Raw genomic sequence first — 57671 nt, 5'->3', positions numbered from 1 at the left:
TTGATACTAAAAAGGAAATAGATTCTACAGCTTTTGCAAATGCGTTACAACATAAAATCGACCAAAAAACCAAACCAACGGGTTCATTAGGAGTTTTGGAAGTGCTCGCCAAACAAATAGGTATCGTATTTCAAACTTTAGAACCTAAAATTACAAAACCGAATATGGTTGTTTTTGCCGCGGATCATGGAATTGCAAATCATGGTGTAAGTGCCTATCCACAAGATGTAACGAGACAGATGGTGAATAATTTTTTGATAGGAGGAGCAGCAATCAATGTGTTTTGTAAACAAAATAAGATTCAATTAGCAATTGTAGATGCGGGTGTGAATTATGATTTTCCTACGAATACGGATTTGATTTCGGCTAAAATAGGGAAGGGAACACACTCTTTCTTGCAAGGACCTGCAATGAGTAAAACAGAAGTTGAATTGTGTTTTATTAAAGGAAGCGAAATTGTTGCCACTATTGCAAAAACAGGCAGTAATTGCATTGGTTTTGGCGAAATGGGCATTGGTAACACGGCTGCGGCTTCGGTTTTAATGAGTATTGTTTTAGAATTGCCTATTCAAGATTGCGTGGGAAAAGGCACTGGAGTAAATGATGAACAGTTGATTCGAAAAATTAACATCCTTAAAAAATGTATTGATAATTATAATGGTTCAGATGATTTAGACAGTAAATTAGCCTATTTCGGCGGATTTGAAATTATGCAAATGGTAGGTGGAATGTTACAGGCAAAAGAAGATAATATGTTGATTCTTGTTGATGGTTTTATCTGTAGTGTTGCTTTTTTAATTGCCTTTAAAAAGAATTCATCCATTATTAAAAATGCTATTTTTTGCCATTCTTCTGCTGAACAAGGACATCAAAAAATATTAGATTATCTAGGTGTCCGTTCTTTGTTGCAACTTGATTTGCGTTTGGGTGAAGGCACGGGTTGCGCCATTGCTTTTCCTATAATTGAGTCGGCTGTAGCTTTCTTGAATGAGATGGCCAGTTTTGAATCAGCGGGGGTAAATAGCCGAGAACTTTAACCATAGTAACTGAATAGACAAATTGGCTTCAGCCAAAATAATATAAAAATGAAAAAAGAACTACATATATTTTTTACAGCATTAATGTTTTACACTAGGATTCCGTGTCCTAAAAACATCGATCATAATCCGGATTATTTAAATAAAGCGTCTCGTTATTTTCCGGTAATTGGTTGGATTGTAGGGTGTGTGGCTTTTGGGGTATATTATGTTTTTAATTATTTAGTTGCTCCTGAAATTGCAGTAATCTTCTCTATGATTGCTTCGGTTTTAGTGACGGGAGCTTTTCATGAAGATGGTTTTGCTGATGTTTGCGATGGTTTTGGTGGCGGTTGGACCAAAGAAAAAATCCTGATAATTATGAAAGACAGCGCCATTGGTGCTTATGGAGCGATTGGTTTAGTACTGTTGTTATTACTTAAATTTCAAGGGTTGACTCAATTAATTGATGACTCGGATAATCCTAAATTTATAATTTATAATTCACAATTTATAATTCTATTACTCCTTGTTTCAGCGCATTCCATCAGTCGATTAGCGGCCATTTCCATAGTGTTTACACATGAATATTCTCGAGAGGATGCTTCAAGCAAAAGCAAACCTATCGCACAAAGTTATTCTTGGAGAGAAGTGGCGGGAGCTTTCTTTTTTGGATTACTTCCATTAGTTATTTTGTCCTGTTTTCAATGGCAAATGCTGCTGGTTTTAATCCCTGTTTTTCTGACTCGATTTTTTTTAGCACGTTATTTTCAGAAATGGATTGACGGATATACCGGGGATTGTTTGGGCGCAACCCAACAGGTTTGCGAAGTGGTTTTTTATATATCAGTTATTGCATTATGGAAGTTTATTTAGTACGTCACACGGAAACGGTTTGCGAAAAAGGAATTTGTTATGGACAATCCGATGTGAAAATCATGGAGCCTTATGATGCTGTTTTTCAGTCTGTTTTGAGTCAATTGCCTCAAGATGCAATATTATATTCGAGTCCTTTAGTACGCTGTGTACTTTTGGCAAATTATATCAAAGACAATTCAGAAATTGATGCTGTAAATCAAGATTCCCGTTTAATGGAAATGAATTTTGGCGATTGGGAAATGAAAAATTGGGATGTAATTCCACCAGATGATTTTACACCTTGGATGACTGATTTTGTAAATGTACGCGTACCAAATGGAGAATCATTTACGGATTTACACAATCGAGTAATTGATTTTATGCATAATGAACTTCGAGAAACCAATTCAAAACCAGTAATCATTGTGGCGCATGCAGGAGTGATACGAAGTTTTTTATGTAAAATTTCGGATTTACCTCTAAAAGATGCTTTTCAGAATAAAGTAGATTTTGGGGCTGTAATTAAAATTGAATTATAAAATTCGCAATTATTTAGGTTATTAACTTAATATAATTTTATCTTTGCCGCCGTATTGAGGTTGAGGTTTGTTTTTTCAAACCACATTAAAAGGGAAGAAAGTGATTGAAGAATAATAATTTCAGATTTAAAATTTGAAATCATTATTCAAAATTCAAAAATCTAACGCTGTACCCGCAACTGTAAGCTATCAAGCTTGTTGTTATCTACAAAACCATTGTTCGTCGCGGCGAATGAGAAGGTAAACAACAAGACGCAAGCCAGGAGACCTGCCTATTACATCGAGTATCAAACTTTCGGGAAAAAAGGTTTGGGTATGGGTCATTCTATGCTTTTCTCCCCATTTATTAAATTTTACATTTTTAAAATGAACAAAAAATTCATTCGCTTTAGTGCGATTGCATTGTTATTTGCAATGAACACGTATGCACAAGAACAAGAGCCAAAACAACTTGATGAGGTTGTTGTTTCCGATTCGAAATTTGCATTATCAAAAGAAAAATCAGGAAAAGTTATCGTCAAAATTACTGCCGAAGATTTAAAGAAAAAATCAGGACAATCAGTAGCTACTGTTTTAAGTACGGTAGCAGGTATTGAAATCAATGGGAATCAGAGTCGTAATGGTAAGGATTTGGGACTTTACATTCGTGGAGGAAGAAATCATCAGGTTTTAATCTTGATTGATGGTGTTCCGGTAACTGATGCTTCCGGGATTAGCTTATCCTATGATTTGAGATTGCTTCCTGTGGAGCAAATTGAAAGTATTGAGATTATGAAAGGCGCTTCAAGTACTTTATACGGTTCTGGAGCAGCGACAGGTGTTATTAATATTACACTAAAAAAAGCAGGCAAAAAAGCGATTGCAGGAAATGCATATATGAATATTGGTACACAAACAGTTGCTAAAAAAGCAAATTATAGTGTGCAAGATAACAATCAGGGTTTTGCGGTAAACGGTGGTTTTGAAAAAGTAAATTATTTTGCTTCTTTGAACAGCACTGAAACTACAGGAATTTCTGAAGCAAGATCATTAAATTCAAATACTAAATTTGAAAACGATGCTTTTTCAAGAGTAAATTCTTTAGTGAAAATTGGCTTTACGCCAACTAAAAAATTATCATTTGATTTCTTTGCTAATTATGACCGAATGAAAAACGATTTTGATGCAGGTTCATTTTCAGATGATCTTAAAAATTTCAGTCTTTCGGAGCAGTTTAGAGTTGGCTTTACTCCAAAATATAAATACAATAAAGGAGAATTGGTAATTAATACCAGTGCAAACGTAATCAACCGCGATATCTTTAGTTATGGTTCTTTATTCCAGGCAAAGTCTAGAAGTGTCAATGTAGATGCCTTTAATAAATATGAAATTTCATCTCAGTTATTTGTGGTTACGGGTGCACAATTCCAGTTTCACGAAATGTCAAACATGAGCCAGTATGATGCGATTACAAATGAAATGGCTAAATTCAATATGATTGATCCTTATGTAACTGCTGTTTATAATTCAGACTTTGGATTAAATTTAAATGCAGGAGCACGTTATAATATTCATAGTAAATACGGGAATAATTTAGTTTATAACATTAATCCATCGTATAGTTTTTCAGAATCATTAAAAGTATTGGCTTCTTATAGTACTGCATTTGTCACTCCAAGTTTGTACCAATTGTACTCTCCGTATGGTGATTTGAATTTATCTCCAGAGAAAGATGCGACTGCCGAAGTTGGTTTTGAAGCAAGTTTAGCAAATAAAAAAGTAGTTTTAAATGCAGTTGTTTTTCAAAGAGAAGAGCAAGATGCAATAGGATTTGATTTGATGACTTATAAATACTTCAATGTTAATGGTAAAAACAAAGCCAAAGGTCTTGAGACAATGATTTCTTATGCTTTTAATGATAAAGTAAAATTCAATGCCAATTATACGTATACCGAATTAGAAAGACAATCTCGTATTCTAAACCCAAAACACAAAGTAAATGCTGCTCTTGATGTGCAAGCAACAACACGTCTTGCTTTTAATGTAGCCTACCAATTTGTGTCTGATAGATATTTAGAATATACAATCTATCCAGCCCCAACGTATGATCCTGTATTGAAATCAGAAGTTTTGAAAGATTACCAATTAGTAAATGCTAATGTTCGTTATGAATTAATCAAAAACAGATTAAACATTTTTGGTGCGGTTGATAATATTCTGGATAAGGATTTTGTTGAGAGCAGAGGATATAGCACTAGAGGAAGAAATTTTAAATTAGGTTTGAATTTCTTATTCTAAAAAAATAAAAATAAATATTTTAGTTTTAGTACTTAAAACCCGTTCCTTACTTTGGAACGGGTTTTTTGTTTTTATTATTTCATTTCCGAAATAAATTCTGAAATGGATTTAGCAATTTTGTTTTGCTCTTTATCGTCAATCAGGTATTTTTTGTCATTTTCATTGGTTAAATAACCAAGTTCAACAATTACTGCCGGTACATCCGATCTTTTAAGAATATAGAAAGGCCCATTTTTTATGCCTGATATTTTCAAATTTGTATCCTTTGAAAATTTGTCTTGAAGTTTTCCGGCAATTTCATTTGATTTTTCAAAAAACTCAGTTTCTTTAGCGACATAAAATTCTAAACCGGATGTTTTATTATTTAAGCTTGAATTTACATGTAGAGATAAAACTAAATCAGGTTTGATTTTATTAATAAAATCAGTTCTTTCTTCATAGGATAAAAATGTATCATCTGATCTTGTAAGATGAATCACAACATTGCTATTTAAAGACTTAATTTTGTTAGTGACTTGTTCTACAATTTGCTTTTCAGTAATGGAATTAGAGATGACTCCAAAATCATTCCCACCGTGACTGGCATCAATAACTATATTTATTTTTTTTGGCTCTAATGGTTTTGAGCTTATAAATGAAAAAGAAATAATTATTATTAAAAATACTTTTTTTAAGTTTTTCATTTAGTTCTTTTTTAGGATGTTAAGTGCTAAATGTAAACTTAAAAAAAGTATTTTTATTATGGAGGAGTTTTAAATTTATTTTAAAGCTTTCAAAAGACCTTCGGGTGCTTTCTCAAGATACATTTGGTTTTGCAACCCATCTATAGATTTTGAATCTTTAAAATATTCAAAACTTTTCTCTGGATTTTGTTTCATCATTCTAGCTGTTCCGGTAATTTTACCAATAGCAGTGCTCAATAAAGGTTCTGCAGTGTCACCAAGAACGCCATAAGTGCTAATTGTTTCTTTTAATAAATAATCAGGTTGTAATCCATTGAAATAATCTCCAAAACCGGTTGAATTCACAATTTTTAATACAATCGGCTGCATAGCATACCTGTGATTCGGGTTTCTGTTTTCTGTGCCAAAAGTAGGTGAATCATATAGCGTAACTGATCCAACATTTTTCCCGGTTGTGATATCCCCAATTTGTACAACAGTAATGTGAGGTTTCAATCCGTTTATCACCAATTCACTGGCTGATGCAGTACTCTTGGTCGTTAGGATATAAATTTTGGTCATATTTAAACTGTTGATAGCTGTAGTTCCAATTTTGTCCGTAAAGCTATTGATTAAAGCTGTTGGGTTTTCAGCTTCGAAATAAGCATTAATTTTAGCATTCCATTGTTGCTTAGCAAAGACTTGTCCCGTAAATTGCCCCGTTATCATACTAGCTAATCGTGTAGCTGTTTGAACAGAACCACCGCCATTGTAGCGTAAATCTAAAACCAAGTCAGTAATTCCTTGAGATTTTAGAGTAGCAAAAGCATCATTTAATTGTGTGTCATAATTAGCATAAAAGCCGTTGTACATTAAATATCCTATTTTATGAGAGCCAGAGGTTATAACTTTATTGATTAAAATTGGATTTTCCGATAAAACGGTTTTTGTCAATGCCACTGATTTTCCATTGGCAACAATTGTCGTTCCATTGTAGTCCGCCATATTTAATGTGTAACTATCAGCGGCTAATAGCGATTGATAGTTACTGATGGTAAGTTGAGTTCCATTCACGGCAGTGAATAAATCACCACGCTTGATTGCCTTAGTTGATGCATCTGAATTTGCAATAACATAACGTACATAGCCAAATATCTCGGTAGTACTTCCTGGCTTATAACTTAAACCAAAATCAACTCCGTCATTTTTAGTTGTCCCTTGAAGCGCTCCTTCCAGTTCTAAATAATCGCTTACAATCCAGCTGAATCGATCAATAGTTTTGTCTACTCTTAAGGCATTGAATAAATCTTCAGGAACAGGATACCCTTTCAAAAAAGTATTTAATTCTGCTTGGGTTGGAAATCGATCATCGGCTAAGTTAGGGACATCCGCTTGCCATAAATAGTATTGATTTAAGCCTTTCCAGATGAAATCCTGAATATCTAAGTTTACTGGTGCGGCAACATCGTCATTATCTTGACAAGACTGGAAAGTAAAAATGCTTATGAATAATAAAAGCGTAAGTAGGAATGTTTTTTTCATGTTGTGGGGGCGATATCTTTTATAAACGTAAAAATAGTAACTTTAGTTTTTATTTTATGTTTTTTTGTAACAAAAAGAAATGTGAATCGTCTTGATTCTATAACCACTTTATTAAATACTCTTTATGAACCAAAATGAGTTTGTGCAGCTAATCTCACCATTCAAGGACAAAGTCTTTCGACTGGCAAAGCGATTGCTCATAAGCACTGAAGAAGCTGAAGATGCCACTCAGGAAGTTTGGGTTAAATTATGGAATAAAAATAAAAGTTTAGATGGCTTCATTAGTATAGAAGCTTTTGCGATGACAATGACAAAAAATTATTGTTTGGATCAATTGAAATCGAAAAGAGCAGGAAATATTAAATTAGTCCATAATAATTTTTCGGATGGTCAGCCAAGTTTGGATAAAAAAGTAGAAGATATTGACAGTCTGAATTGGGTTGAAAGAATAATAAACCAATTGCCTGAACAACAACGATTATTAATACAAATGAGGGACATTGAACAATATGAGTTTGCAGCAATTGCGGAAATAGTAAACATGAATGAAACTGCTATTCGCGTAGCGCTTTCAAGAGCAAGGAAAACGATAAGAGAAAGCATGACAAAAACGCACAGCTATGGAATTAAATAAAATAGAAATACTTTTAGAAAAATACTTTCAGGGAGAAACCAGTATTGCCGAAGAAAATGAATTACGTAATTATTTTTCTTCGCCGGATGTTGCGCAGCATCTAGAACAATACAAACCTATGTTTGGTTATTTCTCTCTCCCAAAAGAGCAAATGTTAAAGCAAGAAACGCCATTACTCTCGATTCCGAAGTTTCGGGACGGGGATAAAAAACGGTATATAGCGTGGTTGTCTATTGCGGCTTCGGTAGTTGTTTTGCTGGGAATTGGGACGTACATGTTTTATAATTATGATACTGTAAATAAAAAAGAAGATCTGGGAACGTATGATGATCCTGAGGTTGCTCTTAGAGAAACTCAAAAAGCATTAGCATTATTATCGAATCATGTAAACGTTGGCATAGAAAGTGTATATTACATTAATGAATACCAAGAATCAAAAGAATTAATTTTTAAACAATAATAAATAGATAAAAAATGAAAAAGTTTATAATAACGTTAGTAGTAGTTTTAGTTTCAACTCCATTTTTTGCTCAAGCAGCTTTCGATAAATTCGACGGGCAAGATGATGTAACCTCAATCATTGTCAACAAAAAAATGTTTGATTTAATGAGTAAGGTAAAAGTCGATACTTCGGATAAGGAGACACAACAATACCTTAATTTGATAAAAAAATTAGATAACCTAAAAGTTTTTACCACTAAAAGTACTAGAGTGGAAGGCGAGATGAAAGTTGCGGCTGACAGATATATAAAATCAGCGGGTCTGGAAGAGTTAATGCGTGTCAACGATAGCGGAAAGAACATAAAAATTCTAGTAAAATCAGGTGCGAAAGATTCTCAAATAAGAGAGTTGCTAATGTTTATCGAAGGTGCTAAAAATGATGATACGGTTTTAATGTCATTAACAGGTGATTTTGATTTAAGTGAAATTTCGGTACTTACTGACAAAATGCGAATTCCTGGTGGAGATGATTTGAAAAAAGCAACTAAAGGTAGAAAGTAAAATGAAACCTATTTATAGTATTGCGCTATTCTTTAGCTTGTTTCTGTTCAGTTGCAATCAAGAACCTACATTGCAGAAATACTTTGTAGAAAATACTGAAAACAAGAACTTTTTGGCATTAGATATTTCTCCGGGTATATTGAATGTAGATCAGACGAAATTGTCATCGGAACAAAAAACAGCACTGCAATCTTTTGATAAGATGAATGTTCTGGCCTTTAAACTCAATGATAAAAACAAAGCGCAATTTGAAGTGGAGCGTGCTAAAGTAAGCCTGATTCTGAAAGATAAAAAATACCAGCAGCTGATGAAATTTGGTTCTGGAAAAGAAGGAGCTTCAGTAAGCTATGTAGGTTCAGATGAGCATATCGAAGAGTTTGTTTTTTTTGCCAATAAAAAAGAAGCAGGTTTTGCAGTCATACGGGTTTTAGGCAAAGATATGAATCCCACAAATATCATGACTATGATGCAGGTCATTCAAAAATCAAATATTGATTTAGAACAACTCAAGCCTTTGCAACAATTAATGAAATAGTTATTTATATAAATTATAAAAGCGTCCTGATACTGTGTCAGGGCGCTTTTTTTATTTTTTTAATAAGCTTCGAAATTATTACTTACAAAACATTTTTTTGTTTTTTGTGGCACTTTGGCTTCCGTATTGAATGGCTTTGGAGAAATCAGCACAAGCATTCTTTTTGTCTTCAATATGAATGTAGGATAGTCCTCTAAGGTTGTAAGCGATGTAATCTTTTGGGTTTAAAACAATAGATTGGGTGCAATCTTCAATAGTACCTTTATAATTCTTTGATTTGTAATTAATATCAGCACGAGTAGTGTAAGCATCTCCTCTTTTTGGGTCAATGCTTATAGTTGTGTTGACATCAACTAAAGCTCCTTTTATATCGCCTATTTTTTGTTTTGAGAGTGCTCTGTTTAAGTATGCTTCTGCAAATAAGGGATCTCTTTTGATCGCTTTAGTATAATCATCTATTGATCCTTTGATATTTCCAGAGGCTGCTTTTTTTAATGCTTGATCAAAAAAATCATAAGCAATTGGGTCTTGACTCCATCCGACGAAAGAGCTTAATAATAATGTAATGAGGATTAGTTTTTTCATAAATAACTTAGGTTTGAAATTGGGGGTAAATTTTCAGGTAATTAACAGAACCTTTTTTATAAAGGTACAATTCTTTCAGCTATTCCATTAACGAATAGAATTGTAATTTATTTTGAATGACTGAAAGAAAATCAATTTTAGGCTAACTAATAGTTATTATTAATTTTTTGCCTCTTTAAAGGTTTTGGGGGCAGAAGCTTTAATTAGTTTTGTTTTTATAAAGTTTTGTTTTGAAAATAAAAATGCTTCAAAAATAATCAAGTAAGCTTGGATTATTTTGAAGCATTTTTTGTGTGTTATGAACACCTTGAAAAAATCAAACCTTTGTTTAAGGATTTGAAACTTTTGTGTGGAATATAAGTTTTATAATTTTTCAGCATCATTCAAACGTTGTGCTACATTATCCCAGTTGATAATATTGAATAAAGCATCCACAAAATCGGTTCGTTTGTTTTTATATTTTAAGTAGTAGGCATGTTCCCATACATCAATTACTAGAATAGGTATTGCTCCCCATTGAGTGAGTTTTTCGTGATTTTCACATTGTAAAACCACAAGGCTATCACTATAAGGTTGATATGCTAAAATTCCCCAACCGTTGCCATCAACATTTTTTGAAGTGGCAGCAATTAAAATTTTTAGTTTATCAAAACTGCCGAAGCTTTTTTCTATTCGCTTTAATAAATTGCCTTTGGGTAGGTTAGGTTTATTGGTAAGATTTGTCCAAAATATGGAATGCAGTATATGTGAGGAAAAATGATATGACAATTTTTTTGTCCAAAAATCAATGGTCTCCAAATTGTTTTCATCCAATACTTTTTTTATCATTTGCAAATCTTTATTGGCTCCTTTTACAGCTCCACCATGATGAAAAGTATAATGCAAATGCAAAGTTTCGGCATCCATGTAAGGTTCTAAAAAACTTTCACTATAGGGTAATGGCTGTTGGATATAATTGCCATTTGCATCAACCAGTTTGTCAATGGAATTGTCAGCTAAATTCTTAGCAAATGTATTGGTAGTAGGAAGAACTAATGCTGCAGCACCAAATAAAGTACTCGATTTTAAAAAATCTTTTCTGTTCATACTATTAATTTTATAATGATTCCCACAACTGCTGCAACAACAATAATATAGGGTTCTTGAATTTTTTTAATATAAAGTAAAGCAAAAATTGTTGTAATAGCTATTAACGCTGTTGGAACATCCAAAATACTTCTGGATGCAATTACGCCAACGGCTCCTACTAATGCACCAACAACTGTCGCTGTAATACCGTCCACAAAGGCTTTGATTGATTTATTTTGTGCTATTTTCTTAAAGGATGGGGCCAAAGCAATCGTAAATAAATAGCATGGCAAAAATGTTGCTAAAGCTGCAATTAAAGCTCCGGGAAAGCCTGCAACTAAATAGCCTATAAAACCAACTGTGATAACAACTGGACCAGGAGTAATCATGGCAACAGCTACTGCATCTACAAATTGTTGTTCAGATAACCATTGGTTTTCTATTACAACTCCTGAGTGTAAAAATGGTACAATTGCTAATCCACTACCAAATACAAATGCTCCAGCTTCCGCAAAAAAGATGGCAATTTTCATAAGAGTGGTGTTTTCATAGTTCCAAAAGCCTATTTGTAATAGAACAATAGAATTGACAGTTTTACTATTAAACCATTTTGGAGGAGCTTTGACAAACATATATAAAAGCCCTGCAAATACAAATAACAAAACTTGTTCCTGCTGCGTTACTAATGTTATAATTACAGCAACAATAAAAAACAACCACAGTAACCAATTCGTTTTAAAAGACACTAAATTGAATTTACCTATAAACTTTAGCGTCAGCTTGTAAGAACTCATTACAATAATGCCTATGACAGCTGCACCTACGCCATAAAAAACAGCTTGTATCCAAGATAATCCTCCGTATAACTGATAGACTATTCCTAATAACGCTACCATTATAAAAGAAGGTAAAACAAAGGCGAATCCTATCAAAGTTGCTCCTAAAAAACTGTAATGTACAAATCCAAGGTAAATCCCTAATTGTGCCGCTAATGGACCGGGCGCTAATTGCGCTAAAGCTAAACCTTCCTTATATTCTTCTTCTGAAATCCATTTTCTGTCTTCGACTAAATCCCTGTGCATATAACCAACTAATGCTACAGGACCACCAAAACCAATTGTCCCTAATTTTAGAAAATAAAATGCTAAATCCTTTAAAGTGTATATTGGGTTCTCTTTCATAATTTAAAATGATTTTAAAATGCGATGCCAAATTGGAAACCTATAGCAAATGTTGTTGGATGCTCATTGCCAAACCTCACAGGCAAGGGAATGGCAACATAATAACTGCTGTTGGCATTTTTTATTACAGTTTTGTTGAATACCGGAGTTATGCCATACCTACCATTAGTTTCAAATGCGGCTCTCCCTGCAAATGTGTATCCGTTTCCTAGTGCTACTAATATGCCAGGATGGAATAACAAACTATTCATTTTACTCGTCCCATCTTCTGCTTTTATAGTAGGAACTATTTCAAAAGAGAATCCAATTTTTGGGCTTTTCCAAATATTTATTCCTGTTGGAAATCCAATGACATAATAATCTCTAAAGTTTAAAGTAGTTTCATCTTTACTGAAAGTTGCTATAGGATGAACCACACCAAAATAACCCGTTATTTTTGGATAAGTCGTCTGAGAAAAAACAGAGGTATTTAATGCCAACAAAGCAAAAAGAATTGCATATCTAATTTGTATCATATCGTTTTTATTTATGTAACAAAACTAATGATGCTAAAGATGTATAAATAGTATGCTATTTACCTTTTGTATCTGGATTACTTTTTTGAGAATTTTTTCGGTAGGAAGAAGGGTTTTTTCCTGTACTCTGTTTGAATATTCTCGTAAAATGACTTTGATCTGAAAAGCCAGTCATATAGGCTATTTCGGTAAGGGTATAGGTGGAATTTTGGATAAGGGTAATTGCTTTTTCAATTCGTAATTTTCTAACGTAATCTCCAAAATTGAGGTCTTCAAAATATTTGGAAAACTCTCTTGATAAATAGGAAGAGTTAAGTTCTAAGTCATTAGAAATTTTTTTCAGGTCAAAAGTAAATTGACTGTCTATTTGATCCTGAATAATTGCTTTTAAATCTTTGACCCAAACAGGTGTTTTCTTAGTACTTGTTTTCTTCTCTTTTAAAAATTTATTATACACTTCATGTAGCATATTTTCAAAAGGACTATTTTGCAAATGATTTTGTTTATGTAAATGAGTTGCCCAACTGTATAGCGCATCATAAATAACCATTCCTGTTTCTAATAACTTATAGTCATCCGTAATGTTATAGGAAAGTCCCGCTGAAATTGCCCAAAGGCCTGCTGACTCTTTTGCGATATCGTGTCTGTCTGTGTCTGCACCACGAACAATATCAGCCATAATTAAAATAGCAGGGTCTTTAATTTTATATTTTTTTACAATGTAATCAAAGGTACTTTGCTCTTTGTAATGTGTAAATTCTACATTAGGAATATCAAATGGAATGGCATCTAGTTTTTTTGCTTTATCCAAAACCTCGCTGAACGGGACATAAATAAATTCAGCCTCTTTGTCTACAAAAATTTTTATTAACCAAGGACTGGCTATTCTGTCAATTTTAGGTCGCTCTCTGGTTATCCATTTCATTTAAAACTCTATTTGGAAATATATCAGTTAATTTTAAGGTCTAATTGTAAAAGCTTCCATTTATGGACATTGAAGATTTAGAAATTAGGGCTAAGTTACATTTTTATGAATAATGAAAATGCTCCATTTACTATAATAGTTGCATTTTTGTAACTCATTTAAATATGGTACACTAATAGTATCAATGTCAAATTTTACAATTGGACATATTAAAATATATAAATATCTTTATGTTATTTACAATAAATAATATAAGTTGAAATAATAAAAAGCCTGTAAAAACAATGCTTTACAGGCTTTTTAATTTTAAAGTGACCACGGTGGGATTTGAACCCACACGCCCTTGCGAGCACCAGCCCCTCAAGCTGGCAAGTCTACCGTTTCTCCACGTGGCCTTAAAAAAGAAAAGGTCAAGTAATAAATTACTTAACCTTTTTGTGACCCGACTGGGGCTCGAACCCAGGACCCCATCATTAAAAGTGATGTGCTCTACCAACTGAGCTATCGAGTCAATGCTTCAAGGAAATTATGTGTTGATCACTAAAATTGTGACCCGACTGGGGCTCGAACCCAGGACCCCATCATTAAAAGTGATGTGCTCTACCAACTGAGCTATCGAGTCATATTCTTTCCTTGAATGCGGGTGCAAATATAAGAACTTATTTTGGAGTTTTGCAAGCAATTTTATTATAAATTTGTCTTTTTTTAACAAAATCACACAACACCTTAATTTGTAAGGTTTTATTCAAATGAGAAAAATTGTATTATTGGGTTATATGGGGTGTGGGAAGTCCACAATTGCGAATAAGCTGTCAAAAATTATCGAAATTCCTTTCGTGGATTTAGATAAAAAGATCGAAGAAAAAATAAATTTGTCAATAAATGCGATTTTTGAAAAGCATGGAGAAATTTATTTTAGAAAGTTGGAACACGAAGTTTTTGTCGAATTATTAAATTCGCCTGATAACTTAATTATAGGTTTAGGCGGAGGGACGCCTTGTTATGCAAATAATCATGAATTACTAAAAAGCGATAATGTGACATCTGTCTATCTCAAAGCTTCAATAGAGACTTTGTTTAATAGATTGAATCATAATAAAAGCAAACGTCCTCTTATAGCTGATAAAAGCGAGGACGAAATGAAAGAGTTTATCGCGAAACATCTATTCGATAGAAGTTTTTATTACAATCAAGCGCAATATAAGGTAATTGTTGATGATAAAACAGTCGAAGAGACTGTTATGGATATTGTTGAAGTTTTAGCTTAAATAAGCGTAATTATCCCCGTTCTCATCAAAAACAACTTGTACGTGTTCTAGTAGAGAGGTTGAAAGCGAGATACCTTTAAAATCAGCTTTTACAGGATACTTCTTGTGGTTCCTATCTACTAGGACTGCTGTTTTGAATTTTTTCAAAGGAACATCGATAAAATGTTTCACAGCATAGATTAGTGTGGTGCCTGAATTTAAAACATCGTCAACAAGAACTAATCCTTTATTGGCATATTGTTCTTTTGATAAGGAAGTGTGAATTGGTAATTCAGGATTCTGTTTGTTGATTTGCACTTCGCAAAGTGAAACTTTAAGGGGAGAAATGGTTTCAAGCACAAGCGCTATTTTTTTTGCAAAAGTAAAACCATTAGTTGCAATTCCGGCAATGACAATTTCTTCTTCATCTACAAAGGTTTCATAGATTTGGTAAGCAATTCTTTTTATTTTATGCTCAATTTCCTGATTTGTTAAGATGATATTTTTGCTCATTGTTTTAGTTTTAAAATTTTAGAATGGGTATTTTAATCTGCATCTTCCTCGTTCACGATTTCATTGCCAAATTCGTCAATGTCTCTTCGGTCTTTTTTGGTAGGTCTTCCTGTTCCGTTTTTTCTATAATGCTCTTTGGATAATTTCAACAGTTCTAAATGTTGATAGGCTTCGGCAGGAGTATCGTTTCTTCTGTAGATATCTACCAATTTAGCCCCGATACGATTTTCGGGAATGTCCAGAACAGTTATGATTTGGGTGATTTGGTCCTTCCGGAATGTGATTTTATCAGTAGGAAAAACCTCCTTTGAAGGCTTGGCAACCTGACCATTTACGGTAACATGATTTTTTTTACAAGCTTCAGTTACCATGTTTCTCGTTTTATAGTATCGTACGCACCATAAATATTTGTCTATTCTCATAAATTTTCTAAAATCGGAGTTAAATAGTTTACAAAAATAAATCAATATTGTATCTTGCGCACTTAAAAATTAGCTATAATGAACAAATTTAAGTATTATTTTATTTTATTAATTACAACAATCTCTTTATTTTCATGTTCGAAGAATGATACCGCTACAGTTGAGCCACTTAGAGATTATGCAGTGCAATATGCCACTGATAATACTGACATTGAAGAATATTTAAAAACAAATTATATAACCGTTATAAATCATCCCGGATTTACAGACGATCAAGATATCACTATTACAAAGATACCAACTGGAGGAACTCAAAAATCAATTTTTGATCAAACAGATTACGAGCTTAAAACCAGAAATGTAAGTTTACATGATGTTACCTATAAAATGTATTATTTGGTTTTAAGAACAGGGACAGGAACAGCTCCTTGTAATGTGGATGGGGTTTTAACAGCTTATAAAGGAGAATATTTAGAACGTATCACTACATCAGGAGTGGCAACACTAACTTCAACGCCATTTGAAGAAGTCAAATATCCTCAAACTTTTTTGAGTTTATTTAGTACTATTACTGGATGGGGAGAAATATTTCCACAATTTAAATCAGGTACTTATACCTCAAATGCTGATGGAACTGTAACGCACAATGATTTTGGTGCCGGAGTTATGTTTATACCTTCAGGATTGGCATATTATGCTTCAGGAAGCGGCATTATTCCTGCTTATGCTCCTTTAGTGTTTAGTTTTAAATTGTTTGAAATTAACAGATTAGATCAGGATTTAGATGGTGTTCCATCTTATTTAGAAGATTTAAACGGTGATGGATATATGCATGACTTTAGGAGTACTATTAGCTATCCTACAACTCCTACAGTAAATCTCGATGATACTGATGGAGATGGAATTCCTAATTTTATAGATGTAGATGATGATGGCGATAATTACACCACTAAACTGGAAATTAAAAATCCGGATACTGGATTGCCTTATCCATTTGCAGAGATTCCAAGTTGTACTTCAGGGAAGAAAAATTATTTAGATGCCACTTGTCATCCATAAATTATAAAATATCTAAAATAAGTTGAGATAAAAAACAACTTATTTTAGAATTAGTTTAAACAAAAAATCCCGTTACAAATTATTGTAACGGGATTTTTTATTTCAAAAGGAATTATTATTTTCTTTTAATAACTCTTTCTACAGCTTCAACAATAGCTTGATTGTTCAATTTGTATTTTTCCATTAATTGCTCTGGTGTTCCAGATTCTCCAAAGCTGTCATTTACTGCAACAAACTCTTGTGGAGCAGGATTGTTTAATGCTAGTACTCTTGAAACGCTTTCGCCAAGACCGCCAAGGATATTGTGCTCTTCAGCAGTAACGATACATTTTGTTTTTGCCAATGATTTCAAAATCGCTTCTTCATCCAAAGGTTTAATTGTATGAATGTTGATTACTTCAGCAGAAATACCTTTTGCTTCCAAAGCTTCAGCAGCAATAAGTGCTTCCCAAACTAAATGTCCTGTTGCAACAATAGTTACATCAGTACCTTCGTTTAAAAGAATTGCTTTTCCAATTACGAAAGGCTCGTCAGCTGGCATAAAATTAGGGACAACCGGACGACCAAAACGCAAGTAAGCAGGGCCATGATGATCAGCCAAAGCTAATGTAGCAGCTTTAGTTTGATTGTAATCACAAGTGTTGATTACGGTCATTCCCGGTAACATTTTCATTAATCCTATGTCTTCAAGGATTTGGTGTGTTGCACCATCTTCACCTAAAGTTAATCCTGCATGTGAAGCACAGATTTTAACGTTTTTCTCAGAATAAGCAACTGATTGCCGAATTTGATCGTAAACTCTTCCTGTAGAAAAGTTAGCGAAAGTTCCTGTGAAAGGAATTTTTCCTCCAATAGTTAAACCCGCTGCAATTCCAATCATGTTTGCTTCAGCAATTCCAATTTGGAAAAAACGCTCTGGGTGATTTTTCTTGAAATCGTCAAATTTTAGTGAACCAATTAAATCAGCACAAAGTGCCACAACATTTTCATTGGTTTGACCTAATTGGGTCATTCCCGCTCCAAAACCCGAACGAGTATCTTTACTTCCTGTATTTGTATATTTTTTCATTTTCTAATTTAGATTTTTGGCAGTATTCTACTGAACACTAATTTCTGAACACTTCCTAGTAGTCTGAATTACCTCCAGTATTATAATTTTGTCCTAAAGCATTGTCAAGTTGAGCATCATTTGGTGCTTTACCATGCCAAGCATGACTGTACATCATATAATCTACTCCGTTACCCATTTCAGTATGCAACAATACACAAACTGGTTTTCCTTTTCCAGTTCTTGATTTAGCATCATTCATTCCAGCAATAATAGCTTCAATGTCGTTTCCTTTTTCAATTTCCAAAACATCCCAATCAAAAGCTTCAAATTTAGCGCGGATACTTCCCATTGCTAAAACTTCGTCAGTTGTACCATCAATTTGTTTTCCGTTTAAATCGATTGTAGCGATAAGATTGTCTACTTTTTTAGCAGAAGCATACATGATTGCTTCCCAGTTTTGACCTTCTTGTAATTCACCATCACCGTGAAGCGTGTAAATAATATGGTTGTCACCATTTAATTTTTTTGCTTGTGCAGCACCAATTCCTACAGATAATCCTTGTCCAAGAGAACCTGATGCAATACGTACTCCAGGTAAACTGTCATGAGTAGTTGGGTGTCCTTGTAATCTTGAATTGATCAAACGGAAAGTTGCTAGTTCCGATACTGGAAAATAACCACTTCTCGCTAAAACGCTATAAAATACAGGAGAAATATGCCCGTTTGAAAGGAAGAAAAGATCTTCTCCAATTCCGTTCATATCAAATCCTTCTTTGCGTTCCATCAAGTTTTGGTACAAGGTTACAAGAAATTCAGTACAACCTAGAGAACCTCCTGGGTGACCTGAGTTTACAGCGTGAACCATTCGAAGAATATCTCTTCTGACTTGGATAGTTAAATCGTTTAATTGTTGTGTGTTAGGCTTCATTTTGTGTGTAAAAGTTAAACTGCTGCAAATGTAATTTTTATTTAGGGTTACAGCAAACGTTTTTTTGAATATTTAATGAACTGTAGATTACAGTTTGTGATTATCGGAATTAATAATTTAGAAGCCAATAATTCATAAAAAAGCCCGCATAAGCAGGCTTTATATCAATTATAGAACAGTAAGAAATTACTGTTCTATAATTAAATTACATTCTAAGTATTTGTAATTGCATCTGCTTTAAAAGCTTGTCTGTTGACAGCAGATAATGCAATTCCGGTTAAGGCAGCGTCAGTTTTTTTCTCTTCATTAAGATTCATAGCGAGTAATTCTGCAGCTTTATTTTCGCCTAGCGTTTTTGCAAAAGCATGTAAAGTGCCATAGGTTGCAATTTCATAATGTTTTACCTTTTGATCCGCAGCAATAAGCCCAGCATCACGTACCATGCCAATATCGGTTTCTCTGATAAGTCCATTGGTCTCTTTCAATATACCCTGCATGGCATCACATTTTTTTGCTGTAGGTGCAATACCTGTTACTTCAAATATTTTTTCCAGACGGGAAACGTGTTCTTGTGTTTCACTTAACTGGTTTTTTAATGAGTTAACTAATTCTGGCGATGAAGCATTTTTTACCATTTTTGGCAACGTTTTTGTCAATACTTTTTCAGCCCAATAAATGTCTTTCAATCCAACTTCAAATAAATCTCTCAATCCATGTGCCGCATTTGATTTTGCTTGAACAGCTCCTTTAAAAGGTTCGTTTTTACTACTTTCAGGTCTCATAATAGTTGTTTTTTTAAGATTAATTGTTGTAAGTATTAAAATTTGTTGTTGGTGTATTACAAACTCATTACTTACTATTTTTAATAGTATAAAATTAAACAAACTAGAATCGAATCAATTGTTAATTAACTAATTGTAAATACGAATAGTATGATTTTTTCCAAAATTTAACGTACTGCTTTAACTACTTATTTTATTTTGAAGACTACTCCAACCGCCACCATTGTACACTTTAGTAAATCCATTTGATTTCAAAATACTTTTTGCCGAAGCACTTCGCATTCCTGAAGCACAACAAGTGATTATGGGTTGGTTTTTGTCTTTGAGTTTAGAAAGATTGTTACTTAGAGTATCAACCGGAATATTTAGGGAACCTTTTATGTGTCCTCCTGCATATTCCTCTTTGCTTCGAACATCCAGAATAATAGCTCCTTGCTGTACTAAATCGGCATAATTTACTTTCGAACCAAATCCGAATAAATTTTTAAGTGCGTTTATCATTTTTATTTAATTTGTGATTGATAATAATTTACATCTAACCACGAACCGCCATTGTAGCATTCGATTCCATGTTCGGTCAGAAAAAGTTGTGCTTGTCCGCTTCTGTTTCCCGATGCACAACAAAGTACTAACGGTGTTTTAAGATTTCGTAATTCTTCTACTCTTTGCGGAATTTCATTCAGTGGAATATTAATCGAATCAGCTACATGACCACCCATAAATTCAGCATGGGAACGCACATCTATGATAGTTCCTTGTTTTGCTTTAATTATTTTTTCTAAGCTCATTTTTATGTTTTTTAATTAATAGTCAAATAGCGTTTAACTAAATTATGATACAAAAGTAAAGCAAGAATAAGCGTTGCACAGTAACTTTTGTTACACAAGGGGTTTTTTATTTTGGATGCTTCTGTTTTTAAAATATTTTATGGTTTCAAGAATGATAAGGATAACAATTGCTCCTAAAATAGATGGTATAAAATGATTGTAATTCGTTACTTCAAAATTAAAAGTGTGGCGTAACGACGCAATCGAAATAATCAGCAGTAACATTATGATGGCGGTTAAGAGAATGGGAATTGTAACCGGATTTCTTTCGGTTATTACGGAGATAACGTTTCTTGTTTTTGAAATATTGGTCAAAATGATAAAAATATTTCCAAGGAGAAGTGCTGAAAAAACGATAGCTCTTATTTCTCCTTCGGGATATTCTTGGAATTTGGAAAATAAATAAACCGATAAAACCATAGCTAACAATAAAAAGCCTTGCATGACACTCAGTATAATCTTTCTTCCGCCAAAAAATTGTTCGTTAGGATCTCTGGGAGGACGCTTCATAATTCCTTTTTCTTCTTGCTCTGATTCGAATGCAATGGAGCAAACGGGATCATTTATCAATTCCATAAAAACAATATGCAACGGCATCAATAATAATGGAATTGAAGGGAAAAATGCAGGTAGAAAGGTAAGCCCGATTATAGGAATATGAATCGAAAGAACGTACGACATTGCTTTTTGCAGATTATCAAAAATCCTTCTTCCGGAACGTATTGCCGAAACAATGGAAGCGAAGTTATCATCTAATAAAACGAGTGAAGAAGCTTCTCTGGCTACATCGGTTCCTTTATTCCCCATAGCAATACCTATATTGGCCGCTTTCAAGGCAGGCGCATCATTGACTCCGTCGCCTGTCATTGCCACGATTTCGTTATTGGCTTTCAAAGCCTGAACAATTCTTAGTTTTTGTTCAGGAATTACTCGTGCGAAAACATTGGTTTTAGTTATTCTTAATTTTAGTTCCTCATCACTCATTGCAGTTAACTCATCTCCAGTAATAATTTCTTTATTGGCATCAAGACCTATGGATAAAGCAATACTTTTTGCTGTAGCGGGAAAATCGCCGGTTATCATAATGACTTGTATGCCGGCCTCATGACATTCTTTTATGGCTTGCGGGACTTCTGGACGAATAGGGTCTTCTAGACCAATAAGTCCCAGAAAACTAAAGTCAAATTCATGTTGCGAATCTGGAAGTTGTTCCTTGTAATGTACAGCATTTGCAACAGCAATAACCCGATATCCTTGCTCGGCCATTTGTTGTACGGCTGAAAAATGTTTTGTTGTTTCCTCTTCATTCATTTTACAAAGCTTGAAAATAGCTTCCGGGGCACCTTTGGCAGAAACGGATATGGAATTTTCAGTAACATTTTCCGTAACGCGAGTCATGGCGAGTAATTCACGACTCAATGGATATTCTTTTAGGAGTTTATGGTCTGATTTTTTTTGCGAAATTATTGCTGCATGTGTTTTGTAAATCGCCTGTTCCATTGGGTCAATCGCATCTTTTCGAGAGGCATAATGGGCGGCAACAACCAAATTTGAAATCTGATTTTGTTTCTCATGAAAAATACTCTTTAGCACGATTTCCTGACCATCATAAATAGTGGCAATTTCCATTTTGTTTTGGGTAATGGTTCCTGTTTTATCAGTGCATAAAACAGTTGCCGAACCTAATGTTTCAATAGCCGAAGGTTTTCTGGTCAGTACATTTTTTTTGGATAATCGCCAGGCACCTAAAGCTAGAAATACGGTAAGGATAACAGGAAACTCTTCCGGTAAAATGGACATCGCAGCCGCAAGACCGTTCAGTAACGCTTGAATAAAATTCCCTCTTGTAAAATAAAAGGTTGCAATGATACCAATACTGATAAAAATACCAATTAGAAATAGATTCCGAATCAACACTTTCATTTCTTTTTGCAAACGGGTTTCATTTTCCTCAATATTTTGTAAAGAGATTCCAATTTTTCCAAACTGTGTTTTTATTCCGGTTGCAAAAACTTTTGCGAATCCTTTTCCTTGTACCACGAGTGTTCCGCTGAAAACCAATCCATGTGAATCTGAGGTATCGGCTTCTACGCTTTTCGTTACTGCGACTGATTCACCGGTAAGCAATGATTCATCAACGGTAAGATTTATAGTGTCAAGTACTTTTGCATCAGCGGCAATCCGATCACCTTCATTTAATACAATTATATCATCAGGAACCACTTCGCGTCCGGGAATCCGAATTTCTTTTCCATCCCGAATCACTAAAGCGCGTGGCGAGGAAAGTTTTTTGAGTGCTTCCAGTGCTTTTTCGGTTTTCTGATATTGGTAAAAAGTGATAAAAATAATAACGAAAATTGCCGAAAGTAAAATAATGCCTTCTCTGTAATCGCCCAATAAAATATAGAGTACGCCACAGCTGATCAATAAAATGAACATGGGTTCTTTTATGACTTCCAAAGCGATACGCCAAATAGATTTTGGTTTTGCTGATGGCAATTCATTAAAACCAAAAACTTTCAGTTTTTCCTGAGCTTCCGCTGTATTTAATCCTTCAATCATGATGAATGATTTAGTGATATCCTTTCAGAATTATTTTAAACTTTCCGCAAGTTTGTCAAAAGATTCGTTCCAGCTGATATTGGTTAAATCAGTAATTTCTCCTGATGGAATCCCTATATGAATAAGTGTCATTCTTGTTTTGCTTTCATGTTCTTCAAATGAAACCGTTACAAGTAATTCTAACGGTAAACCTTCCATACCATAATATGTACCTGAAACGACATTCCCTTTCTCATCTGCAAATGAATCCGTGTAAACAATTCGCTCCATAGGAACAATTTCAGTGTAAGTTCCCGTGCCCCAAAATTCCTTGCCTTCAGAAGATCGCATGCAATTAAGATATTTGCCTCCAACTTTAAAATCTATTTTACAGACTGGACAAGTAAAATTTTTGGGTCCCCACCATTTCATGAAGCTTTTAGGATCAGTCCAAGCTTTCCAAACAAGCTCTCGGGACGCATCAAATTCTCTTACGATTACGAGTTTTTGTTTGTTGGATTCAGTGGTTGCTGTTGATTGATTCTTTGTTTCCATTTTTATAATTTTTAATTGTTATGTATATAACACATAAAGTTAAATAAAATGTATTCAATAGTCTGTTAATTAAATGTTTATGTGTTGTTTTAGAATTATAAAAAATAAGAATTGTATTTCAAGGGTGTAATTTGATAGTACTGTATGGATAAGGGGCATAAAAAATTTAAAATTAGCAGATTCTTATTTTAAAGGAAGTAAAAAAAGTAGTATAATGTACTGAAAATCAGTATTTTTTGTTAAATTTAATCTCTTATTAACTAAAAATCAATTAAATATGAAAAAATTTTTCTCAATTGTATTGTTGGTCGCTACTTGCATCACTTACGGACAAAAGAAAACTAATGGAACTATTTATGTAGAGCATCCTGCAATTAATGCGGTTGAAGCCATGACCCAAGCATTTGTTAGTGGAGACGCTGACAAAGTAGCTAGCTTTTTGACAGATGATTTTAAATCCTATAATGGTTCAAGTTCTGATAAGGATGATAAGGGACAAGATAAAGCATCATTTTTAAAAGAGGTAAGTTTTTGGAAAGATAATGTTGATTATCTAAGTATTAAAAGATCTCAAGGTGCTTATCCAGATGCTTTAGAATACAAAGAAGCTAATAATAAAGATGTAGTTTGGGTTCAAACGTGGGAAGATTTGAAAGGAGTACATAGCAAAACTGGAGTAAAAATAGATATGCCTTTGCATCGATTGTTTATAGTTGATAAAAACAATAAAATTAAAACAATTATCAGGTATTCTAATAGCAGTATTTTTGATGAAATAGGTAATAGTTTTAATGATAGAGAAAATGGAACCATTTTTAATCATCATGAATATATTAATGACGTTCGAAAAATGATTTATGCTTTTGAGAATAAAGATTTTGATAAAGCCTATAGTTTTTATGATGACAAAGCGATTTTTATGGACATCAATTCCCCTGTAGGGAAGAGTATAACCTTAGCAGAACAAAAAGCAAATGATCAAAAGCTTTTTGATAAATTTGATTTAACCAGTATTGACATGGTTGGATATCCTGACTATTTGCATTATGAAATGGGAGATGCGAGAGTAGTGCAATCGTGGTGGAATTTTAGATTAACCAGAAAATCAGATAAAAAGAAAATTGTTTTACCAATATTTTTCATTGATAATTTTAATGACAAAGGAAAAATAACCTCTGAGATAGCCTATTACAGTGAAAAAATGATGGAATAATAAAGTGAATTTTTAAGTATAATGTCCTAAAATAAGTTGTGTTTTGTACCAGCTTATTTTAGGACATTTTCATTTTTAAAATGCAAATTCAGTTACAATTCCTAATGCTTTGGTTACTGCTGTGTCTTTTATTTCAGGGATAACGGTTCCTTCAACTCTGAAAACAGTAATATCCGTCATGCCCAAAAAGCCCAAAACAGCTCTCAAATAAGTTTCCGTAAAATCAAACGGTTTCATTGGTCCTTCAGAGTAAATACCCCCAGAAGCAATTGCTAAATAGACCTTTTTATTTTTTATTAATCCTTCTGGACCATTTTCTGTATACGTAAAAGTAACGCCTGCTCTAGCTATGTGGTCTATCCAGGATTTTAAAGTAGATGGTATTCCAAAATTGTACAAAGGCACGCTTATCACAATTATATCGGCTTCCATTGTTTCTTTGATTGCTTCATTGGAAATTTTTATAGTTTCTTTATCGTCATCGGTTTGCAAATTTTCGGGTGTGAAAAATGCCGCTAAATGTACTTCATCCAAATGTGGGAAAGGATTTTTTCCTAAATCAAGTGTTTGCAAACTACTGTCGGGATATTGAGTTTGTAATTTTTCTACAATTGAAGTTGATAATTTGCTGCTAAAAGAATTTTCACCTTTAGCACTAGATGTAATATTTAATATTTTCTTCATTTCTTATTATTTTGTTTATAATACAAATGTCAGTATATTTGCTATATAAAAGTATGTACTATACCAAAGTATAGGACTATACTTTTGTATAGTGACTTAAGAAAGCAAATCGAAATGAAAAAAGAAGTAATAAAAACACATAGTACTTGTACAGGTTTAATTCAACCTGTATCAGATGCATTGTATGTATTGAGTGGAAAATGGAAGATTCCTATTTTAATTTCACTAACATTCGGAAATAAACGGTTTGGGCAAATGGCAAAAGAAATACCAAAAATTACCGAAAAGATGTTGTCAAAAGAATTAAGGGAATTGGAATTAAATCAGTTGGTTAAGCGTACTGTTTATGATACGATTCCTGTTGTAGTAGAATATTCTCTAACGGAGTATGGTCATTCTTTGGATAAATTGATTTTTGAACTTGCTACCTGGGGAAGTGAGCATAGAAAACGAATTATTGGAAAATAAATAGTGCTTGTCGTTTGATGATGTTTGTAGTAGCTGTTGGCAGACGTATTTCTATGAAATCCAAGTTTTTTCCATTTTAATTATTTTCCATTTACTGTTTACTTTTTTGATAAAAACTGTACGTCCATATCCACATTCTCTGCCACAAGTAAATCCAACTTCAAGAATTCCATTCTCTTTTTTTAAGTCAAATTTTATTCCCGAAACTCTTAATATTCCTGAAAAATTAAATTTATATTTTTTCTCAAAAATATTTTCTCTATCAAATTCGTTTATATTTTTTAGTTTGAATTTACCATTCAATCTTATATTTTTGTAATTTAGAACGTATTCTTTTGTTTTATTAACTATCAATTTTTTCAAAGTATCTTTTGGAAAATCTTTAGTCACAATTAGTTCATATTCTTTTTCGTAGGGAGAAATTTTTGGTTCAAAAGCTATAATAACTTTTGAAGTGTCTTTTTCTATTTCTGCAACATCTTTTTTCCAATTTTTTAATCTTTGAATTTCTTCCGCTGATGCTTTTGTTGAATCAATTTTTACATATCGACCTTCTTTGTCAAAAAGCATTTTCCCATATGGTGGTGGAGCATTTGAAAATATTCTAATATCAACACAAGTTGAGTCTATTATGCTTGGCAAAATTTCCGTCAAAACTTGTTTGTTAAATTCAATATCATAATCGTTCTTTTTACAATTTGCAAAAAGAAAGATTAAGAAGATGAATGTTGTTTTTTGTAGTTTTATCATAATATGTCTGCCAACGCTGTAGTAGCTGTTACCAGCAGTTTTAATTAAACATCTGTTGTAGTTTCGATGCTATTTTATTATTTATCAATTCATTTTCTTTTAACTTATTATCTCTAAAGCTTTGAAAATTATTAGATTTGGTAATAACATCTCTATCTTCTTTAAAATAAAAATATTCGGAACTGAGTGTTGCATTTATTAAATGCATATTTTCTAAAATTGTTTGAAAACTTTTATGCTCACTTTCCTTAAAGTAGATTTTTAACTCGAAAACATTTCTTCTTAATTCGTTTAAATGAGGAAAAATATATTTATCAATTTCCTTGGAAGTCATTTTTCTTTCGAGTATATCATATATTGGTATGTCTTTCCACATTTGTTGAGTTGTTGCGTAGTTAGAAAAAAAATAATTTACTGATTCTAACCTTTTTTGCTGAAACAAACTGTGATTTATTTCTGTCTTTTTTGATTTCAAATCAAAAAAATTTTTAATCAAAAATCCAATTCCAAATAGAATTAAGGTCGTTTGACTCCAATATGTTGTAAATAGTTCAGTTATCGTCATTTTTTCAAAAATTGCTAGTAATTAGTATATACTACTGACGATATCAGACCTATCACCCCTAAATAGGGTAGATATTTCTTATAAAGGTCAGCTTTTATCTGTTTTCAAATATATAATAATTATCTTATAAATCATCAAAAGAGCTCTTGATTTGTTGAATGCTTTTTGTACTTACATGGGTGTATATTTCAGTGGTTTTGCTGAAAAACACATGATTTAAATTTGAAATTAAATCACAAAAAAAGCCTGCACTCGGCAGGCTCTAGATTAAACGGAAGACAGTAACTAATTACAAATTAGTATCGAAATTACTTTATATTATTTGCTGTTAAATCTGTTCTGAAGCATTAAAATTAATGTTGGATTGAGCGATTTCGTTCAAAGCGGCATCTGCTTTTTTCTGTTCATTTAGCGTCATAGCGAGCAAATTTGCGGCTTTGTTTTCACCAAGATTTTCTGCAAAAGAATGCAGGGCATCATAGGTGGCAATTTCATATTTTTTCAACTTTTGTCCAGCGGCAATAATGCTGGCATCACGCATGGCACCTGTTTCGGCTTGTGCTATTATGCCTTTGCTCTCTTCTATTAATCCTTCTATAGCTTCACTTTTTTTTGCAACAGCTTTAATACCTTTAGATTCAAATATTTCCTCCAAACGGGAAACATGTTGTTTCGTTTCATTTAAATGATTTTGTAAGGTGTTGGCTAATTGTGGTGATGAAGCATTTTCTACCATTTGCGGTAAGGTTTCAATCAATGCTTTTTCTGCTGAGTAAATGTCGTTCAACCCAACTTCAAATAAGTCTTTTAAATCATATGCTGCTTCTGATTTTGCAGCCGCAGCTCCTTCAGCTTGTGGATTTTTATATGTAGTTCCCATGACGGTTGTTTTTTTGAGTGGTATAAAATTGTGCTTAATATCTTATAAATAATAATTTTATTTTTGTTGTATTTCAAAATTCATACACTCCGGTTTATATATAGTAAATGTAGTTAAATTGTTGTCTAAGTGGATGTTAATTAACTAATTATAAATACGAATAGTATGATTTTATCTGAAAATTTAGATTGCAATTACATATATATTGAGGTTTTTAGTGCTATTTACTTCGTTTGATGGCTATCAGCTCTCGGGTTAGATTTAGAGGAAAATGCCAGAGGCTATAGGAGGGAGTCACACCCAAATTCTAAATTTTAGAAGATTCATTAAATTCAAAAAACGATTTGAAAACCCTTGCTAAATGGGAATTCCCAAATGGTAATTAAATGATGTAATTATCTAATTTTTTTCCAAAAAAGTATTTAAATTTTGGTTGTCAGGAATCCCCTTTTTCATTTCATCAGAAGAAAAATATTTTTTTGATGGGGGTTTCAAATTAACCTATCTTTGCCGTCCCGAACGGTCGGGAGAAAAACGTGTTTATGAAGTTTGATTTATTAAAAAAAGATCCGCTGTCCAAAGCCAGAGCGGGAAGTATTACCACTGATCACGGTGTGATTGAAACCCCAATTTTTATGCCTGTAGGGACCGTTGGTTCTGTAAAAGGCGTTCATCAACGTGAATTGAAAGACGATATAAACCCGGATATTATCTTGGGAAATACCTACCATTTATACTTGCGACCACAAACCGAAATTCTGGAGAAAGCGGGTGGTTTGCATAAATTCATGAACTGGGACCGCAATATTTTGACGGATTCTGGTGGCTACCAAGTGTATTCGCTTTCGGCCAATAGAAAAATTAAGGAAGAAGGCGTGAAGTTCAAATCGCATATTGACGGTTCGTACCACTTTTTTACGCCAGAGAATGTGATGGAAATTCAGCGTACCATAGGTGCCGATATTATCATGGCTTTTGATGAGTGTACGCCATATCCATGTGATTATAACTACGCAAAGCGTTCGATGAAAATGACGCACCGCTGGTTAGACCGTTGCATCAATCATTTAGACACACAGCCTTTTAAATACGGATACGAGCAAACGTTTTTTCCAATTGTTCAAGGAAGTTGCTATAAAGATTTACGCCAACAATCGGCAGAATATATTGCGAATTCTAATCAACAAGGAAATGCGATTGGCGGACTTTCAGTAGGGGAACCTGCCGAGGAAATGTATGCCATGACCGAAATAGTTTGTGAAATTCTACCCGAAGACAAACCCCGTTACCTGATGGGCGTGGGAACTCCGATAAATATTCTAGAGAATATTGCCCTTGGAATTGACATGTTTGACTGTGTGATGCCTACGCGTAACGCCAGAAACGGAATGTTGTTTACGGCTAACGGTTCGATTAATATCAAAAACAAAAAGTGGGAAGCTGATTTTTCGCCTATTGACGAAATGGGAATCACATATGTTGATACGGAATATACCAAAGCGTATTTGCGTCACCTTTTTGCTGCCAATGAATACCTGGGGAAACAAATTGCTACCATCCATAATCTTGGATTTTATATGTGGTTGGTTCGTGAGGCCAGAAAACATATCTTAGCGGGAGATTTCAAACCTTGGAAAGAAATGATGGTGAAGAATATGAGCCAACGTTTGTAAATTTGGTTATTTGTTTATTCGGTTATTTGTTTAATCGAATAAACGAGTTACCATTTTACCGAATAACCAAATAAACGAATAACCGATTAAACCTTTATGCTAACAATAATAGACAAGTACATCTTAAAAAGATATTTAGCCACTTTTTCGGTTATGTTGCTGATGTTTATACCTATTGGGATTATTATTGATGTTTCGGAGAAGATTAATTTCATGCTCGAAAATAAAATTCCATTTGTTGAAATTGCGATTTACTATTATAATTTCACGGTTTATTTTGCCAATTCCTTATTCCCGATATTTTTATTTTTATCCATTATTTGGTTTACTTCAAAACTAGCCAACAACACGGAGATTATCGCCATTTTGAGTTCGGGGATTTCTTTTACCCGTTTTTTAAGACCTTACATTATAGGGGCTTCGATGGTTTCTGTTTTTGTATTGTTGATGGGATTTTTTGTGGTTCCTGCTGCCAGCGAAGGATTTAATAATTTCAGGTACACGTATTTGCGTACTGGAGGAAAAGAAGCCATGCGAGGCGACGATACTGATGTGTACCGACAAATCAGCGATACTGAATTTATCTATGTGAACAGCTTTAATACGCTGTCAAAGACTGCTTTTAATTTTTCATTGGAAAAGTTTGATAAAGAGAAACTGATTTATAAAATTTCAGCAAGCAGAATAAAATGGAACCCAAAGAGTAAGACGTACACTATGTATGATTATACGAAAAGAACGGTAGGGGTCAATGGTGATAAAATTGAAAAATTAGCTGAAAAAGAGGCCCGTTTCAGTTTTGATTTAGAGGATTTAGCTCCTGTTGTATATATAGCTGAAACCTTAAGCTTGAATAAACTTATCAACTTTATTGATAAAGAGAAAAAGCGGGGTTCGTCTAATATCAATGTTTATTTAGTGGTTTTATATAAGAAATTTAGTGTTCCGGTTTCGGCATTTATTCTGACCATTATTGCGGTTTCCGTTTCATCCATGAAACGCAGAGGCGGAATGGGAATGAATTTAGCGATAGGAATCGCCTTGGCTTTTGCCTTTGTGTTTTTTGATAAAATCTTTGGTGTATTAGCTGAGAAATCAAGCATTCCTGCCATGCTGGCTGTTTGGTTGCCTAATATGGCTTTTGGGACTTTGGCCATTTATTTATTACGCAATGCAAAACGATAAATTAAAGTCTTACTTAAACCTGCATCTAATTGTTTTTATCTGGGGTTTTACCGCTATTTTAGGAGCTTTAATCACCATAAAACCGGATGCATTGGTGTGGTATCGAATGCTTTTTGCCAGTGTTTTTTTAGGATTGTTTATTGTATTCAAAAAAAAATCATTTAGAATTCCGTTGCAATCATTCTTAAAATTGATTTTCGTTGGGTTATTGATTGCGTTGCATTGGATCTTTTTTTTCAAAGCCATTCATGTTTCCAATGTTTCCATTACACTTTCGGTTTTCTCTTTGGGTGCTTTTTTTGCATCGGTATTAGAGCCTCTTTTTTATGGCAGAAAAGTGTTGTGGTATGAAGTTTTCTTCGGACTCATTATCATTGCAGGATTAGGGTTGATTATGAAAGTAGAAGTCAATTATCTGGATGGAATGCTTTATGCTTTGGCAGCCATTATACTAGGGGTTTTGTTTACCCTTATGAACGGAAAGTTAATTGCAGATCACGATCCATCGGTAATTTCATTTTATGAGTTTCTGGCCGGAGTTTCTTTTATTACGGTTTACTTTTTATTTCAGGATAAATTCTCTTTGGATTTCTTTGTTTTGACATTCAATAATTGGGTTTTAATTTTGATTTTGGCTTCTGTTTGTACTGCTTATGCATTCACCGCTTCTGTAAAAGTGATGCAGAAACTGACTCCTTACACCGTAATGTTGACGACCAATCTAGAGCCGGTTTATGGAATTGTGTTGGCTTATTTTATCCTTGGCGGAAAAGAAAAAATGAGTTTTGAGTTTTACATCGGAGCCATTATAATAGTAATTACCGTAATCTTAAACGGAGTGATTAAGCATTATTATAAAAAGGATATTTAGGATAAATAGCTCTTTAAAAGATGTTTAGTAATTAGAATTAATAGATTATAAAACTGATTTTCAAGATTTGATTCCCTTTTTTGTATAAATTTTAACTGTGGTCAACAGATTAATTGTAATATCTTTGCACTTGTTTTACAATTAATTTACTTTGAAATGCACAAACACTTGCGCTTAAATGAATACAAGGTTCTGATATACAGACTTTCGTTAGCTTATATTTTTTACTTCATAGCTCGAATTCTATTTTATATTTTTAATATTAATTTGTTAAAAGTAGATTCTATTTCAGATTTACTTTCACTTTGTTATTATGGTTTGGCTTTTGATACGACTGCAATTCTATATGTGAATTTGCTGTTTATTGTTTTTTCGATTTTGCCCTTTTGGAAAAACACGAATTCAGGCTATCAAAAATCCCTTTTTTATCTTTATTTTGGGACTAATTTAGTGGCTTATGCGACTAATTTTATTGATTTTATTTATTACAAATACACTTTTGCACGCACTACAATTGTTGTTCTGAACGTATTGAAACATGAAACGAATAAAAAAGTATTGCTTTTTAGTTTTCTATATGACTATTGGTATGTTTTTATCTTATTTGTATTGTTTTCAGCGCTTTGGATTTATTTGTATAAAAAAGTAAGTGTTGCGGTTGCTGTACCGTCTAAAAAACTGCATTATTTTGGATTCTCAACCATTGGATTTTTTGGTATAGTTTTACTTATAATCGGTGGAATTCGTGGTGGTGATTTTAATAAAGCAACGCGACCTATTAACCTTTTGGATGCCAGCAGGCACGTGAAAACTATCGTTCAATCGGATATTGTGCTCAATACGCCTTTTGCCATTATCAGAACGTTGTTTAGCAACAGTTTCCTGAAACCCAATTATCCGGATGTCAACGAACAAGTGATTCTGGAAAAAGTACAGCCTATTAAACAATACCATAATAATCCTGCGACTAAGCCTAATGTGGTGGTGTTTATTCTCGAAAGTTATGGCCGCGAGTACATAGGTGCTTTTAATAAAAATTCAAAAATCCCGAATTATAAAAGCCATGCTCCTTTTCTGGATTCCTTATCGCAGCACAGTTTAATTTTTACAAATGCTTACGCAAATGGACGACAGTCGATTCACGGGATGTCATCCGTTTTAGCGGGAATTCCATCTTTCAAAGATGCCTTTACGTCGTCTCCTTATCCAAAACAGAAAATAGAATCCCTAGTTTCCACTTTAGAAAGTGAAGGCTATAATACTTCATTCTTTCATGGTGCTGCCAATGGTTCTATGGGCTTTTTAGGTTTCGGAAATATATTAGGTTTTGATAATTATTATGGAAGAACGGAGTTCAATGACGATTCTCAATTTGATGGGTTTTGGGGAATTTGGGACGAGCCTTTTCTTCAGTACATGAAAAACACTTTAGACAAAAAGAAGACCCCATTTTTCGCTTCCGTCTTTACAGTTTCGTCTCATGAACCGTATATTATTCCGGAGAAATATAAAAATAGATTTCATGAGGGCGGTGTTCCTATTCATAAATGTGCGGAGTATACGGATTTTGCCCTGAAACGATTTTTTGATGAAGCCAAAAAGAAACCTTGGTTTTCCAATACCATATTCGTTCTGGTTGCAGATCATTGTAACCAAATTTATTATGATGAATATCAAAAAGCGATTAACCATTTTGCGGTCCCTATTATCATTTATAAACCCAATAGTAAGTATGTAGGTGTTGATGATGATTTGGCTCAACAAATTGATATTTACCCAACGATTTTGGATATGATTGGGTATAAGAAACCATTTAGAAGTTGGGGCAGAAGTTTATTGGACAAAAAATCAAGTCAGCCGTTTGTTATTAATTCAACAGGAAACATCTATCAGTTTTCTAAAGGGAATTATATCTGTACCTTTGACGGTAAAACTGCGTTAGGGTTTTATGATAAAAATGATAAAGCATTAAAAAACAATTTGATAAAAAACCGAAATCCTGAAATGAATGAAATTGAGCTTAATTGCAAAGCTTTTATTCAAGATTATATGGATAGAGTAGTGGATAAGAAAATGTATGTTAAACAATAAGTTTTAGTAATTTTACAAGATGAAAAAGAATAAAAAAATAATTGGATTTTCAATCCTTGCAATCGTCTTAATATTGGTGGGAAAGTATGTTTATGACATGAACATCAACCATAATTTTGAAACAATTACCGAAGGAAAAGTGTACAAGTCAGGAGTGATTCCGCCAGATGAGATCGAAAGTTACGTTAAGAAATACCATATAAAATCGATTGTCGATTTGCGTTTTCCAGGAACTGCTGATTTAAAGAATAATCCAGAGATTCCAGCTGAACTTACTGCAGAGCAAGTTGCGGTAGCTAAAATAAAAGGCGTAAATTATTTCAATAATGGTTCAGATCAGGTTCCAAAACAAGAGAATTTAGACCGTTTTTTCAAAATAATGGATAATAAAGACAATTATCCAGTGTTGATTCATTGTTACCATGGTATTGGTCGTGCCGAAATGTATTCTGCATTGTATCGTATTGAATATGAAAATTTCACGAATGAAGAAGCACGTCAAGGCGTAAGAGCATTAATAAAATATAGCTCTTTTGATGACGGAACTCCAAAAGGAGAATACTTAAAAGCCTACAAATCGAGAAAAGAATTAGCAAAAGAAAAGAAGTAATTATAAACTAAGCTTCACTTATATTGTAAGATTGGTTTTGTACTTTTAATTTCAAAAGATAAAAGCAGTTCATTTGTAAGTGCTTTATTTTCATTTGTTAAATAAAAAAATAGCGCTGTTTTATGTTCCTTTTAAGAATGATTTTAACAATTTATAAAGTGTGATAAGACACATAAATATAAAATTTACCTCTTTGAACGATTTAAAATTTTATATTTGCCGTTCCAATTAAAAACAAAACGAAGAAATCCTATGGAATATTTAGATTTTGAGCTTCCAATAAAAGAACTAGAAGAACAGTTAGATAAATGTCTAGTTATTGGTCAAGAATCGGATGTTGATGTTACTAATACTTGTAAGCAAATCAACAAGAAACTAGAAGAAACCAAAAGACATATTTATAAAAACTTGACTGCTTGGCAGCGTGTACAGCTATCAAGACATCCTAGTCGTCCCTACACAATGGATCACGTACGTGCTTTATGTGGCGAAACGTTCCTGGAACTTTTTGGGGACAGAGGTTTCAAAGACGATAAAGCCATGATTGGTGGTTTAGGAAAAATTGACGGGCAATCTTTTATGATTGTAGGTCAACAAAAAGGATTCAATACTAAGACACGTCAGTTTCGAAATTTTGGGATGCCAAATCCGGAAGGATATAGAAAAGCGTTGCGATTGATGAAAATGGCAGAGAAATTTGGCATTCCTGTTTTGACTTTAATCGACACTCCGGGAGCTTATCCAGGATTAGAAGCCGAAGAACGCGGTCAAGGTGAGGCAATTGCCAGAAACATCTTCGAAATGATTTGCCTAAAAGTGCCAATTATTACTGTTATTGTAGGTGAAGGCGCTTCTGGTGGAGCATTAGGAATAGGCGTGGGTGATAAAGTATATATGATGGAAAATACGTGGTATTCTGTTATATCTCCTGAATCATGTTCTTCTATTTTATGGAAAAGCTGGGAATATAAAGAACAAGCTGCCGAAGCATTGAAGTTGACTTCAGCTGACATGAAAAAGCAAAAATTAGTAGATGATATTATCCCTGAACCATTAGGTGGAGCGCATTACGATAGAGAGACGGCTTTCAAAACGGTTGAGCAATATATCATGAAAGGATTCAATGAATTGAAAGACTTATCAACAGAAGAATTAGTTGCCAGAAGAATGGACAAATACAGTAAAATGGGTGAATATAAAGAGTAAAATCTTACAAATTGATATTTAATCCGAAGCCTTACAGTTTCGGATTTTTTTATGGTTATAAACAAAAAATAGTTACTTATGAACAATTATTTGTAACAACTCAATGAAGATATTTTTTTAATTTTTGTTACTTTCGCTCTATGGAAAACTTCAGAAATATTAATCCTGTGAAGGTTGATAAAACTACTATAATAAGCCTTGAAAAAGGAAAATTGCAACCGCAGGTTCTCGATTTAGAAGAGGCTGTGCTTGGCGCCATGATGATTGATAAAAAAGGGGTAGATGATGTAATTGACATTTTACAACCCGATGCTTTTTATAAAGATGCACACAAACATATTTTTGAGGCTATCGTTCAACTGTTTACAGAAACGCAGCCTATTGACTTATTAACCGTTTCTGCCCAACTCAAGAAAAATGCAAAATTAGAGTTGGCTGGAGGAGATTTTTACCTAATTCAGCTTACGCAAAAGATTTCGTCTTCGGCGCACATTGAATTTCATTCCAGGATTATTCTTCAAAAATTTATTCAACGGAGTTTGATTCGGATTTCTACAGAAATTATTGAAGAATCTTACGATGAAACAACGGATGTTTTTGATTTATTAGACAGAGCCGAATCTAAATTATACGAAGTAACGCAAGGAAATATAAAACGGAGTTCTGAAACGGCTCAGAGTTTAGTTTTGCAAGCCAAAAAACGAATCGAGGAAATTGCCGGTCAAGAAGGATTGAGTGGTGTAGCGACAGGTTTTGATAAATTAGATAAAATTACTTCGGGATGGCAACCAAGCGATTTAATTATTATAGCGGCGAGACCAGCAATGGGTAAGACCGCATTTGTATTATCGATGGCACGAAATATGGCAATTGATTTTGGAATGCCTGTTGCCTTATTTTCCCTGGAGATGGCATCGGTTCAGTTGATCACCCGTTTGATTTCTTCTGAAACAGGTTTGTCATCGGAGAAATTGCGTACGGGAAAACTGGAAAAACACGAATGGGAACAATTGAGTACCAAGGTTAAAAATTTAGAAAAAGCTCCTTTGTATATTGATGATACACCGTCGCTCTCTATTTTTGATTTAAGAGCAAAAGCGAGACGTTTGGTTTCACAACATGGTATCCGAATTATTATTGTCGATTATTTGCAATTGATGACTGCCGGTGGAAACGGAAAAGGTGGAGGAAACAGAGAGCAGGAGATTTCTACGATTTCCCGAAACTTAAAAGCATTGGCGAAGGAATTAAATGTTCCTGTAATTGCACTCTCTCAATTATCGCGTGCGGTTGAAACCCGTGGTTCCAGTAAAAGACCATTACTTTCTGACCTTCGTGAATCGGGTGCGATTGAGCAAGATGCCGATATTGTATCGTTTTTATATCGTCCTGAATATTACAAAATTGACGAATGGGATGATGATGAAGCTTCTCCAACTGCAGGTCAGGCGGAAATAATGATAGCAAAACACCGTAATGGTAGTATTGAAAACGTTCGTTTGAAATTTATTGGACATCTGGGTAAATTTGATAACCTGGAAGATTACAGTGGAGGTTATGATGACTTACCGTCAAGTATGAATCAAGATGATAATCCTTTTATTACTAAAAACCTGCCTTCAGCAAATGAAGCTTTTGGAAGTAACTTGAATGACCCGGACGACGACAGTGATGTACCGTTCTAAAATATAAATTTAAATCCGCTGCTACAGCGGATTTTTTTATGATTTTCATCGGCTAAAAACTGTTATCTTTGAAATAAAAACGGTAATGTCTTTCAAGAAGTCACTCTATATTCTACTAATTTTTATTTCCTTTTCGGCGAAAGCTTCTTTTATTTTGTTGCCAATGGATGAAACTACGCAGCAAAATCATCTGAAGGCTTATGGAATTACCTATTGGTGTTTGGATAAAAATTATAAGGCAAGTTGGTTGCTCAATTATAGGGGAGGTTCTTTTTTACTGCCAGATGCCGAAGAAATACGTAAAGAATGTAAGATTCGGGGGGTGAGTTTTGAAATCCTTTCGGATAGTGAGGAAGCCAGAATTCTAGAGGAGATTTCGAGCCCTTCTCAAAATATGGAAACGGTAGTGCTGGAAAAAGCACCCAAAATAGCAGTTTATACACCCAAAGGAAAACAGCCTTGGGATGATGCGGTAACGCTGGTGTTGACTTACGCCGAAATTCCTTTTACACCTATTTATGATGAAGAAGTTTTAAGTGATCAACTGTTACTTTATGATTGGTTGCATTTGCATCATGAAGATTTTACGGGACAATATGGTAAATTTTATGGAGCCTATAAAAATGCGCCTTGGTACATCGAACAAAAGAAAGATGCTGAAGCATTGGCTACAAAATTAGGCTATTCGAAAGTGTCACAAGAAAAGGGGGCTGTGGCCAAAAAAATCAGGGACTTCGTGATTGGTGGTGGATTTATGTTTGCAATGTGTTCAGCAACGGATAGTTTTGATATTGCTTTGGCAGCTGATGGTGTGGATATTTGCGAAGCTATGTTTGATGGTGATGCCAGTGATGCTAATTATCAATCGAAGATGAATTACAATAATTCGTTTGCTTTCAAAGATTTTATTTTAGAAAGAAGACCGGAGCAATATGAATTTTCGGATATTGATATGACTTTGAAAAGAAGAATTCCTATGGATAAAGATTATTTTACCTTAATGGAATTTTCGGCAAAATGGGACCCAATACCGAGTATGTTGTGTCAAAATCATACGCAGTTGGTCAAAGGATTCATGGGACAGACGACTTCTTTTGATGTATCGCTTATAAAATCGAATATTTTGGTGATGGGAACTTGTGAGCTAAATGGTGAAGCGAGATACATTCATGGCGAAAAAGGAAAAGGAATGTTCACTTTTTATGGAGGTCACGATCCCGAAGATTTTCAGCATCAGGTGGGAGATGCGCCCACGGTTCTGGATTTACATCCCAATTCACCTGGTTATCGCTTGATTTTGAATAATGTGTTGTTTCCTGCAGCCAGAAAGAAAAAACAAAAAACCTAACTGAAAGTTTTCAATTTTTTTTTATTAAATTCCTTACATGAACTATAAAACAATTTTGCAAGAAGTATATCAAGAGGCAAAAAAACTTCCAAGTAGTGGCAATGTTTCTACATCAATACCCGAATTAACAAAAGTTGACCCGGATAAATTTGGTATTCATTTGATAAGTATTGAAGGCGAGGACTTTGGAATTGGGGATAGCAACGAAAAATTTTCTATTCAAAGTGTCTCTAAAGCTTTGACTGTAGCTTTGGCATTTTCATTCTTGGATGAAAGAATTTGGGAACGATTAGGAGTTGAACCTTCTGGAAGTGCATTTAATTCACTAGTGCAATTAGAATATGAAAAAGGAATTCCGCGAAATCCATTTATAAATGCAGGAGCAATTGTTATTGCAGATATGCTTGTGACCCATTTGGAAAATCCTAAACAAGATTTTCTGGATTTTATACGAATGATTTCTGGAAGTCCTACTATTGATTTTAATTTAAAAGTAGCACAATCTGAGAAAGACACTCGGTTTAGAAATGCCGCACTGGCTAATTTTTTAAAGTCATTTGGAAATATTACAAATGATGTTGAAGCGGTTTTGGATTTTTATTTCCATCAGTGTTCCATAGAAATGACGTGTAAGGAATTAGCTCATTCTTTTTTCTTTCTTGCTAATGAAGGAAAAACTATATCAGGAATACAAGTTTTAACTAAAAGCCAGGTAAAAAGGCTCAATGCTTTGATGCAAACCTGTGGCTTTTATGATGAGTCAGGTGAGTATACTTATAAGGTAGGATTGCCAGGAAAAAGTGGTATAGGTGGAGGAATCGCAGCTTTATATCCTAAAAATTTTGTTGTTTCTACCTGGAGCCCACGACTTAATGAAAAAGGAAATTCAGATTTAGGTATGAATGCTTTGGAATTATTGACTACAAAAACGGAGATGTCAATTTTCTAAAAATAAAACTATTTTAAGACATATGTTATATAGCGCTGATAGAGCCGATATCCTTTGAGAGTAAGTACAAAGATAAAAGTGAAAGCAGGTAGCTTCTAAATTAAATCATAATTTACGGAGCTAAAAGTTAATAATGAAGCCAAAAAAAAGCTACTTGTTACAGTAGCTTTTATGGTTTGTTCAAAAAAATTAAACGCTTCCGTGTTCGTTTTCTTTATCTAAATATTCTTGTACAATATCGATAGCATTAGTAACCACATCACTTAATGCGGTAATGAAGCTTCCTTCTTCGGCACAATTGATGGCGTGTTTTATGGCTTCGGTTTCTTTAGGAATAATTTCATAAGTAACTATTTTGCCTGAAGTTTTAATCCCATCGAGGATTAAATTAATAATTTCGTCTTCGGTTCTTCCTCTCAGGTATTTTTCTTGACGAATGATAATGTGGTCAAACATTCGAGCTGCTATATTTGCACATTCTCTAATGTCTTCATCACGTCTATCACCAACTCCAGCGATAATTCCTATTTTTTTGGTAGCCTCAACACTTTGTAAATACTCTTCAACTCCTTTGTAACCGGATGCATTGTGAGCAAAATCAATCAATACTTTGAATTTTTTAAACTCAAAAATATTCATGCGACCCGGAGTTTGTGCCGCACTTGGAATAAAAGTCTGCAAGGACAAGCTAATATCTTCGGTTTTAAAACCCCACAAATAACTCGCTAAAGTGGCTGCAAGTACATTGGCAATCATGAATTTTGCTTTTCCGCCCAATGTTAAAGGAACGTGAGTGGCACGTTCGATTCGGATTTTCCATTCGCCTTTTTTGATGGTTATAAAACCGTTTTCATATACGGCAACCGTTTTTCCTTCAGCGCAAAGTTTTTTGATAAAATCACTGTCTTCACTCAAACTAAAATAAGCAACATTGCAATTTAGATCCTGACCGATTTTTATACAATGTTCATCGTCTCCGTTCAAAACTGCCCAGCCGTCTTTCTTGATGCTTTTTACAACTGTGGCTTTAACTCTTGCCAAATCGTCAAGAGAATGAATATCGCTTAAACCCAAATGATCTTCCTGAATATTGGTAATAATTCCAATATCGCAACGGCTGAAACCCAAACCGGAACGAAGGATTCCACCCCGAGCGGTTTCTAAAACTGCGAATTCCACTGTTGGATCTCTCAAAACGTATTCGGCACTAAGTGGTCCGGTAGTATCGCCTTTTTCCATCATGTGATTTTGAATATAAATCCCATCCGATGTGGTGAATCCTACTTTGAAGCCATTATTTTTTACAATATGTGCCAAAAGTCGGGTAGTGGTAGTTTTACCATTCGTTCCCGTCACAGCAATTATAGGAATACGAAAGGATTTACCCGGAGGATATAACATGTCAATAACCGGTGAAGCCACGTTTCTAGGCAATCCTTCAGAAGGAGCTAGGTGCATTCTAAAACCGGGTGCTGCATTGACTTCCAAGATTACACCACCATTTTCTTTTAACGGTTGTGTTAAATTCTCTGCCATTATATCAACACCACATACGTCCAGTCCAATTACTCTTGAAATTCTTTCGGCGAGAAAGATGTTTTCTGGGTGCATCATATCGGTAACATCTACAGAAGTTCCGCCAGTGCTTAAATTTGCAGTAGATTTTAGGAATACTATTTCACCAATTCTAGGAATGGTTTCCAATGTATAGCCTAATTTTTCTAATAAATCTTCGGTATCTCTGTCTACATCTATTTGAGTTAACACATTTTCATGTCCATAACCTCTTCTTGGATCCAGATTGGTTGTGTCAATTAATTGCTGAATGTTGTCAGTTCCATTCCCTATTACGTGAGCTGGAACACGTTTTGCGGCAGCAACTAATTTATTATCAATTACTAATATTCTAAAGTCGAAACCAGTAATAAATTTTTCTACTATAACACGTTTGCCATATTGCTGTGCAAATGCTAAACCTGAAAGCGCATCCTCCCAGTTGGTAACATTAATGGAAGCGCCTTTTCCATGATTTCCATCCAAAGGTTTTAATACAATAGGATAACCAATTTTTTTAATAGTTTCAGCCAAGCCTTCTTCGTCAGTGCAAATGCTTCCATTGGCAACTGGAATTGAAGCCATGTCCAACATTTTTTTGGTAAGTTCTTTGTTACAAGCAATATCTACAGCAATACTACTGGTTTTACAAGTGATTGTTGCTTGAAAACGCATTTGGTTGATTCCATATCCTAACTGAACTAAGGAATTTGTTCCCAATCTTATCCAAGGAATATTTCTGGAAACGGCTTCTTCTACAATACTTCCGGTACTTGGCCCAAGCCGAACACGTTCCCGTATTTCACGCATTTTTTGTAAGTCGGCATTCAAATCGTAATCCGTTCCGGCAATTAACGCTTCGGCAATTGCAACAGAAGATTCTGCAGCAAAAAGACCAACATTTTCTTCGGTATAACTAAAGACTACATTATAAGTTCCTGGAGTTTTGGTTTCTCTGGTTCTACCAAAGCCAGTTTCCATTCCTGCCAAGGATTGAATTTCAAGTGCAATATGTTCAATTACATGTCCCATCCAAGTACCGCGTTCCACTCTGGAAAAAAATCCGCCACTACAACCTTCGGAACAGCGATGTTCAATCATTGTAGGAAACATAGCTTCGATACGTTCTCTAAATCCTTCTATTTTATTAGTTGGAAATTGTTCCATTTCCTCCAAATCCAATCGCATTTGAATTAATTTTTTTCTTTGGATGCTCCAAATATTGGGTCCACGAAGGGCTTGTACTTTAATTATTTTCATAAAACGGGAATGTTATTTTTTGAACTAAAAATGGATGTGTAATGAGTTGATTTTAAATTTGATAGATTCTAACTTTGAAAAAAAGGCAGGTATTTAGATCGTGTTTTTTTAGAAAAAGTGCAGAATGCAACTAAAGTAGTTTTTTTTAAATAGGAATCAAAATTTATTTCTTTAAAAATAAACAATACGGGTTCTGTTTGTGATAATTTAAAAAAAAGTGATAGTTCAATGGCTTCTTTTATCTTTTTGGTTATTTTTACAAAATGAATATACTAGGAAAACTTATAATAATAGGAGGTGCGGTAGATAAAGGAAGTTTTACTGAAACCGATTTGGATAAAAATGCTACTAGCAATTTAAACTTTTTTGAAACTGGGATTTTAAAAAGGATAATAAACGAATCAAAACACAAAGAGAATTCACGAATAGAAATCATTACAACGGCTTCTGTAATTCCTCGAGAAATTGGTCCTGAATATGTTAAAGCATTTGAGTATTTGAATGCTAAAAATGTTGATATACTTACTGTCGAAAGACGCGAACAAGCTGCCGATGAGGATGTTTTAGCTCGATTGAAAGCTGCCGATATTGTAATGTTTACCGGAGGTGATCAACTGCGATTGACTTCTATTCTTGGAGGAACACCATTTCATGATATTTTATTGGATAAATACCATAACGAAGAATTTATTTATGCAGGGACTTCAGCTGGAGCAGCGGCAGCTTCTAATAATATGATTTATCAGGGGAGCAGCTCGGAAGCTTTATTGAAAGGCGAAGTGAAAATCTCCAGTGGATTGGGTTTGATTGATGGTGTTATTATCGATACCCATTTTGTGCAACGCGGTAGAATTGGCAGGCTTTTTCAAGCCGTTGTTGGTAATCCTAGAGTACTGGGAATAGGACTTGGAGAAGATACAGGGTTATTGATTACCAATAATACCCAAATGGAAGCTATTGGTTCTGGGTTGGTTATTTTGGTCGATGGTCGTGAGATAAAAGACACTAATTTGACGCAAGTAGAATTAGGGCAACCTATTTCAATCTCACATTTGGTGACGCATGTCATGAGTAAATTTGACACTTACAATCTTGAAACTCATAAAATGCACATTCAATCTTCACAATACGTTTAAATCAGATGATGAAAATAATCATTCACGGCGGTTTTTTCTCAGAATCATCTACCAATCACGAAACAAAAGTTGCCAAGCAAAATGCACTTGAGGAAATTGTAAAAGATTCCTATGCATTTTTAAAAACACATTCAGCATTAGAAACGGTTGTTTATGCAGTTTCCCTTTTGGAAAATGACGAATTGTTTAATGCAGGAATTGGTTCCCAAATACAAAGTGACGGAAAAATAAGAATGAGCGCTGCAATTATGGATGGTGAAACTCAGAAAATGAGTGGTGTTATCAATATCGAAGAAGTGAAAAATCCCATTCAGGTTGCCCAAATATTGATGCAATATGACGATAGAGTTTTAGGTGGGAGTGGAGCAACTAATTTTGCGAGACAACACGGTTTTGAATCTTTTTCAACCGAGATTCCGCAACGTAGAGCTGAATATGAAGCAAAACTTAAATCATTGGGAACAGGAACGGTGGGTTGTGTGGCTTTAGATCAAAACGGAAAAATTGCCGTAGCTACTTCTACTGGTGGGAAAGGTTTTGAAATTCCGGGACGCATTTCAGATTCGGCAACTGTAGCCGGAAATTATGCGAATGCAATTTGTGGTGTGAGTTTAACTGGAGTGGGCGAGGATATTGTAAGTAATGCAACAGCTGCAAAAATTGTCACTCGGGTAACCGATGGCTTTACATTACAAGAAGCCTTTACTAAAACGTTCAACGAATTAAAACCTTATGATGGTTTTGCAGGTGCAATTGCAATTGATGATAAAGGTAATATGTTTCATCAGGATTCTCATCCCAGTATGGTTTTTGCCAGTTTTGATGGCAATAATTTTGAGGTTTTTGAATGATTTAATTCAAAGAAAATTCAAACCAAATAGGGATGTGATCGGATATTATTCTGGCTTCTTTTAGGGAATTAAAGTTTTTGTAAAAAGGAATCACCCCTGAACTTATGGTATTTATTTTCGAAGTTTTGAAATACATATTGTCAAATTCTGATGCGAGGCATTTATCATTTTTGCATTCTTGTTTCAGTGATGTTTTTTGGTCAACCAAAATAGATTGATACCCCATTTTCTTCAAAGGATTGAAAACAGTATGTGATTGCGGGCAATTGAAATCACCTGCAAAAATCAAATTTAAAGTAGGATATTCATCAGGTAAAAATTTGAAATATTTAATCTCGGTTTCCGGTTGTTTATTTTTGGTTATGGCATGAAAATTTGCCACGGTAAACTGTTTGTTTTTATATTCAAACGAACAAAAATACGGTTCCCTGTCAATCTCCAAATGGTATTTTTTCTCAAGCCAGGCTCTCCCAATTTTCTTTAACTGGGCAGTTTTCCAGATAAAAGCGTAGCGTTCGGTTTTATAAGCACTACTACTGGTTGGGTCACTAATGACATAATCCCATTTGGCTCCTTTGCGATTGAGTTCATCTGCCAGTTTTGCCACTGCTTGAGCTCCGCCATAACCCGCTACCACTTCCTGAATGGCAATGATGTCATAATTTTTAAGCGAATTTGCAATGTAGTTGATTGTTTCTTCAGATTTTGATTTACCAAAGTTTTCCAAATTCCAAGAAAGGAGTTTGGTTTGGGAGAAAGTAACTGAAGCAATAAGAAGAAATAGGATGGAAAGGAAGGATTTCATTTAGAGAAAAATATGTGGAATGCAAATATTGATTTAGCCAAAATAGTGTTTTTATTTAAAATCGGGTGATTCAAAGCTTGATAAAATTAAGAAGTATATATTTCAATCAGAATCTTTTTTATTAAGATTATATTCTAGAAAACAAAAAACACCCTTTTATTTGGATGTTTTTGCTTTTGTTTCAAATTACAAAAAAGAGATTCTATTACTTTCTTTTTTTATAATGATTGTTAGTACTAGAATTTTTGTAAGAACCACCTTTGTGTGAACTTCCTTTACCATTTTTATAATGACCACTTTGTGCATTGATACTTGAGCTTAAAATAAACAGGAAAACTGTAAGTAGAATAGCTAGTTTTTTCATAAATGATTTTGTTTTAATGTTATTTGATAGAACCTTAATTAAAATAATTACTCTACCTCATACAGCCCAACCGTCTCCAACAATTCCTTTTCAAATTGATAGATATCATCCACAGATTGAATGGTTTGTCGAATTTCTATTTTATTTTCATTGAAAAGGCCAATATATTTTTTGCCTCCATTGAGATGTAATCGACATAAAGGTTTTCGATTGTTATCGTCAAGAAGAATCCCAAAATAAGATTGTGTATCACGATGAATAATTCGGGTTACAGGAAGTTTGCGTCTTAGAATTGCAACTATAATTCGGTAACCTTCCAGTTCCTCTTCGCTGGTAATTACTCGGCTCTCTTCTTCAACAGGTTCAATTTGTTCTTCTTTTTGTTTAATAGTTTCTTTATTGAGAGCAGCATTTAAACGATCATTAATTTTTTCACTGATAAATTGATTGAATGCTTTTTGGACTAATTCTTTAAATTCTCCCATGACTTTTTCAGTAAGTCTTCCTGCGTAGACTTTATTGGCAAAGAGTTTAATAAATTCATTGGAAGGGTTATCCAGTTCGTCATTGATTTGCTTTTTTATCTCTTTAGTATATTTCAATGCACTTGCATTGTTTACAATATGGTCTACGTTGAAACTTGATTTATGAAATTTGGCTATTTCAATAATGGAGTTTTCTTTGAGATTTACAATGTCAAATTCAAGAAATGGTTTTTGGTCCATTTTATTTTTTTCGTCCAAATCAGTAAAAAACTGATATTGAATTCCATTGGTTAAAAGAGCAAAACGTGTCTTAGTAACATGAAAATATCGAAATAATTGAGAACTATGAATCGTAAGATTTTCTTTCCAGCTTTTGCATTCAACTATCAGTATAGGTTCTCCGTTTTGAAAAATAGCATAATCTACTTTTTCTCCTTTTTTTAAACCTAAATCAGCTGTAAATTCAGGCACGACTTCCAGAGGATTGAAAGCATCGTAACCAAGCATATTGATGAATGGTAGTACAAATGCATGTTTAGTAGATTCTTCGGTTTCAATTTTATCTTTTAGCTGATTGATTTTGTCGGCCAATGATTTGAGTTGATTAGTTAGTTCCATAATTTTTTTTAGATATTAATTAGTTACAAACAAATCTAAATCTATTAAAAATCAATTCTTTACGGCTTTCCACATTCTTATCTTTTTTGCCAAATTTTATATACTAAATAAGCGATACAACTGACACCTATAAATATTATTGCTAGTTGTATTTCAAAGAATGATCTAAAATTTAAAAAAAATAAAGGGTTCATAGGTTTGAGTTTTAAGTTGACTTCAAACTTACATTCATTAAAATTCATTTCTTTACGGGAAACCTCATTTTAGATAAAAAAAGTTTAATAGTCTTCTATTATTTTAAAAGCAAAATCTATCATAAGATTCTCTTTTTTATTTCAACTGATTTTAGCTATAAAATCAGTTGCTTTAGCTTTCCATTAGGATACTTTGAATTATCTTCTTGGGTTTGGATTAATACTTTGATCATCATCATATTTATAATCGGAAGTATTGAAGTAAATTCTTTTTTTTCTTTTTTCGGAGGGCAGGGGGATAATGTAAGAAATAGGATGAGTCCTATTAATAAGGTTTTTTTCATTTGACATTTATATAATGTATAATTATTCACAGCAACTATTAACAATTTTCATTTTAATTTTTAATATTTTTTTTATTTGCTCCTTTGTCAATAATTCTTTTTCTTGTGCCTTGTCTAATTTCAAACCTAAAGCTTCTGATTTTGCTCTCATGTAAGGATATTTTGATAATGAAATTGAATTTCCTTTAAGGGCTTTTTTATAATTGAGGACATATTCTTTCACATAATTCACGTAGTCATCAACTAATTTATTCCATTTTAAATCCTTCTTTCTCGCTTTAAGGTCTAATACAATCGTATTGTCGTTTTTTATCATGACTTTATTATCTTTTATGAAATTGAATTTTATGAAAACGAAATTAGACACAATAAAAAATCCAACTTTACGGGAAGCCGTATTTAGGTTATAATAATAGTATTGGGATAGAGTAATTTATATTTTAACCCAATTACTAGCAATCCAGTCTAACAATTCTTCTTTATAAACCTGATGTTCTAAAATAGAATGTTGCAAAAAACTTTCTACTTTTTGGAAACTTGCTTTTGTTTGAGGGACTTTATATTTTTCTAAAAACTGATTGCAAAAATTAACTACTTCAAATTCTTCTGTTTTATCTACATATACGATTTCAGTATCATTCGAATTTACCGTTTGTGAATATCCTGTAAATGCTAAATCGTCACTTGTGAAATGGGCCATTATTTTAATTTTAAAGTTAAACAGGCCAAACCTAAGTCTAATTAAAATTTATTCTTTACGGGAAACCGTAAAGAAGGGTAATTTTTTAAAACATTTAAAAAATTGTTCCGTTCTTATGATTTGGAAGTACTAATTTTTAAAATGAATAATTGGGAGTTTGTCGAATTTAAGGTTCTATAGTTTTTTTAACTTCACTTTTGGGGAGGTTTTAGGATAAAATTATACTAATCCTAAATCTTTGGCGATGGCTATTAGATGTACATTATTACTGGCTCTGAAGTAGATTTTGAGTTTGTTGATTCGTTTTTCTATGCTACTAGTGCCATTAGGACTGATTTCGGAATTTTTAAATTCTAATGCGATTTCATCCAGGATTAGACCTTTTGATAATAATTTCAAAAGGGAAATGTCATAGACCTCAATTTCCAATATAGATTTCTCTCTTAATAGATGGGATAATTCTGTAGAAATTATTTTTTCATCACTATTGAAAATGTTTTGAACTGCATTTTTTAATTGAGGAATGCTGTTGCGTCCCTTAGAAACATAGGCATTAATTCCTGAATTGTTAAAAAGAGATTTTATTCTAAAGGATTTATCTTCAATAGAAAATACTATTGTCTTTATATCATGCTGTATTTTTTTTACCGCATCAATTAATTCCTCACCAGTTGAAAGTCTATTTTCTCGGTGGTCTTGTTTAAATGATAAATCACTAATCAATAAATCGTAAGGCATATTATCATGAAGTGCTTTTTTTATTTTTAAAAAAGCATCATCACAATATTTTGCATGGTGAATTTCTACGATTGAAAGTTCCTCGAGAGCTTGAACGACGGTAATACTGATACTGTCTAAATCTTCGGCAACTAAAACTTTATGGAACATAATGGTACGATTATAGTGGAAAAATAATATTTACTTTGAATCCTTTGTCGGATTTTGTTTCAAAAGTAGTTGTTCCCTTTATGGCCTGAATACGGTTTTCCACATTCTGTAGTCCATTTCTTGATTTTTTTTCATCAAATGTAGCTCCAACGCCGTTATCACTGTAATCTATTTGTAATTTTTTTTGATTTTTTTTGAAAGTTAACACTACTAAATTACTTTGACTGTGTTTTTTCATGTTGACGAGTAGTTCTTGAAGTACTCGATAAACAGTAATTTTCTTGTTACTTTCTAAAACTGTCCAATTTATAGTGTCAATACCGATAATCAATATATTCACCGTATTGTTATTGAAGCTTGAAATCATTTCTTTTAAGTTGGATATAAAGTGTAGTCCAGTTTCTATTGTACTATTTTCTTTAGAAATATTTCTTGTTCGAGAATAAATAGTATCTAAATTAGTGAGCAATATCTCTTTATTTTCATTGGTTGACAAATCTTGTGTTTCAGCAAAAGCCATAGTATGATAAACATCGTTAGCTAATTCATCATGAAGTTTTTTTGCGATCCGAATTTCGGTATTGTATGAGGTTTTTATTTTTTCTCTTTTGTTTTTGGTAACAAGAAAATTTAATATAAATATACTCAGCGCAATAATAATTACTACTACAAAATATAGTAATTGATTTTTATTTTTTTGTTGTTCCAATTGAAGAGCGTTCTCTGCTTTTTGGGTTTTTAGTTTTAAATTTTCTTCTTTTTCTTTTTTGGAATCATATTTTATTTTAGCAAATTGATTTTTTGCCTTTTGTCTCACTTGATTAATACTATCATTTATTTTTAAGTGTAATAGAGAGAATTTTTTAGATTCATTACCAATGGTATTTTCTATTAATAGTGCTAATGATTTTAAGCGATCATCAACACTGTTTATTTTTGTTGCTTTTTCATAGGATAATTGAGCATATTTATATGATAAATTTGAATTGGTTTTAATGTAAAATTCAGATAAGTTGTGATAGCTCGTGGTTATTCCAAAGTCATCATTTATTTTTTTTCTAATAGTTAAAGATTGATTTAAATAATCCAAGCTTTTTGGATTGCCAATTTTGAAATAGGAATAGCCTAAATTATCGAGTACTCTGGCGTAGTTTTCGGAATTATTTATAATTTCTTTTTTTAGGGTCAAAGGGAAAAGAATGTTTATGGCACTTTGATAGTCGTGTTTATCATTATATGCCACTGCAATATTGTTTTTAATGATGCTTTTTTGCAATTCGTCTTCCGCCTGATGCAATGCTTGATTATAATAATAAATGGCATTGTCAAAATCAAAAAGGTTTTTGTAATTGATGCCTAAAATATTATAAATTGCTACTTTGTAATAGGGATTTGTCGTGTTTCTAAAATAGGATATTACGCTAGTAGCACCGGTTTCACTACTTGAATAGTCACCTTGCATTTGCTGAATTATAGCCATTTTTAACGATGAATAAATTATCTTTTCATTATCGGTTGCTATATCACAAGTTAATTTTGATTTATTGTAATAATAATAAGCACTATCGTACATTTGGTCTTTAAAATGTTTTTCTGCAAGTGAAAAATAGTGCTGAAATTCGGAGTTGTTTTTTGGTTTTGGTGTTATGGTCACTTCTTTTTTGCAAGACAAAAATCCAATAAAAAGAAGAAAGTATAAAATAAAAAACGGGGGATTTAACTTTTTTAGTTTCATCCCCCGAAAATACTGAAATTAATTAAATTTTAATACAGTTCTAATTATGATTTTGTTTTATTACTGCTATTTTGGGGGAGGAATTGGGGTTTGACCACTTGAACCACCACCAGAATTATCAGGCATATCAGCGAATATTTGTTGTTTATTATTGTTTGGAGTTGTTTCCACTTCGTCAGCGGAACAAGAAACCATTGCAACACATGCAATGATATAACACGATACTAGAATTATTCTTTTCATTTTTTTGGAATTAAAAATTAGACATAGGTTAGGCTGTTCGATATTCAAATCGAATCTTTGCCAGAATTGGCAAGCCATTAAAACATTTTGTTCTTTTGCTTTTGGGAAGTGAAGTGCGCTGAAACAGAATAGTATGATTTATACTTCCCGAATAAACTTGCCATCTGTTTAGCGACACTTTTTTTAGAACTAGTTTCGTACATTTGTCTTGATTGCGATTCAAAACAGGAACTGATTCTGTAGCAAAGGAATGCTGTCTTTATTGAATAATTTTAATGGAATTCCGGTAATTCCAGTAATTCCGATGAGTTCCGTTTAATGCTTGTTAATACCAGTAAATGCTTATGAATAAAATTACTTTTGAACAGTATAAGAGTGCCATTAAAGTAAAATATGAAGAGAAGAAAATAGAAGATGTTTCGGGTATTTTATTGAATCCTACGCCAGCTCAATTACGAAATCTGTGTTTAATGATTTTCGATAATTTACTATCAAAATCAGATGAAAATATATTTAAATTATTTTTTAATGTAAAAGAAGAGGGGAGTTTAAGGAAGTCTATGGAGAATTCCGATATAGCTAGATTTAGACCTATTATATCATTTTTGAAAGGAGAGAAAGATTCAGACAATTCCACAAGGATTGAATTGGCAGCCATTCTTATTGATTTTAATCCAAGACCTTACAATAAGTATTTACTTAATGTAAAAATTAATGAAATAGGTAATGTAGAGGTTCCTTCATTAATGGAGAAAGATGAAGCGGGTGATGAGAATCTTCCTTTAGATAAATGGGTTGAAAAGGAATTTGAACTAAAGAATATTGGTAGATTCAAAAAAAGAAAAGTAATTATTTTTACTGTATTCTTATCCTTGTTTTTTATGGGGTATACTGTAAAGAATATAATTTTCCCCGAAAAAGAATGCATGATGTGGGACGGCAATCATTATGAAGCCATAGATTGTAAAAATGAAAAATTAGGAATAGGAAATATTTCATCTGTAGTAGTTTTGAATGAAAATTTATTATCCTTTAAAAAAATAGAGGTTAACACAAATACGGTTTTCTTTAAAAAAGGAAAACCTATAGTTTGGTATGGAAAATCATTTGATGGAAGCTATGAATATTTCAATCAACCTGGATTGCATCCAGAAACAGAGAAAACATTAAAGCCAATATCTCAGTATATAATTAAAAAATATATACATAAACTATAGCCGTAGTTATATACTTTGAAAACTAATATTTTATTGAGTTTAAGACTCTGGTTATATTGGAAACATAAAACTTACTTTGAATCCTTTGTTAGATTTAGTGTCAAATGAAATGGTTCCTTTTATGGACTGGATGCGGTTTTCTACATTCTGTAATCCATTTTTTGAGGTTAATTTTTCAAATGTAGCTCCAACTCCGTTATCACTATAATCGATTTGTAATTTTCCTTCATTTTTTTTGAAAGAGATTACTACTAAGCTGCATTGACTGTGTTTTTTCATGTTGACAAGCAATTCTTGAAGTACGCGATAAACAGTGATTTTTTTATTCTCTTCTAAAGCTTTCCAATTTATTGTATCTATTCCATTTGTCAATATATTCACTTCATTGTTATTAAAGCCCGATATCATTTCTTTCAAGCTGGATAGAAAGAGTGGTCCTGCTTCTATAGTACTATTTTCTTTGGAAATATTTCGTGTTCTGGAATAAATTGTGTCTAGATTGCTCAGTAATATTTCTTTATTTTGACTGGTGGATAAATCCTGTGTTTCAGCAAAAGCCATGGTATGATACACATCGTTAGCCAACTCATCATGAAGTTTTTTTGCAATTCGAATCTCGGTATTGTAAGAGCTTTTTATTTTTTCTCGCTTGTTTTTGACAAGAAGGAATTTACCAACAAGAATACTCAGGGTAATAATAATTCCAACAACAAAGCACATGAATAGGTTTTTATTTTTTTGTTGTTCTTTTTGAAGCACAGTTTGTGCTTTTAGTTTAATATTCTCATCCTTTTCTTTAGTGGAATCATACCTAATTTTAGCAAATTGATTCTTAGCTTTTAGCCTTACTTTATTAACACTATCATTTATTTTGAGGTAGAGTATTGAAAATTCTTTCAATTTATTTCCTGTACTGTTTTGTATTAACAGTTCTAAACATTCCAAGCGATCATTTATAGCATTAACTTTGGTTGCTTTTTGATAGGCCAAGTTTGCATAGTTCATAGCTAAACTAAGGTTGCTTTTTTTATAATATATGAATAGATGATTATAACTTCCAATCAGTCCTTGGTCATTATTTCTTTCTAATCTTATTTTTATGGATTGCTTTAAATAATCAAGTGCTTTAGAATTTCCTACTTTATAATAGCAATACCCTAAATTGTCTAGTATTCTAGAATAAGTTTCTGCATCATCTAAGACTTCCTTTTTTAAAGTTAAAATAGAAAGAATTTTTATAGCATCTTTGTATTTTTTTTGTTCCATATAAACAAAGGCAATATTGTTTCTCATATTTGCCTTTTCAATTGGGTCTGTTTTTATATTCAATGCTTTGTTGAAATAATAAAGCGCATTGTCATTGTCAAATGTGTATAAATAGTTATTACCGAGTTGATTATAAATGTTCCATTTTCCATTGGGGTACTTATCAGTATTTTCTAAAAAAGGGAGAGCTTCTACAGCGGTGGCTTCACTACCTGTGTAATCTCCTTGATTACGTTGCATTTGAGCCATCCAACTTATTGAGTGAATTATTCTCGAAGTATCTTTTTTTATTTCTGCTGCATATTTGGCTTTATTATAATAGAAGTATGAGCTGTCGAATTCTCCGTTCTCATAATGTTTGTGACCTATTGTCAAGAGTTTATTGATTTCTGTAAGATCCTGTTTTTTCGGGGTATTGTTTTGCTTTTTTTTCTCACAAGATTGTGTAAAAAGAAGTATCGTCAAGAATATAATATAAATCGGAAAATATCGCTTTTTGAGTATCATTTTCCGAAAGTACTGAAATTAATTACAATACAAAAGTGATCTGATTAGTATAATTTTTTTAATTTTTAAAAGTGTTTTAAACATGATTTAAAAACAAAAAACCCCAATCTTTCGATTGAGGTTTCTATATAAGTAAGTAATCTAAATTGAGTTGATAAAACGTTTATTTTACTTTATTAAGTATTGCTTTGAAAGCTTCTGGGTGGTTCATAGCTAAATCTGCAAGAACTTTACGGTTCAATTCGATATTTTGCTTTTTCACTTTACCCATGAATTGAGAATAAGACATTCCTTCCAATCTAGCTCCAGCGTTGATACGTTGAATCCATAATGCACGGAAATTTCTCTTATTCACTTTTCTGTCACGGTAAGCGTAGCACATTGCTTTCTCAACCGCATTCTTAGCAACTGTCCAAACGTTTTTACGTCTACCAAAGAAACCTTTGGCTTGCTTCATTATTTTTTTTCTTCTTGCTCTTTTAGCAACTGAATTTACCGATCTTGGCATAATTTTTATTGTTTTTTTGTAGCAGGCGGCTTGAATTTAATCAAAAGCACTTAATGGCCATACTCCAAGGTTATTTTAAATTGTTTTAACCTAAAGAATTATTAAATAATTCTTAATTGTTGTTTGATGCTTTTCATATCTGTTTTGTGAACTAGCGCAGAGTGTGTCAATGCTAATTTACGTTTTTTAGATTTTTTAGTCAAGATGTGACTTTTAAAAGCATGCTTTCTTTTAATCTTTCCAGAACCAGTAACTTTGAAACGTTTCTTGGCGCTAGATTTGGTTTTCATTTTAGGCATTTTTTCCTAGTGTTTTAATTTATTCTTACTTACTTATCTTAATGTTTAATGTGTAAAATTACTAGTTTTTAAAACTGTGAACTGAACACTGTAAACTTATTTCTTTTTCTTAGGAGCAATGAACATAATCATTCTCTTTCCTTCAAGAACAGGCATCGCTTCCACTTTACCAAACTCTTCAAGATCTGTCGCTAATCTTAATAATAAGATTTGACCTTGATCTTTATAGATAATTGAACGTCCTTTAAAGAAAACAAAAGCTTTCAATTTTGCTCCTTCTTTCAAGAATTTCTCAGCGTTCTTTCTCTTAAACTCATAATCATGCTCATCGGTTTGAGGACCAAAACGGATTTCTTTCACAACAACTTGTGTAGATTTCGCTTTCAAGACTTTATCACGTTTCTTTTGTTCGTAAACAAATTTCTTGTAATCCATGATTTTGCAAACCGGAGGTTCAGCATTAGGAGAAATCTCTACTAAATCTAATTCAAATTGATCCGCTAATCTTAAAGCTTCTGAAAGTTTAAAAACTCCTGGCTCAATGTTCTCTCCTACAAGTCTTACTTCTTGTACACCACGAATAAGATTGTTTATTCTGTGTGCATCTTTTTTTTCTACGCGAGGTTGGTAACCTCTGTTGCTTCTTATTGCTATGACTTTATAATTTAAGTTAAACTGTAAATACTTTTAATGTTTTATTGATCTCTTCGTTTACAATAGCAACAAATTCTTCTATTGTAACGCTGATATTTCCTTTTCCTTCCTGTCCATGACGACGGATTGATATAGTGCCATTTTTCTCTTCTTCTTCACCTACAATCAACATAAACGGGGTTTTTTGCATTTCTGCATCCCTAATTTTCTTACCAATTGTCTCGTTTCTATTATCAATGAGGGCGCGAATTTCGTGATTTTCTAGCAAATCTAAAACTTTTTTCGCATATATTTCATATTTCTCGCTCAAAGACAATATTATAGCTTGTTCTGGCATCAGCCAAAGCGGGAATTTTCCTGCTGTGTGTTCTAATAAAATAGCAATAAATCGTTCCATTGATCCAAAAGGAGCTCTGTGAATCATCACAGGTCTGTGTAATTCATTATCAGAACCTTTATATGTCAAATCAAAACGTTCTGGTAGGTTGTAATCCACCTGAATCGTTCCTAATTGCCATTGTCTTCCTAAGGCATCTTTTACCATGAAATCTAATTTCGGGCCATAGAAAGCAGCTTCGCCATATTCAACTACTGTATTCAGTCCTTTATCGGCTGCAGCATTGATAATAGCATTTTCTGCTTTTTCCCAGTTTTCATCAGTACCTATGTACTTATCTCTATTCTCTTTGTCTCTCAAAGAAATCTGAGCAGTGAAGTTTTCAAATCCTAATGAACCAAATACATAGAGTACCAAGTCAATTACTTTCTTGAACTCCTCGTCCAGTTGTTCCGGAGTACAAAAAATATGGGCATCATCTTGAGTAAAACCTCTTACGCGAGTCAAACCGTGTAATTCACCACTTTGTTCGTATCTGTAAACTGTACCAAATTCAGCATAACGCTTCGGTAAATCTTTATAAGACCAAGGGCGTACATTGTAAATTTCACAGTGATGAGGACAGTTCATTGGTTTCAATAAAAACTCTTCCCCTTCAGCAGGAGTACTTATAGGTTGGAAACTATCGGCGCCATATTTTGCATAATGTCCGGAAGTTACATACAGTTCTTTCTGACCAATATGTGGCGTAACCACTTGTTCGTATCCGCCTTTTTTCTGTGCTTTTTTCAAAAACTGCTCTAGTCGATCTCTCAATGCAGCTCCTTTCGGTAACCACAATGGCAAACCTGCACCTACTTTTTGTGAAAAAGCAAACAATTCAAGTTCTTTTCCTAGTTTTCTGTGATCTCTACGTTTAGCTTCTTCCAGTAATTCCAGGTATTCAGTTAAATCTTTTTGTTTAGGAAAGGAAGTTCCGTAAACACGGGTTAACTGTTTATTTTTTTCATCACCACGCCAGTATGCACCGGCAACACTCATGATTTTCATTGCTTTGATGATTCCGGTATTCGGAATATGACCACCACGACACAAATCAGTAAACGTATCATGATTGCAAAACGTAATCGTTCCGTCCTCAAGATTGGTAATCAACTCCGTTTTGTAAACGTTGTCCTTGTATAATTCTAAAGCTTCTGCTTTAGATACAGGACGTAGTTTGAACTCATGCTTTCCTCTTGATATTTCAAGAACACGATCCTCAATTTTTTTGAAGTCTGCATCTGTGATTTTCTGGTCTTCAAAATCCACGTCATAATAAAACCCATTGGATATTGCTGGCCCAAGAGTTAATTTTATTCCTGGGTACAATTCCTCAAGAACCTGTGCCATCACGTGTGAAGTCGAATGCCAAAAAGCTTTTTTTCCATCAGCGTCATTCCAAGTATATAATATAAGACTGCCGTCCGTTGTCAAAGGAGTTGTGGTTTCCACAGTTGTACCATCAAAAGAAGCCGAAATTACATTTCTGGCAAATCCTTCACTAATGCTTTTAGCAACATCCATAGGAGTTACCCCTGGAGCAAACTCTTTAACTGACCCGTCGGGCAAAGTAATCTTAATCATTGTTTATTATTTTAAGAATGCAAATATAGACCATTACAAAAATACATACAATATATATGTAAGGTTTGTTACTATATGGATGTAAAAACAAAATCGGTACTCATTATATATAGGTAAGGAAGGGATGTTTCTATTTAGGAGCAATTTCCCGCTATTCGTTTCAATCTTTTCTCTCGTAAAAGAAACGAGAGAAAAGGATTTTCACTGCTATCGGGGCTAGGGGAGTAGTTTTGGTAAGTCATAATCCGGTTTAAACGATAATAAACTCAGTGTCTAGAAGGATTTCATAAATTAAAGAAGACAATAATAAGAGTACCTCTATATAATGTTGCGCATAGTTTTCATTGATAAAGTAGCTTTTTCTTCGGATATTCCCGAAGCTTGCGCCGGGGAGAGGAAAAAACTTTGGTTTCAAGAGTCATGTTTTCAGGGATTTAAAGTTTAGTTTAAGAAAACGTCAAAAAAAGAGTTTAAAAAAGCTTGTAAAAGCGGATAAATGGACTACTTTTGCACCCGCAATGACGCAGACGTTCTTTAACAAACTGGCAAGTAAAACGAATTAAACAAGAAAATTTATTTTCTAAAAAAGATTCAGAAAAGCTTGTGAGATTAGAAAACGCTTACTACATTTGCACCCC

58 protein-coding genes, 3 tRNA genes and 1 riboswitch (1 of these 62 running past the window's edge) are annotated in these 57671 nt (G+C 33.3%); of the genes, 24 read left to right on the top strand and 37 right to left on the bottom strand.

Annotated features, from left to right (window positions below; genetic code table 11):
• The 4 genes from cobT to ACM55H_RS15935 form a co-directional block, all read left to right on the top strand.
• Nucleotides 1-1037: the 3' portion of a nicotinate-nucleotide--dimethylbenzimidazole phosphoribosyltransferase gene (gene cobT / locus ACM55H_RS15950; protein WP_416837460.1), read on the top strand. It extends 646 nt beyond the left edge of the window; 1037 of the gene's 1683 nt are visible here — the last part of the coding sequence; the start codon falls outside the window, past its left edge; its stop codon occupies nucleotides 1035-1037.
• A gap of 48 nt (nucleotides 1038-1085) precedes the next feature.
• Nucleotides 1086-1892 (top strand): adenosylcobinamide-GDP ribazoletransferase, encoded by an 807-nt coding sequence (locus tag ACM55H_RS15945; RefSeq protein ID WP_416837459.1) that lies wholly within the window; start codon nucleotides 1086-1088, stop codon nucleotides 1890-1892.
• Nucleotides 1877-2413, top strand: coding sequence for an alpha-ribazole phosphatase (gene cobC, locus ACM55H_RS15940; protein ID WP_416837458.1), 537 nt, complete (start codon nucleotides 1877-1879; stop codon nucleotides 2411-2413). Before ACM55H_RS15945 ends, cobC begins: the two co-directional genes overlap by 16 nt.
• Nucleotides 2414-2459: 46 nt before the next feature.
• Nucleotides 2460-2704, top strand: a riboswitch (cobalamin riboswitch).
• A 75-nt stretch (nucleotides 2705-2779) separates the two neighbouring features.
• Nucleotides 2780-4690 (top strand): TonB-dependent receptor plug domain-containing protein, encoded by a 1911-nt coding sequence (locus ACM55H_RS15935; protein WP_416837457.1) that lies wholly within the window; start codon nucleotides 2780-2782, stop codon nucleotides 4688-4690.
• A 74-nt stretch (nucleotides 4691-4764) separates the two neighbouring features.
• Here ACM55H_RS15935 and ACM55H_RS15930 read toward each other — a convergent pair whose 3' ends face one another.
• Nucleotides 4765-5373 carry an N-acetylmuramoyl-L-alanine amidase family protein gene (locus tag ACM55H_RS15930; protein ID WP_416837456.1) on the bottom strand — a complete coding sequence of 203 codons (609 nt, stop codon included), beginning with the start codon at nucleotides 5371-5373 and terminating at the stop codon, nucleotides 4765-4767.
• A 75-nt stretch (nucleotides 5374-5448) separates the two neighbouring features.
• Nucleotides 5449-6894 carry a S41 family peptidase gene (locus ACM55H_RS15925; RefSeq protein WP_416837455.1) on the bottom strand — a complete coding sequence of 482 codons (1446 nt, stop codon included), beginning with the start codon at nucleotides 6892-6894 and terminating at the stop codon, nucleotides 5449-5451.
• Between the two features lie 124 nt (nucleotides 6895-7018).
• Between ACM55H_RS15925 and ACM55H_RS15920 the strand changes: the two genes are divergently transcribed.
• From ACM55H_RS15920 to ACM55H_RS15905, 4 genes are read left to right on the top strand one after another with little or no spacing between them, the layout of a single operon-like run.
• Nucleotides 7019-7528: an RNA polymerase sigma factor gene (locus ACM55H_RS15920; RefSeq protein WP_416837454.1), complete on the top strand. Its 510-nt coding sequence runs from the start codon at nucleotides 7019-7021 to the stop codon at nucleotides 7526-7528.
• Entirely contained in the window at nucleotides 7515-7988 is a 474-nt protein-coding gene (locus ACM55H_RS15915) for a hypothetical protein (RefSeq protein ID WP_416837453.1), read from the top strand. The genes ACM55H_RS15920 and ACM55H_RS15915 overlap by 14 nt, the downstream gene beginning before the upstream one ends.
• A gap of 14 nt (nucleotides 7989-8002) precedes the next feature.
• Complete coding sequence (locus tag ACM55H_RS15910) at nucleotides 8003-8530, top strand: DUF4252 domain-containing protein (RefSeq protein WP_416837452.1); 528 nt, start codon at nucleotides 8003-8005, stop codon at nucleotides 8528-8530.
• A gap of 1 nt (nucleotide 8531) precedes the next feature.
• On the top strand, nucleotides 8532-9065 hold the full coding sequence (locus ACM55H_RS15905) for a DUF4252 domain-containing protein (RefSeq protein WP_416837451.1): 534 nt from the start codon (nucleotides 8532-8534) through the stop codon (nucleotides 9063-9065).
• 78 nt (nucleotides 9066-9143) lie between these two features.
• Here the strand turns inward: ACM55H_RS15905 and ACM55H_RS15900 are convergent, their stop codons facing one another.
• The 8 genes from ACM55H_RS15900 to ACM55H_RS15865 all read right to left on the bottom strand — a co-directional run bounded on the left by ACM55H_RS15900 (nucleotide 9144) and on the right by ACM55H_RS15865 (nucleotide 13961).
• Complete coding sequence (locus ACM55H_RS15900; RefSeq protein WP_416837450.1) at nucleotides 9144-9650, bottom strand: tetratricopeptide repeat protein; 507 nt, start codon at nucleotides 9648-9650, stop codon at nucleotides 9144-9146.
• A 363-nt stretch (nucleotides 9651-10013) separates the two neighbouring features.
• Nucleotides 10014-10736, bottom strand: coding sequence for a superoxide dismutase (locus ACM55H_RS15895; RefSeq protein WP_416837449.1), 723 nt, complete (start codon nucleotides 10734-10736; stop codon nucleotides 10014-10016).
• Entirely contained in the window at nucleotides 10733-11899 is a 1167-nt protein-coding gene (locus ACM55H_RS15890) for a chromate transporter (RefSeq protein WP_416837448.1), read from the bottom strand. The genes ACM55H_RS15895 and ACM55H_RS15890 overlap by 4 nt, the downstream gene beginning before the upstream one ends.
• 14 nt (nucleotides 11900-11913) lie before the next feature.
• Nucleotides 11914-12414, bottom strand: coding sequence for a hypothetical protein (locus ACM55H_RS15885; protein ID WP_416837447.1), 501 nt, complete (start codon nucleotides 12412-12414; stop codon nucleotides 11914-11916).
• A 55-nt stretch (nucleotides 12415-12469) separates the two neighbouring features.
• Nucleotides 12470-13339 carry a chromate resistance protein ChrB domain-containing protein gene (locus ACM55H_RS15880; protein ID WP_416837446.1) on the bottom strand — a complete coding sequence of 290 codons (870 nt, stop codon included), beginning with the start codon at nucleotides 13337-13339 and terminating at the stop codon, nucleotides 12470-12472.
• A 312-nt stretch (nucleotides 13340-13651) separates the two neighbouring features.
• A tRNA-Leu gene (locus ACM55H_RS15875) sits at nucleotides 13652-13734 on the bottom strand.
• Between the two features lie 43 nt (nucleotides 13735-13777).
• Nucleotides 13778-13850 (bottom strand) — tRNA-Lys (locus ACM55H_RS15870).
• A gap of 38 nt (nucleotides 13851-13888) precedes the next feature.
• Nucleotides 13889-13961, bottom strand: a tRNA-Lys gene (locus ACM55H_RS15865).
• Nucleotides 13962-14088: 127 nt separating this feature from the next.
• Here ACM55H_RS15865 and ACM55H_RS15860 point away from each other — a divergent pair.
• Entirely contained in the window at nucleotides 14089-14607 is a 519-nt protein-coding gene (locus ACM55H_RS15860; protein WP_416837445.1) for a shikimate kinase, read from the top strand.
• On the opposite strand, the gene ACM55H_RS15855 is transcribed toward ACM55H_RS15860, so the two are convergent.
• The gene (locus tag ACM55H_RS15855) at nucleotides 14599-15099 is read right to left on the bottom strand and encodes a phosphoribosyltransferase family protein (RefSeq protein WP_416837444.1); all 501 of its coding nucleotides are present in this window, start codon (nucleotides 15097-15099) and stop codon (nucleotides 14599-14601) included. The genes ACM55H_RS15860 and ACM55H_RS15855 overlap by 9 nt on opposite strands.
• Before the next feature lie 32 nt (nucleotides 15100-15131).
• Nucleotides 15132-15521 carry an RNA-binding S4 domain-containing protein gene (locus tag ACM55H_RS15850; RefSeq protein WP_416837443.1) on the bottom strand — a complete coding sequence of 130 codons (390 nt, stop codon included), beginning with the start codon at nucleotides 15519-15521 and terminating at the stop codon, nucleotides 15132-15134.
• 78 nt (nucleotides 15522-15599) lie between these two features.
• On the opposite strand from ACM55H_RS15850, the gene ACM55H_RS15845 reads away from it, so the two are divergent.
• The gene (locus ACM55H_RS15845) at nucleotides 15600-16580 is read left to right on the top strand and encodes an FKBP-type peptidyl-prolyl cis-trans isomerase (protein WP_416837442.1); all 981 of its coding nucleotides are present in this window, start codon (nucleotides 15600-15602) and stop codon (nucleotides 16578-16580) included.
• Between the two features lie 115 nt (nucleotides 16581-16695).
• On the opposite strand, the gene ACM55H_RS15840 is transcribed toward ACM55H_RS15845, so the two are convergent.
• The 7 genes from ACM55H_RS15840 to ACM55H_RS15810 all read right to left on the bottom strand — a co-directional run bounded on the left by ACM55H_RS15840 (nucleotide 16696) and on the right by ACM55H_RS15810 (nucleotide 23264).
• Nucleotides 16696-17649: a transketolase family protein gene (locus ACM55H_RS15840; protein WP_416837441.1), complete on the bottom strand. Its 954-nt coding sequence runs from the start codon at nucleotides 17647-17649 to the stop codon at nucleotides 16696-16698.
• Nucleotides 17650-17704: 55 nt separating this feature from the next.
• The gene (locus ACM55H_RS15835) at nucleotides 17705-18559 is read right to left on the bottom strand and encodes a transketolase (protein ID WP_416837440.1); all 855 of its coding nucleotides are present in this window, start codon (nucleotides 18557-18559) and stop codon (nucleotides 17705-17707) included.
• Between the two features lie 212 nt (nucleotides 18560-18771).
• Nucleotides 18772-19341, bottom strand: coding sequence for a YciE/YciF ferroxidase family protein (locus tag ACM55H_RS15830; RefSeq protein ID WP_416837439.1), 570 nt, complete (start codon nucleotides 19339-19341; stop codon nucleotides 18772-18774).
• A gap of 180 nt (nucleotides 19342-19521) precedes the next feature.
• Nucleotides 19522-19842, bottom strand: a complete 321-nt coding sequence (locus ACM55H_RS15825) for a rhodanese-like domain-containing protein (protein ID WP_416837438.1) — start codon at nucleotides 19840-19842, stop codon at nucleotides 19522-19524.
• A 2-nt stretch (nucleotides 19843-19844) separates the two neighbouring features.
• Nucleotides 19845-20129: a rhodanese-like domain-containing protein gene (locus tag ACM55H_RS15820; protein WP_416837437.1), complete on the bottom strand. Its 285-nt coding sequence runs from the start codon at nucleotides 20127-20129 to the stop codon at nucleotides 19845-19847.
• Between the two features lie 90 nt (nucleotides 20130-20219).
• Nucleotides 20220-22730, bottom strand: a complete 2511-nt coding sequence (locus ACM55H_RS15815; protein WP_416837436.1) for a cation-translocating P-type ATPase — start codon at nucleotides 22728-22730, stop codon at nucleotides 20220-20222.
• 30 nt (nucleotides 22731-22760) lie between these two features.
• On the bottom strand, nucleotides 22761-23264 hold the full coding sequence (locus ACM55H_RS15810; RefSeq protein ID WP_416837435.1) for an SRPBCC family protein: 504 nt from the start codon (nucleotides 23262-23264) through the stop codon (nucleotides 22761-22763).
• Nucleotides 23265-23541: 277 nt separating this feature from the next.
• On the opposite strand from ACM55H_RS15810, the gene ACM55H_RS15805 reads away from it, so the two are divergent.
• The gene (locus ACM55H_RS15805) at nucleotides 23542-24477 is read left to right on the top strand and encodes a nuclear transport factor 2 family protein (protein ID WP_416837434.1); all 936 of its coding nucleotides are present in this window, start codon (nucleotides 23542-23544) and stop codon (nucleotides 24475-24477) included.
• 75 nt (nucleotides 24478-24552) lie between these two features.
• Here the strand turns inward: ACM55H_RS15805 and ACM55H_RS15800 are convergent, their stop codons facing one another.
• The gene (locus ACM55H_RS15800; RefSeq protein WP_416837433.1) at nucleotides 24553-25161 is read right to left on the bottom strand and encodes an FMN-dependent NADH-azoreductase; all 609 of its coding nucleotides are present in this window, start codon (nucleotides 25159-25161) and stop codon (nucleotides 24553-24555) included.
• 114 nt (nucleotides 25162-25275) lie between these two features.
• On the opposite strand from ACM55H_RS15800, the gene ACM55H_RS15795 reads away from it, so the two are divergent.
• Nucleotides 25276-25629 carry a winged helix-turn-helix transcriptional regulator gene (locus tag ACM55H_RS15795; protein WP_416837432.1) on the top strand — a complete coding sequence of 118 codons (354 nt, stop codon included), beginning with the start codon at nucleotides 25276-25278 and terminating at the stop codon, nucleotides 25627-25629.
• Nucleotides 25630-25680: 51 nt separating this feature from the next.
• Here the strand turns inward: ACM55H_RS15795 and ACM55H_RS15790 are convergent, their stop codons facing one another.
• From ACM55H_RS15790 to ACM55H_RS15780, 3 genes are all read right to left on the bottom strand, one after another.
• Nucleotides 25681-26379, bottom strand: a complete 699-nt coding sequence (locus tag ACM55H_RS15790; RefSeq protein WP_416837431.1) for a hypothetical protein — start codon at nucleotides 26377-26379, stop codon at nucleotides 25681-25683.
• 40 nt (nucleotides 26380-26419) lie between these two features.
• Nucleotides 26420-26854, bottom strand: a complete 435-nt coding sequence (locus ACM55H_RS15785) for a hypothetical protein (RefSeq protein ID WP_416837430.1) — start codon at nucleotides 26852-26854, stop codon at nucleotides 26420-26422.
• A 418-nt stretch (nucleotides 26855-27272) separates the two neighbouring features.
• Nucleotides 27273-27824, bottom strand: a complete 552-nt coding sequence (locus ACM55H_RS15780; RefSeq protein WP_416837429.1) for a YciE/YciF ferroxidase family protein — start codon at nucleotides 27822-27824, stop codon at nucleotides 27273-27275.
• Between the two features lie 542 nt (nucleotides 27825-28366).
• Here ACM55H_RS15780 and tgt point away from each other — a divergent pair.
• The 9 genes from tgt to ACM55H_RS15735 all read left to right on the top strand — a co-directional run bounded on the left by tgt (nucleotide 28367) and on the right by ACM55H_RS15735 (nucleotide 39442).
• Nucleotides 28367-29497: a tRNA guanosine(34) transglycosylase Tgt gene (gene tgt, locus ACM55H_RS15775; RefSeq protein ID WP_416837428.1), complete on the top strand. Its 1131-nt coding sequence runs from the start codon at nucleotides 28367-28369 to the stop codon at nucleotides 29495-29497.
• Between the two features lie 96 nt (nucleotides 29498-29593).
• Nucleotides 29594-30682, top strand: coding sequence for an LptF/LptG family permease (locus ACM55H_RS15770; RefSeq protein WP_416837427.1), 1089 nt, complete (start codon nucleotides 29594-29596; stop codon nucleotides 30680-30682).
• Nucleotides 30669-31553: a DMT family transporter gene (locus ACM55H_RS15765; RefSeq protein WP_416837426.1), complete on the top strand. Its 885-nt coding sequence runs from the start codon at nucleotides 30669-30671 to the stop codon at nucleotides 31551-31553. The genes ACM55H_RS15770 and ACM55H_RS15765 overlap by 14 nt, the downstream gene beginning before the upstream one ends.
• Before the next feature lie 156 nt (nucleotides 31554-31709).
• Nucleotides 31710-33644, top strand: coding sequence for an LTA synthase family protein (locus ACM55H_RS15760; RefSeq protein WP_416837425.1), 1935 nt, complete (start codon nucleotides 31710-31712; stop codon nucleotides 33642-33644).
• Nucleotides 33645-33663: 19 nt separating this feature from the next.
• Entirely contained in the window at nucleotides 33664-34254 is a 591-nt protein-coding gene (locus ACM55H_RS15755) for a dual specificity protein phosphatase family protein (RefSeq protein WP_416837424.1), read from the top strand.
• Nucleotides 34255-34506: 252 nt separating this feature from the next.
• Entirely contained in the window at nucleotides 34507-35460 is a 954-nt protein-coding gene (locus tag ACM55H_RS15750; RefSeq protein ID WP_039109212.1) for an acetyl-CoA carboxylase carboxyltransferase subunit alpha, read from the top strand.
• Nucleotides 35461-35600: 140 nt separating this feature from the next.
• On the top strand, nucleotides 35601-37145 hold the full coding sequence (dnaB, locus tag ACM55H_RS15745) for a replicative DNA helicase (protein WP_039109213.1): 1545 nt from the start codon (nucleotides 35601-35603) through the stop codon (nucleotides 37143-37145).
• Between the two features lie 85 nt (nucleotides 37146-37230).
• Nucleotides 37231-38493 (top strand): asparagine synthetase B, encoded by a 1263-nt coding sequence (locus tag ACM55H_RS15740; protein WP_416837423.1) that lies wholly within the window; start codon nucleotides 37231-37233, stop codon nucleotides 38491-38493.
• Nucleotides 38494-38530: 37 nt separating this feature from the next.
• Complete coding sequence (locus ACM55H_RS15735; protein WP_416837422.1) at nucleotides 38531-39442, top strand: glutaminase; 912 nt, start codon at nucleotides 38531-38533, stop codon at nucleotides 39440-39442.
• Nucleotides 39443-39631: 189 nt separating this feature from the next.
• Here the strand turns inward: ACM55H_RS15735 and cphA are convergent, their stop codons facing one another.
• Complete coding sequence (cphA, locus tag ACM55H_RS15730) at nucleotides 39632-42256, bottom strand: cyanophycin synthetase (protein ID WP_416837421.1); 2625 nt, start codon at nucleotides 42254-42256, stop codon at nucleotides 39632-39634.
• Nucleotides 42257-42519: 263 nt separating this feature from the next.
• On the opposite strand from cphA, the gene ACM55H_RS15725 reads away from it, so the two are divergent.
• Nucleotides 42520-43392: a cyanophycinase gene (locus ACM55H_RS15725; RefSeq protein WP_416837420.1), complete on the top strand. Its 873-nt coding sequence runs from the start codon at nucleotides 42520-42522 to the stop codon at nucleotides 43390-43392.
• Nucleotides 43393-43400: 8 nt separating this feature from the next.
• Nucleotides 43401-44243 (top strand): isoaspartyl peptidase/L-asparaginase, encoded by an 843-nt coding sequence (locus tag ACM55H_RS15720; RefSeq protein WP_416837527.1) that lies wholly within the window; start codon nucleotides 43401-43403, stop codon nucleotides 44241-44243.
• Nucleotide 44244: 1 nt separating this feature from the next.
• Here ACM55H_RS15720 and ACM55H_RS15715 read toward each other — a convergent pair whose 3' ends face one another.
• From ACM55H_RS15715 to ACM55H_RS15675, 8 genes are all read right to left on the bottom strand, one after another.
• Nucleotides 44245-45048, bottom strand: coding sequence for an endonuclease/exonuclease/phosphatase family protein (locus ACM55H_RS15715; RefSeq protein WP_416837419.1), 804 nt, complete (start codon nucleotides 45046-45048; stop codon nucleotides 44245-44247).
• 205 nt (nucleotides 45049-45253) lie between these two features.
• On the bottom strand, nucleotides 45254-45412 hold the full coding sequence (locus tag ACM55H_RS15710) for a hypothetical protein (RefSeq protein ID WP_156129423.1): 159 nt from the start codon (nucleotides 45410-45412) through the stop codon (nucleotides 45254-45256).
• A gap of 47 nt (nucleotides 45413-45459) precedes the next feature.
• On the bottom strand, nucleotides 45460-46515 hold the full coding sequence (locus tag ACM55H_RS17920; protein ID WP_465245469.1) for a type I restriction endonuclease: 1056 nt from the start codon (nucleotides 46513-46515) through the stop codon (nucleotides 45460-45462).
• A 560-nt stretch (nucleotides 46516-47075) separates the two neighbouring features.
• Nucleotides 47076-47369 (bottom strand): hypothetical protein, encoded by a 294-nt coding sequence (locus ACM55H_RS15695; protein ID WP_416837418.1) that lies wholly within the window; start codon nucleotides 47367-47369, stop codon nucleotides 47076-47078.
• Between the two features lie 117 nt (nucleotides 47370-47486).
• Nucleotides 47487-47753, bottom strand: coding sequence for a hypothetical protein (locus ACM55H_RS15690; protein WP_416837417.1), 267 nt, complete (start codon nucleotides 47751-47753; stop codon nucleotides 47487-47489).
• 219 nt (nucleotides 47754-47972) lie between these two features.
• Entirely contained in the window at nucleotides 47973-48641 is a 669-nt protein-coding gene (locus ACM55H_RS15685) for a DNA-binding transcriptional response regulator (protein ID WP_416837416.1), read from the bottom strand.
• A gap of 10 nt (nucleotides 48642-48651) precedes the next feature.
• Entirely contained in the window at nucleotides 48652-50295 is a 1644-nt protein-coding gene (locus ACM55H_RS15680) for a tetratricopeptide repeat-containing sensor histidine kinase (protein WP_416837415.1), read from the bottom strand.
• A gap of 147 nt (nucleotides 50296-50442) precedes the next feature.
• Entirely contained in the window at nucleotides 50443-50619 is a 177-nt protein-coding gene (locus ACM55H_RS15675) for a hypothetical protein (protein WP_416837414.1), read from the bottom strand.
• Between the two features lie 344 nt (nucleotides 50620-50963).
• Here ACM55H_RS15675 and ACM55H_RS15670 point away from each other — a divergent pair, with 344 nt between their 5' ends.
• On the top strand, nucleotides 50964-51836 hold the full coding sequence (locus ACM55H_RS15670) for a hypothetical protein (RefSeq protein WP_416837413.1): 873 nt from the start codon (nucleotides 50964-50966) through the stop codon (nucleotides 51834-51836).
• Nucleotides 51837-51887: 51 nt separating this feature from the next.
• On the opposite strand, the gene ACM55H_RS15665 is transcribed toward ACM55H_RS15670, so the two are convergent.
• The 5 genes from ACM55H_RS15665 to thrS all read right to left on the bottom strand — a co-directional run bounded on the left by ACM55H_RS15665 (nucleotide 51888) and on the right by thrS (nucleotide 57033).
• Nucleotides 51888-53609: a tetratricopeptide repeat-containing sensor histidine kinase gene (locus ACM55H_RS15665; RefSeq protein ID WP_416837412.1), complete on the bottom strand. Its 1722-nt coding sequence runs from the start codon at nucleotides 53607-53609 to the stop codon at nucleotides 51888-51890.
• A gap of 163 nt (nucleotides 53610-53772) precedes the next feature.
• On the bottom strand, nucleotides 53773-54117 hold the full coding sequence (gene rplT, locus ACM55H_RS15660; RefSeq protein WP_039109227.1) for a 50S ribosomal protein L20: 345 nt from the start codon (nucleotides 54115-54117) through the stop codon (nucleotides 53773-53775).
• Nucleotides 54118-54218: 101 nt separating this feature from the next.
• A complete protein-coding gene (rpmI, locus tag ACM55H_RS15655; RefSeq protein WP_022827375.1) occupies nucleotides 54219-54416 on the bottom strand; it encodes a 50S ribosomal protein L35 in 198 nt (65 codons plus the stop codon).
• Nucleotides 54417-54512: 96 nt separating this feature from the next.
• Nucleotides 54513-55070 (bottom strand): translation initiation factor IF-3, encoded by a 558-nt coding sequence (gene infC, locus ACM55H_RS15650; protein WP_369699884.1) that lies wholly within the window; start codon nucleotides 55068-55070, stop codon nucleotides 54513-54515.
• 16 nt (nucleotides 55071-55086) lie between these two features.
• Nucleotides 55087-57033, bottom strand: coding sequence for a threonine--tRNA ligase (gene thrS, locus ACM55H_RS15645; protein WP_416837411.1), 1947 nt, complete (start codon nucleotides 57031-57033; stop codon nucleotides 55087-55089).
• Between the last annotated feature and the right edge of the window lie 638 nt (nucleotides 57034-57671).

The organism is Flavobacterium cryoconiti, assembly GCF_048158645.1.
GTDB classification, from domain to species: Bacteria; Bacteroidota; Bacteroidia; order Flavobacteriales; family Flavobacteriaceae; genus Flavobacterium; species Flavobacterium cryoconiti.
This window is presented reverse-complemented; position numbering and strand designations above follow the sequence as displayed.

Coding starts and splice junctions, on each gene's coding strand:
- tgt (WP_416837428.1), top strand. CDS start 28,367: ATGAAGTTTGATTTATTAAAAAAAGATCCGCTGTCCAAAGCCAGAGCG.
- ACM55H_RS15685 (WP_416837416.1), bottom strand. CDS start 48,641: ATGTTCCATAAAGTTTTAGTTGCCGAAGATTTAGACAGTATCAGTATT.
- ACM55H_RS15710 (WP_156129423.1), bottom strand. CDS start 45,412: ATGAAAAAACTAGCTATTCTACTTACAGTTTTCCTGTTTATTTTAAGC.
- ACM55H_RS15825 (WP_416837438.1), bottom strand. CDS start 19,842: ATGATAAACGCACTTAAAAATTTATTCGGATTTGGTTCGAAAGTAAAT.
- ACM55H_RS15910 (WP_416837452.1), top strand. CDS start 8,003: ATGAAAAAGTTTATAATAACGTTAGTAGTAGTTTTAGTTTCAACTCCA.
- ACM55H_RS15925 (WP_416837455.1), bottom strand. CDS start 6,894: ATGAAAAAAACATTCCTACTTACGCTTTTATTATTCATAAGCATTTTT.
- ACM55H_RS15750 (WP_039109212.1), top strand. CDS start 34,507: ATGGAATATTTAGATTTTGAGCTTCCAATAAAAGAACTAGAAGAACAG.
- ACM55H_RS15890 (WP_416837448.1), bottom strand. CDS start 11,899: ATGAAAGAGAACCCAATATACACTTTAAAGGATTTAGCATTTTATTTT.
- ACM55H_RS15880 (WP_416837446.1), bottom strand. CDS start 13,339: ATGAAATGGATAACCAGAGAGCGACCTAAAATTGACAGAATAGCCAGT.
- ACM55H_RS15855 (WP_416837444.1), bottom strand. CDS start 15,099: ATGAGCAAAAATATCATCTTAACAAATCAGGAAATTGAGCATAAAATA.
- ACM55H_RS15820 (WP_416837437.1), bottom strand. CDS start 20,129: ATGAGCTTAGAAAAAATAATTAAAGCAAAACAAGGAACTATCATAGAT.
- cphA (WP_416837421.1), bottom strand. CDS start 42,256: ATGAAAATAATTAAAGTACAAGCCCTTCGTGGACCCAATATTTGGAGC.
- rplT (WP_039109227.1), bottom strand. CDS start 54,117: ATGCCAAGATCGGTAAATTCAGTTGCTAAAAGAGCAAGAAGAAAAAAA.
- ACM55H_RS15735 (WP_416837422.1), top strand. CDS start 38,531: ATGAACTATAAAACAATTTTGCAAGAAGTATATCAAGAGGCAAAAAAA.
- ACM55H_RS15900 (WP_416837450.1), bottom strand. CDS start 9,650: ATGAAAAAACTAATCCTCATTACATTATTATTAAGCTCTTTCGTCGGA.
- ACM55H_RS15815 (WP_416837436.1), bottom strand. CDS start 22,730: ATGATTGAAGGATTAAATACAGCGGAAGCTCAGGAAAAACTGAAAGTT.
- ACM55H_RS15760 (WP_416837425.1), top strand. CDS start 31,710: ATGCACAAACACTTGCGCTTAAATGAATACAAGGTTCTGATATACAGA.
- ACM55H_RS15810 (WP_416837435.1), bottom strand. CDS start 23,264: ATGGAAACAAAGAATCAATCAACAGCAACCACTGAATCCAACAAACAA.
- ACM55H_RS15800 (WP_416837433.1), bottom strand. CDS start 25,161: ATGAAGAAAATATTAAATATTACATCTAGTGCTAAAGGTGAAAATTCT.
- thrS (WP_416837411.1), bottom strand. CDS start 57,033: ATGATTAAGATTACTTTGCCCGACGGGTCAGTTAAAGAGTTTGCTCCA.
- ACM55H_RS15805 (WP_416837434.1), top strand. CDS start 23,542: ATGAAAAAATTTTTCTCAATTGTATTGTTGGTCGCTACTTGCATCACT.
- dnaB (WP_039109213.1), top strand. CDS start 35,601: ATGGAAAACTTCAGAAATATTAATCCTGTGAAGGTTGATAAAACTACT.
- ACM55H_RS15740 (WP_416837423.1), top strand. CDS start 37,231: ATGTCTTTCAAGAAGTCACTCTATATTCTACTAATTTTTATTTCCTTT.
- ACM55H_RS15830 (WP_416837439.1), bottom strand. CDS start 19,341: ATGAGACCTGAAAGTAGTAAAAACGAACCTTTTAAAGGAGCTGTTCAA.
- ACM55H_RS15840 (WP_416837441.1), bottom strand. CDS start 17,649: ATGAAAAAATATACAAATACAGGAAGTAAAGATACTCGTTCGGGTTTT.
- ACM55H_RS15765 (WP_416837426.1), top strand. CDS start 30,669: ATGCAAAACGATAAATTAAAGTCTTACTTAAACCTGCATCTAATTGTT.
- ACM55H_RS15795 (WP_416837432.1), top strand. CDS start 25,276: ATGAAAAAAGAAGTAATAAAAACACATAGTACTTGTACAGGTTTAATT.
- ACM55H_RS17920 (WP_465245469.1), bottom strand. CDS start 46,515: ATGGAACTAACTAATCAACTCAAATCATTGGCCGACAAAATCAATCAG.
- ACM55H_RS15670 (WP_416837413.1), top strand. CDS start 50,964: ATGAATAAAATTACTTTTGAACAGTATAAGAGTGCCATTAAAGTAAAA.
- ACM55H_RS15860 (WP_416837445.1), top strand. CDS start 14,089: ATGAGAAAAATTGTATTATTGGGTTATATGGGGTGTGGGAAGTCCACA.
- ACM55H_RS15770 (WP_416837427.1), top strand. CDS start 29,594: ATGCTAACAATAATAGACAAGTACATCTTAAAAAGATATTTAGCCACT.
- ACM55H_RS15885 (WP_416837447.1), bottom strand. CDS start 12,414: ATGATACAAATTAGATATGCAATTCTTTTTGCTTTGTTGGCATTAAAT.
- cobC (WP_416837458.1), top strand. CDS start 1,877: ATGGAAGTTTATTTAGTACGTCACACGGAAACGGTTTGCGAAAAAGGA.
- ACM55H_RS15915 (WP_416837453.1), top strand. CDS start 7,515: ATGGAATTAAATAAAATAGAAATACTTTTAGAAAAATACTTTCAGGGA.
- ACM55H_RS15930 (WP_416837456.1), bottom strand. CDS start 5,373: ATGAAAAACTTAAAAAAAGTATTTTTAATAATAATTATTTCTTTTTCA.
- ACM55H_RS15755 (WP_416837424.1), top strand. CDS start 33,664: ATGAAAAAGAATAAAAAAATAATTGGATTTTCAATCCTTGCAATCGTC.
- ACM55H_RS15695 (WP_416837418.1), bottom strand. CDS start 47,369: ATGATAAAAAACGACAATACGATTGTATTAGACCTTAAAGCGAGAAAG.
- rpmI (WP_022827375.1), bottom strand. CDS start 54,416: ATGCCTAAAATGAAAACCAAATCTAGCGCCAAGAAACGTTTCAAAGTT.
- ACM55H_RS15905 (WP_416837451.1), top strand. CDS start 8,532: ATGAAACCTATTTATAGTATTGCGCTATTCTTTAGCTTGTTTCTGTTC.
- ACM55H_RS15690 (WP_416837417.1), bottom strand. CDS start 47,753: ATGGCCCATTTCACAAGTGACGATTTAGCATTTACAGGATATTCACAA.
- ACM55H_RS15895 (WP_416837449.1), bottom strand. CDS start 10,736: ATGAACAGAAAAGATTTTTTAAAATCGAGTACTTTATTTGGTGCTGCA.
- ACM55H_RS15780 (WP_416837429.1), bottom strand. CDS start 27,824: ATGGGAACTACATATAAAAATCCACAAGCTGAAGGAGCTGCGGCTGCA.
- ACM55H_RS15845 (WP_416837442.1), top strand. CDS start 15,600: ATGAACAAATTTAAGTATTATTTTATTTTATTAATTACAACAATCTCT.
- ACM55H_RS15675 (WP_416837414.1), bottom strand. CDS start 50,619: ATGAAAAGAATAATTCTAGTATCGTGTTATATCATTGCATGTGTTGCA.
- ACM55H_RS15720 (WP_416837527.1), top strand. CDS start 43,401: ATGAAAATAATCATTCACGGCGGTTTTTTCTCAGAATCATCTACCAAT.
- ACM55H_RS15920 (WP_416837454.1), top strand. CDS start 7,019: ATGAACCAAAATGAGTTTGTGCAGCTAATCTCACCATTCAAGGACAAA.
- ACM55H_RS15850 (WP_416837443.1), bottom strand. CDS start 15,521: ATGAGAATAGACAAATATTTATGGTGCGTACGATACTATAAAACGAGA.
- ACM55H_RS15945 (WP_416837459.1), top strand. CDS start 1,086: ATGAAAAAAGAACTACATATATTTTTTACAGCATTAATGTTTTACACT.
- ACM55H_RS15725 (WP_416837420.1), top strand. CDS start 42,520: ATGAATATACTAGGAAAACTTATAATAATAGGAGGTGCGGTAGATAAA.
- ACM55H_RS15715 (WP_416837419.1), bottom strand. CDS start 45,048: ATGAAATCCTTCCTTTCCATCCTATTTCTTCTTATTGCTTCAGTTACT.
- ACM55H_RS15665 (WP_416837412.1), bottom strand. CDS start 53,609: ATGATACTCAAAAAGCGATATTTTCCGATTTATATTATATTCTTGACG.
- ACM55H_RS15835 (WP_416837440.1), bottom strand. CDS start 18,559: ATGAAGCCTAACACACAACAATTAAACGATTTAACTATCCAAGTCAGA.
- ACM55H_RS15790 (WP_416837431.1), bottom strand. CDS start 26,379: ATGATAAAACTACAAAAAACAACATTCATCTTCTTAATCTTTCTTTTT.
- ACM55H_RS15935 (WP_416837457.1), top strand. CDS start 2,780: ATGAACAAAAAATTCATTCGCTTTAGTGCGATTGCATTGTTATTTGCA.